Annotated in this window: 44 protein-coding genes; 17 read left to right on the top strand and 27 right to left on the bottom strand. The window is 73.6% G+C overall.

The window, feature by feature from the left end; translation table 11 throughout:
• Positions 1-624: 624 nt before the first annotated feature.
• Positions 625-1629: a tryptophan--tRNA ligase gene (trpS, locus tag ABTZ17_RS16445; protein ID WP_352196302.1), complete on the top strand. Its 1005-nt coding sequence runs from the start codon at positions 625-627 to the stop codon at positions 1627-1629.
• Between the two features lie 39 nt (positions 1630-1668).
• Here the strand turns inward: trpS and proC are convergent, their stop codons facing one another.
• The 5 genes from proC to ABTZ17_RS16420 all read right to left on the bottom strand — a co-directional run bounded on the left by proC (position 1669) and on the right by ABTZ17_RS16420 (position 5687).
• Positions 1669-2478: a pyrroline-5-carboxylate reductase gene (gene proC, locus ABTZ17_RS16440; RefSeq protein ID WP_352196301.1), complete on the bottom strand. Its 810-nt coding sequence runs from the start codon at positions 2476-2478 to the stop codon at positions 1669-1671.
• 130 nt (positions 2479-2608) lie between these two features.
• The gene (locus tag ABTZ17_RS16435; protein ID WP_352196300.1) at positions 2609-3346 is read right to left on the bottom strand and encodes an ABC transporter permease; all 738 of its coding nucleotides are present in this window, start codon (positions 3344-3346) and stop codon (positions 2609-2611) included.
• A complete protein-coding gene (locus ABTZ17_RS16430) occupies positions 3343-4272 on the bottom strand; it encodes an ABC transporter ATP-binding protein (protein WP_352196299.1) in 930 nt (309 codons plus the stop codon). The genes ABTZ17_RS16435 and ABTZ17_RS16430 overlap by 4 nt, the downstream gene beginning before the upstream one ends.
• A 448-nt stretch (positions 4273-4720) precedes the next feature.
• Positions 4721-5263 (bottom strand): hypothetical protein, encoded by a 543-nt coding sequence (locus ABTZ17_RS16425; RefSeq protein WP_352196306.1) that lies wholly within the window; start codon positions 5261-5263, stop codon positions 4721-4723.
• Positions 5264-5366: 103 nt separating this feature from the next.
• A complete protein-coding gene (locus ABTZ17_RS16420; RefSeq protein ID WP_352196298.1) occupies positions 5367-5687 on the bottom strand; it encodes a hypothetical protein in 321 nt (106 codons plus the stop codon).
• 124 nt (positions 5688-5811) lie between these two features.
• Between ABTZ17_RS16420 and ABTZ17_RS16415 the strand changes: the two genes are divergently transcribed.
• Positions 5812-8193, top strand: coding sequence for a serine/threonine-protein kinase (locus ABTZ17_RS16415; RefSeq protein ID WP_352196297.1), 2382 nt, complete (start codon positions 5812-5814; stop codon positions 8191-8193).
• A gap of 118 nt (positions 8194-8311) precedes the next feature.
• On the opposite strand, the gene ilvD is transcribed toward ABTZ17_RS16415, so the two are convergent.
• From ilvD to ABTZ17_RS16395, 4 genes are all read right to left on the bottom strand, one after another.
• Positions 8312-10162 (bottom strand): dihydroxy-acid dehydratase, encoded by a 1851-nt coding sequence (gene ilvD, locus ABTZ17_RS16410; RefSeq protein WP_352196296.1) that lies wholly within the window; start codon positions 10160-10162, stop codon positions 8312-8314.
• A 200-nt stretch (positions 10163-10362) separates the two neighbouring features.
• Positions 10363-11139: a TetR/AcrR family transcriptional regulator gene (locus tag ABTZ17_RS16405; protein ID WP_352196295.1), complete on the bottom strand. Its 777-nt coding sequence runs from the start codon at positions 11137-11139 to the stop codon at positions 10363-10365.
• A complete protein-coding gene (locus tag ABTZ17_RS16400; RefSeq protein WP_352196294.1) occupies positions 11136-11978 on the bottom strand; it encodes a sugar phosphate isomerase/epimerase family protein in 843 nt (280 codons plus the stop codon). Before ABTZ17_RS16400 ends, ABTZ17_RS16405 begins: the two co-directional genes overlap by 4 nt.
• Positions 11979-12328: 350 nt before the next feature.
• Entirely contained in the window at positions 12329-13258 is a 930-nt protein-coding gene (locus tag ABTZ17_RS16395; RefSeq protein ID WP_352196293.1) for a Ppx/GppA family phosphatase, read from the bottom strand.
• A gap of 82 nt (positions 13259-13340) precedes the next feature.
• Here ABTZ17_RS16395 and ABTZ17_RS16390 point away from each other — a divergent pair, with 82 nt between their 5' ends.
• Positions 13341-14192, top strand: a complete 852-nt coding sequence (locus ABTZ17_RS16390) for a DUF3109 family protein (RefSeq protein ID WP_502994699.1) — start codon at positions 13341-13343, stop codon at positions 14190-14192.
• A gap of 118 nt (positions 14193-14310) precedes the next feature.
• Here ABTZ17_RS16390 and ABTZ17_RS16385 read toward each other — a convergent pair whose 3' ends face one another.
• Positions 14311-16134, bottom strand: coding sequence for a hypothetical protein (locus ABTZ17_RS16385; protein ID WP_352196292.1), 1824 nt, complete (start codon positions 16132-16134; stop codon positions 14311-14313).
• Positions 16135-16445: 311 nt separating this feature from the next.
• On the opposite strand from ABTZ17_RS16385, the gene radA reads away from it, so the two are divergent.
• Together radA and disA are read left to right on the top strand one after the other, a co-directional pair.
• Positions 16446-17900 carry a DNA repair protein RadA gene (gene radA, locus ABTZ17_RS16380; protein WP_352196291.1) on the top strand — a complete coding sequence of 485 codons (1455 nt, stop codon included), beginning with the start codon at positions 16446-16448 and terminating at the stop codon, positions 17898-17900.
• Positions 17901-18011: 111 nt separating this feature from the next.
• Positions 18012-19136, top strand: coding sequence for a DNA integrity scanning diadenylate cyclase DisA (disA, locus tag ABTZ17_RS16375; protein WP_352196290.1), 1125 nt, complete (start codon positions 18012-18014; stop codon positions 19134-19136).
• 112 nt (positions 19137-19248) lie between these two features.
• Here disA and ABTZ17_RS16370 read toward each other — a convergent pair whose 3' ends face one another.
• On the bottom strand, positions 19249-20097 hold the full coding sequence (locus ABTZ17_RS16370) for a hypothetical protein (RefSeq protein WP_352196289.1): 849 nt from the start codon (positions 20095-20097) through the stop codon (positions 19249-19251).
• Between the two features lie 157 nt (positions 20098-20254).
• On the opposite strand from ABTZ17_RS16370, the gene ABTZ17_RS16365 reads away from it, so the two are divergent.
• From ABTZ17_RS16365 to cseC, 6 genes are all read left to right on the top strand, one after another.
• A complete protein-coding gene (locus tag ABTZ17_RS16365) occupies positions 20255-20866 on the top strand; it encodes a phosphatase PAP2 family protein (RefSeq protein WP_352196288.1) in 612 nt (203 codons plus the stop codon).
• Between the two features lie 22 nt (positions 20867-20888).
• Positions 20889-21839 carry an iron-sulfur binding domain-containing protein gene (locus ABTZ17_RS16360; RefSeq protein ID WP_352196287.1) on the top strand — a complete coding sequence of 317 codons (951 nt, stop codon included), beginning with the start codon at positions 20889-20891 and terminating at the stop codon, positions 21837-21839.
• A gap of 159 nt (positions 21840-21998) precedes the next feature.
• A complete protein-coding gene (locus ABTZ17_RS16355) occupies positions 21999-22559 on the top strand; it encodes a SigE family RNA polymerase sigma factor (RefSeq protein WP_352196286.1) in 561 nt (186 codons plus the stop codon).
• 35 nt (positions 22560-22594) lie between these two features.
• Positions 22595-23206, top strand: coding sequence for a hypothetical protein (locus ABTZ17_RS16350; protein ID WP_352196285.1), 612 nt, complete (start codon positions 22595-22597; stop codon positions 23204-23206).
• A 9-nt stretch (positions 23207-23215) separates the two neighbouring features.
• Entirely contained in the window at positions 23216-23917 is a 702-nt protein-coding gene (gene cseB, locus ABTZ17_RS16345; RefSeq protein WP_352196284.1) for a two-component system response regulator CseB, read from the top strand.
• Positions 23914-25227 carry a two-component system sensor histidine kinase CseC gene (cseC, locus tag ABTZ17_RS16340; protein WP_352196283.1) on the top strand — a complete coding sequence of 438 codons (1314 nt, stop codon included), beginning with the start codon at positions 23914-23916 and terminating at the stop codon, positions 25225-25227. Before cseB ends, cseC begins: the two co-directional genes overlap by 4 nt.
• Before the next feature lie 333 nt (positions 25228-25560).
• Here the strand turns inward: cseC and ABTZ17_RS16335 are convergent, their stop codons facing one another.
• Entirely contained in the window at positions 25561-27141 is a 1581-nt protein-coding gene (locus ABTZ17_RS16335; RefSeq protein ID WP_352196282.1) for an MDR family MFS transporter, read from the bottom strand.
• Positions 27142-27262: 121 nt separating this feature from the next.
• Between ABTZ17_RS16335 and ABTZ17_RS16330 the strand changes: the two genes are divergently transcribed.
• On the top strand, positions 27263-27847 hold the full coding sequence (locus ABTZ17_RS16330; protein WP_352196281.1) for a TetR/AcrR family transcriptional regulator: 585 nt from the start codon (positions 27263-27265) through the stop codon (positions 27845-27847).
• Positions 27848-27921: 74 nt separating this feature from the next.
• Here ABTZ17_RS16330 and ABTZ17_RS16325 read toward each other — a convergent pair whose 3' ends face one another.
• Together ABTZ17_RS16325 and ABTZ17_RS16320 are read right to left on the bottom strand one after the other, a co-directional pair.
• Positions 27922-28584, bottom strand: a complete 663-nt coding sequence (locus tag ABTZ17_RS16325; RefSeq protein WP_352196280.1) for a M23 family metallopeptidase — start codon at positions 28582-28584, stop codon at positions 27922-27924.
• Positions 28585-29049: 465 nt separating this feature from the next.
• Positions 29050-31569 (bottom strand): ATP-dependent Clp protease ATP-binding subunit, encoded by a 2520-nt coding sequence (locus ABTZ17_RS16320; RefSeq protein ID WP_352196279.1) that lies wholly within the window; start codon positions 31567-31569, stop codon positions 29050-29052.
• A gap of 448 nt (positions 31570-32017) precedes the next feature.
• On the opposite strand from ABTZ17_RS16320, the gene ABTZ17_RS16315 reads away from it, so the two are divergent.
• Complete coding sequence (locus ABTZ17_RS16315; protein ID WP_352196278.1) at positions 32018-32620, top strand: SCO3374 family protein; 603 nt, start codon at positions 32018-32020, stop codon at positions 32618-32620.
• On the opposite strand, the gene ABTZ17_RS16310 is transcribed toward ABTZ17_RS16315, so the two are convergent.
• From ABTZ17_RS16310 to ABTZ17_RS16265, 10 genes are all read right to left on the bottom strand, one after another.
• Complete coding sequence (locus tag ABTZ17_RS16310) at positions 32599-32940, bottom strand: histone-like nucleoid-structuring protein Lsr2 (protein WP_352196277.1); 342 nt, start codon at positions 32938-32940, stop codon at positions 32599-32601. The genes ABTZ17_RS16315 and ABTZ17_RS16310 overlap by 22 nt on opposite strands.
• Before the next feature lie 163 nt (positions 32941-33103).
• Entirely contained in the window at positions 33104-33673 is a 570-nt protein-coding gene (locus tag ABTZ17_RS16305) for an amino-acid N-acetyltransferase (protein WP_352196276.1), read from the bottom strand.
• A gap of 9 nt (positions 33674-33682) precedes the next feature.
• A complete protein-coding gene (locus tag ABTZ17_RS16300) occupies positions 33683-34234 on the bottom strand; it encodes a BlaI/MecI/CopY family transcriptional regulator (protein WP_352196275.1) in 552 nt (183 codons plus the stop codon).
• Between the two features lie 132 nt (positions 34235-34366).
• On the bottom strand, positions 34367-34543 hold the full coding sequence (locus ABTZ17_RS16295) for a hypothetical protein (protein ID WP_352196274.1): 177 nt from the start codon (positions 34541-34543) through the stop codon (positions 34367-34369).
• Positions 34544-34556: 13 nt separating this feature from the next.
• Positions 34557-35252 (bottom strand): hypothetical protein, encoded by a 696-nt coding sequence (locus tag ABTZ17_RS16290; RefSeq protein WP_352196273.1) that lies wholly within the window; start codon positions 35250-35252, stop codon positions 34557-34559.
• Positions 35253-35405: 153 nt separating this feature from the next.
• On the bottom strand, positions 35406-36215 hold the full coding sequence (locus ABTZ17_RS16285) for a type III pantothenate kinase (protein ID WP_352196272.1): 810 nt from the start codon (positions 36213-36215) through the stop codon (positions 35406-35408).
• Between the two features lie 4 nt (positions 36216-36219).
• Complete coding sequence (nadC, locus tag ABTZ17_RS16280) at positions 36220-37203, bottom strand: carboxylating nicotinate-nucleotide diphosphorylase (protein ID WP_352196271.1); 984 nt, start codon at positions 37201-37203, stop codon at positions 36220-36222.
• 16 nt (positions 37204-37219) lie between these two features.
• On the bottom strand, positions 37220-38908 hold the full coding sequence (locus ABTZ17_RS16275) for an L-aspartate oxidase (RefSeq protein WP_352196270.1): 1689 nt from the start codon (positions 38906-38908) through the stop codon (positions 37220-37222).
• Positions 38905-39915: a pantoate--beta-alanine ligase gene (gene panC / locus ABTZ17_RS16270; protein ID WP_352196304.1), complete on the bottom strand. Its 1011-nt coding sequence runs from the start codon at positions 39913-39915 to the stop codon at positions 38905-38907. The genes ABTZ17_RS16275 and panC overlap by 4 nt, the downstream gene beginning before the upstream one ends.
• 65 nt (positions 39916-39980) lie before the next feature.
• Complete coding sequence (locus ABTZ17_RS16265; protein ID WP_352196269.1) at positions 39981-40910, bottom strand: Rossmann-like and DUF2520 domain-containing protein; 930 nt, start codon at positions 40908-40910, stop codon at positions 39981-39983.
• Between the two features lie 598 nt (positions 40911-41508).
• Here ABTZ17_RS16265 and ABTZ17_RS16260 point away from each other — a divergent pair.
• Entirely contained in the window at positions 41509-43062 is a 1554-nt protein-coding gene (locus ABTZ17_RS16260; RefSeq protein ID WP_352196268.1) for a M20/M25/M40 family metallo-hydrolase, read from the top strand.
• A gap of 105 nt (positions 43063-43167) precedes the next feature.
• On the opposite strand, the gene ABTZ17_RS16255 is transcribed toward ABTZ17_RS16260, so the two are convergent.
• Positions 43168-44175 (bottom strand): SAM-dependent methyltransferase, encoded by a 1008-nt coding sequence (locus ABTZ17_RS16255; RefSeq protein WP_352196267.1) that lies wholly within the window; start codon positions 44173-44175, stop codon positions 43168-43170.
• A 105-nt stretch (positions 44176-44280) separates the two neighbouring features.
• Here ABTZ17_RS16255 and ABTZ17_RS16250 point away from each other — a divergent pair, with 105 nt between their 5' ends.
• Both ABTZ17_RS16250 and ABTZ17_RS16245 read left to right on the top strand, forming a co-directional pair.
• The gene (locus tag ABTZ17_RS16250; protein ID WP_352196266.1) at positions 44281-45483 is read left to right on the top strand and encodes a sensor histidine kinase; all 1203 of its coding nucleotides are present in this window, start codon (positions 44281-44283) and stop codon (positions 45481-45483) included.
• Between the two features lie 3 nt (positions 45484-45486).
• Positions 45487-46164 carry a response regulator transcription factor gene (locus tag ABTZ17_RS16245; protein WP_352196265.1) on the top strand — a complete coding sequence of 226 codons (678 nt, stop codon included), beginning with the start codon at positions 45487-45489 and terminating at the stop codon, positions 46162-46164.
• A 13-nt stretch (positions 46165-46177) separates the two neighbouring features.
• On the opposite strand, the gene ABTZ17_RS16240 is transcribed toward ABTZ17_RS16245, so the two are convergent.
• Both ABTZ17_RS16240 and ABTZ17_RS16235 read right to left on the bottom strand, forming a co-directional pair.
• Positions 46178-47584, bottom strand: coding sequence for a PH domain-containing protein (locus ABTZ17_RS16240; protein WP_502994698.1), 1407 nt, complete (start codon positions 47582-47584; stop codon positions 46178-46180).
• Complete coding sequence (locus ABTZ17_RS16235; RefSeq protein WP_352196264.1) at positions 47581-48051, bottom strand: PH domain-containing protein; 471 nt, start codon at positions 48049-48051, stop codon at positions 47581-47583. The genes ABTZ17_RS16240 and ABTZ17_RS16235 overlap by 4 nt, the downstream gene beginning before the upstream one ends.
• A 44-nt stretch (positions 48052-48095) precedes the next feature.
• Between ABTZ17_RS16235 and ABTZ17_RS16230 the strand changes: the two genes are divergently transcribed.
• A complete protein-coding gene (locus ABTZ17_RS16230) occupies positions 48096-49238 on the top strand; it encodes an NADH-quinone oxidoreductase subunit D (RefSeq protein ID WP_352196263.1) in 1143 nt (380 codons plus the stop codon).
• Positions 49239-49434 lie beyond the last annotated feature (196 nt).

Here is a 49434-nt window from a genome sequence, read left to right as displayed (position 1 = left end):
GGGCGCTTCCTTCGTTCTTGCGTTTCCGACTCTATCAGACCGTTTCCGTTCCGATTTCCTCGGCGCCTTTCCGGTCCCGACCGCTTTCGCGTCCGTTTCCTTTCCGGCGGTTCCGACTCTATCAGAACCTTTCGGGCCTGACTCCCAGTCAGCGGGCTTGCCTTCTCTGCCCGTTGGGCTCTTCCGGCGAGTGAGACCCTAGCGGGTTCCCGGCCTCCGACCTAATCGGCCGCAGCGTCCTCGGCAGTGCTTCGGACAGGGATTCCCTATTCGCAAAAACGCATGGAGAACGAGCCGACACGTATGCGTCGTTCGTTCGAAATGGTTGGTGCGGAATGGCTGTCCGGGGACCGACCGGAGTCGGCTCTCACTTCGGACAACTCGGAGAACACTACGGATCGAGGTGGGACGTGTCAACCCTGGGACAGGGGTCCACCCCAGGGGCTAGCCTGCCTCCCATGACTACGCATGCGCTCAGCCTTCGCTGGTGGGCCGCCTGACGGCGGCCGACCCCAGACGAACGCGCGCACGCGCTCACGGCCGCCGCTCCGGCGGCCGTTTTCGTTTCTCCCCTCCCGGGAGGACCGGCCGCGGGACGGCCCTCACGACACGGGAGAGAAGACGATGAAGCGGATCTTCAGCGGGATCAAGCCGACCGGGCACCTGACCCTCGGGAACTACCTCGGGGCCGTGCGCCAGTGGGTCGAGGTGGACCAGCACCGCGCGGACGCCGATCCGGTGTTCTGCGTGGTGGACCTGCACGCGCTGACCGTCGAGCACGAACCGGCGCGGGTACGGCGGCTCAGCCGGCAGGCCGCGACCCTCCTGCTGGCCTCGGGGCTGGACCCCGAGCGGTGCACCCTCTTCGTGCAGAGCCACGTCAACGAGCACACCCGGCTCGCGTACCTGCTGGAGTGCACGGCCACGGACGGGGAGCTGCGGCGGATGATCCAGTACAGGGAGAAGACGGCGGGCGCGGCCGCCGCGGGGCAGGGGGTGCGGCTGTCCCTGCTGACGTATCCGGTGCTGATGGCGGCGGACATCCTCGCCTACGGGGCGGAGGAGGTGCCGGTGGGTGAGGACCAGCGGCAGCACGTGGAGCTGACCCGGGACCTCGCGGTGCGTTTCAACCAGCGGTACGGCCACACGTTCACGGTGCCGAGGGCGGTGCTGCCGCGGGTGGCCGCGCGGGTCATGGACCTCCAGGACCCGCGGTCGAAGATGGGGAAGTCGCACGCGAGCACGGCGGGGATCGTCTACTTGCTGGACGATCCGGCCACCGTGGAGAAGAAGGTGATGCGGGCGGTCACCGACAACGACGGCGAGGTGCGCTACGACCGGGAGGCGAAGCCCGGGGTGAGCAATCTGCTCGACGTGCTCGCCGCGTGCACCGGGGGCGAGCCTGAGGCCCTCGCCGCCGGCTACGACTCCTACGGGGCCCTGAAGAAGGACACGGCGGCGGCCGTGGTGGAGCTGCTGCGTCCGGTTCGGGAGCGGCACGCCGAGCTCGTCGGGGATCCGGCCCGGGTGGACGCGGTGCTGGCCTCGGGGGCCGGTCGGGCCCGGGAGCTGGCGCGGCCCGTCGTGGACCGGGCGTACCGGGCGATCGGCCTGCTGCCCGCCGCCTGAAGGTGTGGTGCGGAACGGTGCGGCGGCGGGCGGCCGGGGTCAGTTGCTGCCGGTGGCCAGTTCGCGGCTGCGGTCGCGGGCGGCTTCCAGCGCGGCGATCAGGGCGGCCCGTACGCCGTGCCGTTCCAGCTCGACGATGGCGTTGATGGTGGTGCCGGCGGGGGAGGTGACGGCCTCGCGGAGCTTGACGGGGTGCTCGCCGCTGTCGCGGAGCATGACGGCGGCGCCGATCGCCGCCTGCACGATCAGGTCGTGGGCCTGGGCGCGGGGCAGGCCGAGGAGGATGCCGGCGTCGGTCATGGCTTCGACGAGGTAGTAGAAGTACGCGGGGCCCGAGCCGGAGAGGGCGGTGGCCGCGTCCTGCTGGGACTCGGGGACGCGGAGGGTCTTGCCGACGCCGCCGAAGACCTCCTCGGCGTGGGCCAGGTGTGCGGCGGTGGCGTGGCTGCCGGCGGAGATGACCGACATGGCCTCGTCCACGAGGGCCGGGGTGTTGGTCATGACGCGGACGACCGGGGTGCCGGGGGCGAGCCGTTCCTCGAAGAAGGAGGTGGGGATGCCCGCGGCACCGCTGATGACGAGCCGGTCGGAGGGGACGTGGGGGGCCAGCTCGTCGAGGAGGCGGCCCATGTCCTGGGGCTTCACGGTGAGGATGAGGGTGTCGGCGCGCTTGGCGGCCTCGGCGTTGCTGACGGCTTCGACGCCGTAGCGGGTGCGCAGTTCCTCGGCGCGGTCCGCGCGGCGGGCGGTGACGAGGAGCTTCCCGGCCGGCCAGCCGCCTCGGATCATGCCGCTGAGCAGGGCCTCGCCGATCTTGCCGGTGCCGAGGACTGCGACTGTCTGGGTCATTACGGGCTCACCTCGCCGTGGGGCTCCTCCCGGTGGCGGCCGGGAGGTCGCTGGGTCGTACGTTCGGCTCATCCTTGCACTCGGGAGGGGTCGGCGGGCGGGGCGTCCGAGGGGCGGGCGGGTCGGTGGCTCAGGGGGTCCGGCGGCGGAGGGTGGCGGCGCCGAGGCAGAGGACCAGGAGGGCGCAGCCGGCGACGATGACGGCGTCCCGGACGAAGGTGCCGGTGACCTCGCTGTGGGTGAGGACCTGGGTCATGCCGTCCACGGCGTAGGACATGGGGAGGACGTTCGAGACGGCCTCCAGTACCGGCTGCATGGTGTCGCGGGGGGCGAACAGGCCGCAGAGCAGGAGCTGCGGGAAGATCACGGCCGGCATGAACTGGACCGCCTGGAACTCGGAGGAGGCGAAGGCGGAGACGAACAGGCCGAGGGCGGTGCCGAGGATCGCGTCGAGCAGGGCGACGAGGAGCAGCAGCCAGGGCGATCCGACGACGTCGAGGCCGAGGACCCAGAGGGCGGTGCCGGTGGCGAGGGCCGACTGGATGACGGCGAGGGCGCCGAAGGCGAGGGCGTAGCCGCCGATCAGGTCGGCCTTGCCGAGGGGCATCGCGAGGAGGCGTTCCAGGGTGCCCGAGGTGCGTTCGCGGAGCGTGGCGATCGAGGTGATCAGGAACATCGTGATCAGCGGGAAGATGCCGAGGAGCGAGGCGCCGATGCTGTCGAAGGTCTGCGGGCTGCCGTCGAAGACGTAACGGAGCAGGACCAGCATCAGGACGGGGACCAGCAGCATCAGCGCGATGGACCGCGGGTCGTGGCGGAGCTGGCGGAGTACGCGGGCCGCGGTGGCGAGGGTGCGGGAGGCGTTCATCGGGGCTCCTGGATTCCCGTGGGGGCGGTGGTTCCCGTGGTGGTCGTGGCCTCTGTGGGGCTGGTGGCCTCTGTGGGGCTGATGGCCTCTGTGGGGCTGGTGGTGCCGGTGGGAGCCGTGGTGACGGGGGTGCGGTCCGGGGTGGCGGCGGCCTCGTCCACCAAGTGGAGGAAGGCTTCCTCGACGGTGGCGGTGCCGGTGCGGGCGCGCAGGTCGTCGGGGGTGCCCTGGGCGAGGATCCGGCCCTCGCGCATGAGGAGCAGGTCGTGGCACCGCTCGGCCTCGTCCATGACGTGGGAGGAGACGAGGATCGCGGTGCCGCGGTCGGCGGCGATGCGGTGGAAGAGGTTCCAGAGGTCGCGGCGGAGCACCGGGTCGAGACCGACCGTGGGCTCGTCGAGGACGAGGAGCTCGGGGGTGCCGAGGAGGGCGACCGCGAGCGAGACGCGGTTGCGCTGGCCGCCGGAGAGGTTCGCGGCGAGGGCGTCGGCGCGGGAGGTGAGGTCCACGTCGTGGATGGCCCGTTCGACGGCCTCCCGGCGGCGGGCCGTCGCGGCACGGCCGGGGTCGAGGACGGCGGCGAAGTAGTCGAGGTTCTGGCGGACGGTGAGGTCGTCGTAGACCGACGGGGCCTGGGTGACGTACCCGATGCGGGAGCGGAGCTCGGGGTGGCCGGCGGGACGACCGAGGACGTCGAGGGTGCCGGTGACCTTGGCCTGGGTGCCCACGACGGCCCGCATCAGGGTGGACTTCCCGCAGCCGGAGGGGCCGAGGAGGCCGGTGATGCGGGCGCGGGGGACCGTGAAGCGGAGGTGGTGGAGGACGGGGTGGGGGCCTCGGGTGACCGAGAGGTCCTGGGCGTGGATGGCCGGGGTGGAGGGCGCCGGGGTGGGGGTGGGGGGTGGCTCCTCGGTTTTATTCATCATGCGATGAATATTGCTCCTGGGTGGGGGGTGTCGTCAATGGGGTGGGGGCGTGCCGGGGCGGAGTGTGTCGGGGGCTGCGGGGGGGGGTGGGCCGCTGCGCGGGGCTTCCTCCCCGCCCCGCCCCTTCCCGGAACCGGGTGCCTGTGGCGGCCCCGGGCCCCGCCGTGACGGTAAGCCGCTACCGCGGCCCCTCGGGGGCTCCGCCCCCCACACCCCCGCGCCTCAATCGCCGGCGGGGCTGGATGGTGCCGCGACAAGCGGTCCGGCTCGCCTCACCGATCGCCTCAATCGCCGGCGGGGCTGGATGGTGCCGCTGTAGATGGGCGGGCGCGCCTCACCGATCGCCGCATCGCCGGCGGGGCTGAATGGTGCCGCTGTGGGTGGTCAGGCGCGGCTCGCCGATCGCCTTGATCGCCGGCCCGGCTGGGCTTGGCCCGGTTCGGGGTGGTTACTTCTTGCGCTTCGGGCGGCGGGCCGCCGGGTTGCCGGTGCGGGTGGAGCGGCGGCGGTCGTACTGGGCCTTGGCCTGCTCGTACTCGGCGCGGTGGAGCTTCTCGCCCGGGGCCTCGAACAGCGAGCGGACGAAGTACGCGACGAGGGTGCCGACGAAGCCGATGGCCTTGAGGCCGCGGAGAGAACTGTCCTCCTTGGAAGGGGCCACCCGACGGCCGAAGGACTCCCAGGTCTTCGCGAAGGCGATGGCGCTGCAGATCGCGAACATGACGACCACGGTCAGCGAGACCAGGCGCCCGACGTTCCCGGACTCCAGGCCCTCGTAGGCGAAACGGAGCACGAAGGCGCCGGCGGCGGCCGCGGCGAGGGAGCCGAGGGCCACGCCGACCCGGCGCAGGGCGTAGCCGCCGTCGTGGTCCACCCAGGTCGTGCCGAAGAAGCGGATCTCCTCGGGCTGCGGGCCCGCGGGCAGCGCGGGGCCGGGCGGGTCGGACGGGGCGCTGCTGGTGCCGTTCGGTTCGTCGCTCACATCAGCGATTATCCGCCATCGGTGCGGGAGGCCCCGTCCGCCGCGACGGACGGGGCGTGCCCCACGGCCCGGATCACGGCCCGGCTCACGGGTCGGGCCGCGGGGCTCGCGGTCAGGAGCAGCGCGGGGCCACGTAGCCGTCGCTGCCGGTGCGGACGTAGGCGTCCGAGACGAACTGGCCGTTGGCGATGTTGTCCCAGATGTCGGTGGTGCCGTACGGGCCACTGACGGTGGTGCCGGTGCACTGGCAGCGGACCGGTACGAGCGCGTCGTACGGCAGCACCTTGACCAGCGAGTAGTGCGTGCCCGGTCCGCTGCGGACGTTGACGCGGTAGCCCGGTGCGACCGGGTAGCGGGCGCTGACGGCCCCCGCCGCCACCGCCGTTTCGACGTCCGTCACGGCCGTGGCCGGAGCGCCCTGTTCCTTGCCCATGGTTCCCCCGTGTGTTCGTGGTGATGCTCTCCCCCAACGCTTCACGAAGCGTCACTCGCGCAGGTTAGCAAGGCTCGACTAGGCTCGACGGGCGCGTCGGCGTACAAGCACACGGGGGGTGGGCATGCCGCGCCCGGCAGATTCACCGCGGTCGGCTCGGCCGGAATACGCGGGTCAGTACCGGCTGGAGTCCGTCCTCGGCTCCGGCGGCATGGGAGTGGTGCACCTGGCGACCTCGGCCTCCGGGCTGCGGCTCGCGGTCAAGGTGGTGCACGCCGAATTCGCCGCGGATCCCGAGTTCAGGGCCCGGTTCCGGCAGGAGGTCACAGCCGCGCGGCGGGTCTCCGGGGCCTTCACCGCGGCCGTCGTGGACGCCGATCCCGAGGCCGGGCGGCCGTGGATGGCCACCTTGTTCGTGGACGGCCCCACCCTCGCCCAGCGCACGAAGCGGAAGCCCCTGGACGCCGCCGAGTTGAACCGGCTCGGTGCCGGACTCGCGGAGGCGCTGCGCGACATCCATCGGGCGGGTCTGGTGCACCGGGACCTCAAGCCGGGCAACGTGCTGATGGCCGGGGACGGCCCCAAGGTGATCGACTTCGGGATCTCCCGCCCGTACGACAGCCAGCTGCGCACCGAGACCGGGAAGCTGATCGGGACCCCGCCCTTCATGGCTCCGGAGCAGTTCCAGCGGCCGCGGGAGGTGGGCCCGGAGGCGGACGTCTTCGCGATGGGCGCGGTGCTGGTGCACGCGGCGACCGGCCGGGGGCCCTTCGACTCGGACAGCCCGTACCTGGTCGCGTACCAGGTGGTGCACCACGAGCCGGACCTGTCGGGGGTGCCGGAGGAGTTGGTCCCGCTGATCGCGCGGTGCCTGGCGAAGGCCCCGGAGGACCGCCCGACCACGGACGAGCTGATCGCCGAGCTGCGGTCCGCCGCGTATCCGACGGCGGAGGACACCCGGGCGTTCATACCGGCCCCGCGGGTGCCGGGTGAGGGCGGCGTGCCGGGCCGGGGCCACGGCTGGGGGCTCCCGGCCGCCGGGGAGCGGGCGGACCGGGGCCCGGGGGCGGCTCCGGGTTCCGCGGACGGGTCGGGTCCGGGCCGGGAGGAGGCCACGCACCGGCGGGTGCGGATCGACGTGTCGGCGGAGGACGGGCGCGGGCGGCCTTCGCGGCCCTCCCCTGCCCCCCGCGCCTCCCGTACCTCCCGCGCCTCGGCCTCGCGAGGTCGGCTCGGACCGTGGTCGCGGCGTCGGCGCGGGGCGGCGGCGGGCGGGGCCGCGGTGCTGGTCGCGGCGGTCGCGGCCGGGGCGGTCCTGATCGGCGGGTACGGAGACGGCGACGGGGGCCCCGGTGCGGGGCGCCGGACGGCGGCCGGGCCGGGGGCCCTGCCCGGGGCGGTGCCGGGATGGTCGGTGCCGTTGGTGCCGGGCGGCGGGATGCCGGCCTGCTCGGCGGCCGGTGGGGCCGTGTACTGCGCGGGGCCGCGACTGGCGGCGGCCCGGCTGGACCGGTCCGACGGGACGGTCCGGTGGAAGGTGCCCGGCTCCCCTTCCGGAGACCGGGTCGGCGGGGAGCAGGCGCCGGTGCTCGCGGGCGGGCTGGTGCACCTGGTGTCGGCGGACGGCCGGACCCTGCGCGCACTGGACCCGGAGACGGGTCGGGAGCGGTGGTCCGCCCCGGTGCCGGCCGGGGCCGGGCCCGTCCACGCGGGGCGCGGTCGGGAGACCGTCCTGCTGGGTACGGCCGACGGGCGGGTGCGGGCGTTGGACTCGGCGTCCGGGAAGCGGCTGTGGTCGCGGTCCGTGGGCGGGGTCGGGACGGTGTTCACCGGGAGCGGGACGGACGGGACCGTGTTCGCGGTGACCGCGGCCGGGGACGGGGCGACCACCGAGGTGCGGGCGCTCGACGCGGTCGACGGTACGGAGCGGTGGCGGCTGCGGACGGCGGGGCAGTTGACCGCCATCGGCGCCACGGGGGGCGGCGGGACGGGTACGGGCGGGACGGGTACCGGCGCCCCGGGCGGGGCCGGGGGGCTGTACCTGCTCGGCAGCGACCTGTACGGGGTGACGGACGCGGTGGTGCGGATCGACCTGCGGACCCGGGCCGTGCGGCGGTTGGCGCCGGCCGCGCCGGTGGACCAGGCGCAGGGGGCGGTGGACGCGGACGGGACGGTGTACCTGAGCGGCTTCTCCGGGGACCTGACGGCCGTCGGTACGGGGCCGGACGGGGCGCTCGCCGAGCGGTGGCGGCTGGAGACCCTGGTGTCCCGGGTCTCGCGGCCCGTGCCGGCCGGGGCGTACGTGTACCTGTCCACGGCGGACGGGCGGGTGCTCGCGGTGACCGCGAAGACCGGGCGGACCGCGGGGCGGACCGAGGTGCGCGGCGGGGACCGGACGCTGCCCGTGCCGACCCTGCCGGCGCCGGTGGTGGGCGGCGGGCGGGTGGTGGCCGTCACGCCGGAGGGGTCGGTGTTCTCGGTGGGGTCCGAGCCCAAGGGTTGGTAGGGGCGCCGCCGGTCGGGCGGCCCTTCGGGGCTCCCGACCCCGGATCGCCGCCCCGGACCGATGGGGCCGGATCGATGGGCCGGTCGGCCCCGCCGGTGTCGGCGGGGCCGGCGAGGGGTCAGCCCAGCTTGGAGACGTCGCGGACGGCGCCCTTGTCGGCGCTGGTGGCCATGGCGGCGTAGGCGCGGAGGGCCGCGGAGACGGTGCGCTCGCGGTCCTTGGGGGCGTAGACCCCGCCGAGGGCCTCGCGGCGGGCCGCGAGGGTGGCCTCGTCCACCAGGAGCTCGATGGAGCGGCTGGGGATGTCGATGCGGATGCGGTCGCCGTCCTCGACGAGGGCGATGGTGCCGCCGGAGGCCGCTTCCGGGGAGGCGTGGCCGATGGAGAGGCCGGAGGTGCCGCCGGAGAAGCGGCCGTCCGTGATCAGGGCGCAGGTCTTGCCGAGGCCGCGGCCCTTGAGGAAGGAGGTCGGGTAGAGCATCTCCTGCATGCCGGGGCCGCCGCGCGGGCCCTCGTAGCGGATGACGACCACGTCCCCGTGCGTGACCTGCTTGGTGAGGATCTTCTCGACGGCCTCGTCCTGGGACTCGCAGACCACGGCCGGGCCCTCGAAGGTCCAGATGGACTCGTCGACGCCGGCGGTCTTGACCACGCAGCCGTCGACGGCGATGTTGCCGCGCAGCACGGCGAGGCCGCCGTCCTTGCTGTAGGCGTGCTCGACGGAGCGGACGCAGCCGCCCTCGGCGTCGAGGTCGAGGGTCTCCCAGCGCTCGGACTGGGAGAAGGCGGAGGCGGAGCGCTTGCAGCCGGGGGCGGCGTGCCACAGCTCCATGGCCTCGGGGGTGGCGGTGCCGGAGCGCGGGTCCCAGGCGCCGAGCCACTCGTCGAGGGAGTCGGAGTGGACGGAGGTGACGTCCTTGTTCAGGAGGCCGCCGCGGTGCAGTTCGCCGAGGATGGCGGGGATGCCGCCGGCCCGGTGCACGTCCTCCATGTAGTAGGTGCCGCCGGGGGCGACGTTCGGGGCGACCTTGGCCAGGCAGGGCACCCGGCGGGAGACCTCGTCGATGTCCCTGAGGTCGTAGTCGAGGCCCGCTTCCTGGGCGGCGGCCAGCAGGTGCAGGATCGTGTTGGTGGAGCCGCCCATGGCGATGTCGAGGGCCATGGCGTTCTCGAAGGCGGCGCGGCTCGCGATGTTGCGGGGCAGCACGGAGGCGTCGTCCTGCTCGTAGTACCGCTTGGTGATCTCGACGACGGTGCGCCCGGCCTCCTCGTAGAGGGCGCGGCGGGCGGTGTGGGTGGCGAGGACGGAGCCGTTGCCGGGCAGGGCCAGGCCGATGGCCTCGGCGAGGCAGTTCATCGAGTTGGCGGTGAACATGCCGGAACACGAGCCGCAGGTGGGGCAGGCGTTCTCCTCGATGCGGAGCACGTCCTCGTCGGAGACGTTCTCGTTCGAGGCGTCGACCATGGCGTCGATGAGGTCGAGCTTGCGGACGGTGCCGTCGACGAGGGTGGCCTGACCGGCCTCCATCGGGCCGCCGGAGACGAAGACCACCGGGATGTTGAGGCGCATCGCGGCCATCAGCATGCCGGGGGTGATCTTGTCGCAGTTGGAGATGCAGATCAGGGCGTCCGCGCAGTGCGCCTCGACCATGTACTCCACGGAGTCCGCGATGAGGTCGCGGGAGGGCAGGGAGTAGAGCATGCCGGCGTGGCCCATGGCGATGCCGTCGTCGACGGCGATGGTGTTGAACTCGCGGGGCACGGCACCGGCGGCGCTGATGGCCTCCGAGACGATGCGGCCGACCGGCGCCAGGTGCGTGTGGCCGGGGACGAACTCGGTGAAGGAGTTGGCCACGGCGATGATCGGCTTGCCGATGTCCTCGCTCGCTACACCGGAGGCGCGCATAAGGGCGCGCGCGCCCGCCATGTTGCGGCCGTGGGTGACGGTGCGGGACCGGAGCTCGGGCATCTGGGTTCACTCCCCTGAAACACGGATCTGACGGTTACGAGCCTACGCCCGCGCTCCAAGATCTGGACAGGATGTCCGGATGTCGGGACGGAAGGCTCAGCTTTCGGTCACCCGTTCCCCTGGTCGGGGGGTTCGGGCGGGGGCTCGGGCGCTCGCTTCGGGCGGCGGCTTCGAGCGGGTGCTCCGGGGCCCGGGCGGGGTCAGCTCTCGGTCAGGTAGCGCTGGAGCGTGGGGGCGACCATGGCCACGATCTCCTCCGGGTCCGCGGAGGCCAGCGGCTCCACCTGGATCACGTACCGCAGCAGCGCGATGCCGATCATGTGGGAGGCGGCGAGCTCGGCGCGGAACGTGGGGTCGGGTACGTCCAGTTCCTCGGCCACCTTCGCCAGCAGGCGGCGCAGCACGAGGCCGCGCAGCACCTTCGCGGCGGCCTCGTGGCTGACGGCGGAGCGGATCACGGCCAGGAGCGGGGCGCGGGTGGCCGGGTTCTCCCAGACGCCGAGGAAGTAGCGGGCGAGGCGTTCGCCGATGCCCTCGGTGCCCTGGCCGAGGATCGCGGGCACCAGCAGGGCCGGTTCCATGCTGATCTCGACGGCGGCCTCGAAGAGTTCGTCCTTGCTGCCGAAGTAGTGGTGGACCAGGGCCGGGTCCACCCCGGCGGCCTTGGCGATGCCGCGCACCGAGGTCTTGTCGTAGCCGCGGGCGGCGAACTCGGCGCGGGCGGCCAGCCGGATGCGTTCCTGGAGGCCGCCGGGGGCCTGCTCGGCCTCGGCCCGGGAGGGGCGGCCGCGGCCGCGGCGGGGCCGGGGGGCGGGCTCGGGCTCGGGGGGGTCGGGGGTGGCGGCGGGCGCGGGGGTGGCGGGCGCGCTCTTCTGCGGCCGCGGGTCCGGCTGTGCGTCCGGCCGCGGGTCCGGCTCCGCCGCGGGGTCCTGTCGCGGGTCCGGGGCTCCGGCGGGGCGGCGGGCGGCGCGGGTCACGGCCGGGGGACCCGGGGGGTGCGGGGTCCGCGCAGGGCGGAGGCCAGGTGCAGGCGGGTGAAGGCGAGGGCCTCGGCGAGGTCCGCCTCGCGTTCCGCCGCGGACATCGCGCGGCGGGTGTTGACCTCGATGACCACGTGCCCGTCGAAGCCGCCGAGGGCGAGGCGTTCGAGGAGTTCCGCGCAGGGCTGGGTGCCGCGGCCGGGCACCAGGTGCTCGTCCTTCGCGGAGCCGTTGCCGTCGGCGAGGTGGACGTGCGCGAGGCGGTCGCCCATCCGGTCCACCATGGCGGTGGCGTCGGTGCGGGCGGTCGCGGTGTGCGAGAGGTCGATCGTGTAGTGCCGGTAGTCGTCCTTGGTGACGTCCCACTCGGGGGCGTACGCCAGCATCTCGCGGTCGCGGTACCGCCAGGGGTACATGTTCTCCACCGCGAACCGGACGTCGGTCTCCTCCGCCATCCGCCAGATGCCCTCGACGAACTCCCGGCTGTACTGCCGCTGCCAGCGGAACGGCGGGTGCACGACGACGGTGGAGGCGCCGAGCCGCTCGGCCGCGGAGCGCGCCTTCTGGAGCTTGGTCCACGGATCGGTGGACCAGACCCGCTGGGTGATCAGCAGGCAGGGGGCGTGGACGGCCAGGATGGGCACGCCGTGGTGGTCGGAGAGGCGGCGCAGGGCCTCGACGTCCTGGCTCACCGGATCCGTCCAGACCATGACCTCGACCCCGTCGTAGCCGAGGCGCGCGGCGATCTCGAAGGCCGTCGCCGTCGACTCCGGATAGACCGAGGCCGTGGAGAGAGCGACCTTCGCGTCGGGGATGCGCACGACTGGATCTGCCACGGGGACAGGGTACGGGGCCGTGGGGGGAGCGGGTGAGCGGGACGGGGGAGCCGGCCGGGGGTGGGGTGGGGCGTCGGGTGGGGGGGGCGGGTGGGGGCGGGGCCGCTGGGCAGGGCCGGGGTGGGCGGAGCGGGGTGGGGCGGGCCGCTGCGCGGGGCCTTCTCCCCGACCCGCCCCTTCCCGGAACCGGGGCCGCGCCCCGGACCCCCTGACCCGGCCGCTCCGCGCCCGGTGCGCCTCAAACGCCGGCGGGGCTGGGACGCGGCTGGGCGGGGTGCTCCCCGGCGAGGCTGAATTCGGCTGAGGTGGGGTACCCGCCGGCGGGGCTGGGACGCGGCTGGGGGTCGGGTTCAGGACGGGAGGTGGTCCAGGCGGCGGAGGATGATGCCTTCGCGGAGGGCCCAGGGGCAGATCTCCAGGTCGTCGACCTCGAAGAGGTCCATGGCCGCTTCGGCCACCAGGGCGCCCGCCAGGAGCTGGCCGGCGCGGCCCTCGGAGACGCCGGGGAGGGCGGCGCGCTGGGCGGTGGTCATCGCGGCGAGGCGCGGCACCCACTCCTCCAGGTCCTTGCGGGACAGGGTGCGCTGGACGTACGGGCCGTCCGCGGAGCGGGCCGCGCCGGCGATCCGGGCCAGCTGCTTGAAGGTCTTGGAGGTGGCGACCACGTGGTCCGGGGACCCGATCCGGGTGAACTCGCCGACGTTCCGGGCGATCTGGGCGCGGGCGTGCCGGCGCAGGGCCTTCACGTCGGCCGGGTCGGCCGGGTCGGTGGGGAGCCAGCCCGCGGTGAGGCGGCCGGCGCCGAGCGGCAGGGAGACCGCGACGGCGGGCTCCTCGTCGATGCCGTACGCGACCTCCAGGGAGCCGCCGCCGATGTCGAGGACGAGGAGGCGGCCCGCGGACCAGCCGCACCAGCGGCGCACGGCGAGGAAGGTGAGCCGGGCCTCCTCGGCCCCGCTGAGAACCTGGAGGTCCACCCCGGTCTCGGCGCGGACCCGGGCCAGGACCTCGTCGGCGTTGGTGGCCTCGCGGACCGCGGAGGTCGCGAAGGGGAGGACCTCCTCGCAGCCCTTGTCCTCGGCCGCCTGGACGGCGCCGGCGATGACGCCGACGAGCCGGTCCACGCCCTCCGGTCCGATCGCGCCATCGTCGTCGAGGAGCTCGGCCAGGCGCAGTTCGGCCTTGTGCGAGTGCGCGGGCAGCGGGCGCGCACCCGGATGCGCGTCCACCACCAGCAGATGGATCGTGTTCGAACCCACGTCAAGCACTCCGAGTCTCATGGGTGGAACGCTACTGCGACTCGGACACGACGCCCGCCACATGGCGGGTTCGGATCGGTTACCGCCCGCTTAGGCTGGACCCGTGCCAGATACGAAGAAGGCCAAGCAGAAGAAACCGGCCAAGAGCGTGAAGTCCAAGGACAAGGGCAGGGCCGGCGGCGCGGGGGCCCCGGCGGACGAGGTGGGCCTGGACTTCGCCCGGGCCTGGGTGGAGTTCCCCGACCCGGCCGACGAGGAACAGGTCTTCCGCTGCGACCTGACCTGGCTGACCTCCCGTTGGACCTGCATCTTCGGCAGCGGCTGCCAGGGCATCCAGGCCGGCCGGGCCTCGGACGGCTGCTGCACCCTCGGGGCGCACTTCTCCGACGAGGAGGACGAGCAGCGGGTGGCGGAGAACGTGGCGCGGCTCACCCCGGAGCTGTGGCAGTTCCACGAGGTGGGCACGGCCACCGGCTGGGTGCAGAAGGACGAGGACGGGGAGCGGCAGACCCGGCGCTGGGAGGGGTCCTGCATCTTCCAGAACCGTCCCGGTTTCGCGGGCGGCGCGGGCTGCTCACTGCACATCCTGGCCCTGAAGGAGGGCCGGGAGCCGCTGGAGACGAAGCCGGACGTGTGCTGGCAGCTGCCGGTGCGGCGGACGTACGACTGGATCGACCGGCCGGACGACACCCGGATCCTCCAGGTCTCGATCGGCGAGTACGACCGCCGGGGCTGGGGTCCGGGCGGGCACGACCTGCACTGGTGGTGCACCTCGGCGACCTCGGCGCACGGCGCGGGCGAGCCGGTGTACGTCACCTACCGGCCGGAGCTGGTCGAGCTGATGGGCGCGGAGGCGTACGCGAAGCTGGTGGAGCTGTGCGAGCAGCGGCTGGCCGCGCTGCTGCCGATGGCCCCGCATCCGGCGGACCCGCCGTCCCCGGCCCGGCCGGTGTGACCCGGAGCGATCCCGCCCCGGACCGGACCCGGAGCCGGTGACGCCGACGCTTCCCCGGTCCCCCGTCGTACTCCCGACCTCCCGACCTCCCGACCTCCCTGTCTGCCGCCCGCCGTGCTCAGCCGGCGGGCGCCGTCGGTTCCGGGGCCGGTTCGGTGCCGGAGGTGGCGGTGGGTTCCGGTTCCGGCGTGGGGGTCGGGGTCGGGGTGGGTTCCGGGGTGGGCGTCGGCGTCGGGGTGGGGGTCGGCGTGGGGGTGGGCGTCGGGGTCGGCTTGGGGGTGGGTCGGGGTTTCGGGGGCGGGGTGTACGGGGGGACGGACGCGCCGCGGCCCTCGATGGAGATCACCGCGCCGCCCGGGTCCACGCCGACCCGGGCCTTCCAGCGGCCGGCCGGTTCCCCGCGGTGGTCCACGGTGATCCGTACGGTGAACGTTTCGCCGGGCTTGAGCACCCCGAAGCTCTGGCTAGCCCACAGCCAGGGGGCGTCCGACCACAGCTGCCAGGAGACCGGGGAGCCGCCCTCGGCCCGGAGCACCACCAGGGTGTCCGCGCCGCTGGCGGTCGCGGACACGGTGAGCCGGCCCGGGGCGGGTTTGCCGGGGGCCGGGGGGCCGGGGGGCGGGGCACCGGGGCTGACGACCTCCACCGAGACCCCGGGGGCGCCCTCGGGGGCACGGACGAAGCCGGCCTCGGGGCGGGTGGCGGCGTTGCCGGCGTTCTCGTAGGGGGCGTACGGGCCGCCCGCGGCCCCGCCCTGCTCCTCCGTGCCGCTCGCGGCGATGCGGGCGGTGCCGGGGACGGTGTCGGCGGGGGCCGGGCCGCCCCGGTAGGCGGCCCACAGGGCGATCACGGGGGCGGCGACCACGGTGGCGACCACGGTGGTGGTGACCGCGCGGGCCCGCAGCCGGTCCCGGCGGGCGGCCCGGTCGCGGGGGTCCTGCGGGAACCCGGCGCGGTCGAAGCGGGGGGCGGCGCCGCGGGCCCGGGGGGCCCGCAGCTGCGCCAGGTGGACGGCCTTGCGCGGGGCGGGCACCAGGGGCAGCACCGCCGATCCGATGCCTCCCGACCCCGGCCAGGGACCGCCGGCGCCCACCCGCTCGGCGACGCGGCGGCAGCGCGGGCAGTCGTCGACGTGCCGGACCAGTTCGGCGCGCAGGGCGGTGGAGAGCAGGACCCGGTCGTCGCCGGTCAGCAGGGAGACCTGTGGGCAGCCGCCGGTCTCGACCACGGCGAGGGCCGCCCGGGTGCGCTCCACCTCGCAGGCGGCGCCCGCGAGGAGCTCCCGGGCGGAGACCTGACCGAGGCCGAGGACGGAGGCCAGTTCGGCCACCCCCAGCCGGTGGCGGACGGCGAGCTCCAGGGCCTCGCGCTGGGCGGGGGTGGTGCCGGCGGCCTCGGGCCAGGCCAGCCGGGCCAGTTCGGAGCGGCGGACGGACTCGCCCGCGTCGGCGGGGTCCCCGAGCATCTCGCCCTCGGCGCCCGGTGCGGGGCCGGAGCCCGCCGCGGGGCCGGGTCGGGCTCCCGGGCCGGGTCGGGCTCCCGGGGGTGGGCCACCGGAGGCGTACGCCCCCGCTGCCGCGTGCTCCCTCGTATGCTCCGGCGCACGCCGGGCAGCGTGCGCCCCCGTGCCGGTCAGGGCCCGCCGGTCCTCCTCCAGGCGGCGCAGGCAGGCCCAGCGGGCCAGCGCGTAGAGCCAGGCGCGGCGCGCGGCGGGTTCCTCGGGGCAGCGGCCCGATTGCCGTTCCGCCACGGCGAGCACGTCCGCGAGGACGTCGGTGGCGGCGTCGTGATCGCAGAGCACGGAGAGGCAATAGGTGAACAGGCCGTCGAGGTGCGGCTCGTGGCGATGGGCCGGAGGGGGCTGCGGGTCGCGTTCCGCGGACCCGCGCGCCCGGTGCGCGCCGGTGCGCTCCGGAGACGGTGACTTACTGCTGCTGTTCACCCGGTGAAGGTAGGGGCCGCGCCGGGGACGCCCCGGATGCCTTCGAGAGTTTTAACCCTTACGGGTGAACAGATCGCACGAAAGGGGACACGTGGCCTGACGTTGTGCGCGACGCGACCGCCGGAGCGGACGGGGCGCGGCCCCGGGCGCCCGCCGCGCGCCCCCGCGCCGACCACGGACCCGCAGCGGACCCGCAGCATGCGGCCGAGGGACGGACGACGGACGGATGGCGGGGGCGGGACGGTCGGCGGACCCCGGCCGCCGGCCCCGGTCCGGGCCCGACTGTCGGAGGCCCCCGCTACCGTGGGCGCATGGCTGCCCGTACTTCCCGCTCATCCGCCAAGGACCGTCCGTCCTACCGCTGCTCCGAGTGCGGCTGGACCACGGCCAAGTGGCTCGGCCGCTGCCCCGAGTGCCAGGCGTGGGGGACGGTCGAGGAGCAGGGCGTGACCGCCGTGCGCACCACGGCCGCGGGCCGGGTCTCCTCGGCCGCGCTGCCCATCGCGCAGGTGGACGGCCGGCAGGCCACCGCCCGCACCACGGGGGTGGACGAGCTGGACCGCGTGCTCGGCGGCGGTCTCGTGCCGGGTGCCGTGGTGCTGCTGGCGGGCGAGCCCGGGGTCGGCAAGTCCACCCTGCTGCTGGACGTGGCCGCGAAGGCGGCGAGCGAGCAGCACCGCACCCTGTACGTGACGGGCGAGGAGTCCGCGAGTCAGGTGCGGTTGCGCGCCGACCGGATCGGCGCCCTCGACGACCACCTGTACCTGGCCGCGGAGACGGACCTCTCGGTGGTGCTGGGACACCTGGACGAGGTGAAGCCCTCGCTGCTGGTCCTGGACTCGGTGCAGACGGTCGCCTCCCCGGAGATCGACGGCGCCCCCGGCGGCATGGCGCAGGTCCGCGAGGTGGCGGGGGCCCTGATCCGGGCCTCCAAGGAGCGGGGCATGTCCACGCTGCTGGTCGGCCACGTCACGAAGGACGGGGCGATCGCGGGTCCGCGGCTGCTGGAGCACCTGGTGGACGTGGTCCTGCACTTCGAGGGCGACCGGCACGCCCGGCTGCGGCTGGTCCGCGGGGTGAAGAACCGCTACGGGGCCACCGACGAGGTCGGCTGCTTCGAGCTGCACGACGAGGGGATCACGGGGCTGGCCGACCCGAGCGGGCTGTTCCTGACCCGGCGGGCGGAGCCGGTGCCCGGCACCTGCCTGACGGTGACCCTGGAGGGTCGCCGGCCACTGGTGGCGGAGGTGCAGGCGCTGACGGTCGACTCGCAGATCCCCTCGCCCCGGCGGACCACCTCCGGCCTGGAGACCTCCCGGGTCTCGATGATGCTGGCGGTGCTGGAGCAGCGGGGCCGGATCAGCGCCCTGGGCAAGCGGGACATCTACAGCGCCACGGTGGGCGGGGTGAAGCTCTCCGAGCCGGCGGCGGACCTGGCGATCGCCCTGGCCCTGGCCTCGGCCGCCAGTGACACCCCGCTGCCGAAGAACCTGGTCGCGATCGGCGAGGTCGGGCTGGCCGGCGAGGTGCGGCGGGTCACCGGGGTGCAGCGGCGGCTGGCCGAGGCGCACCGGCTGGGCTTCACCCACGCGCTCGTGCCGGGGGATCCGGGGAAGGTGCCGCCGGGCATGCGGGTGCTGGAGGTGGCGGACGTCGGCGAGGCCCTGCGGGTGCTGCCGCGGAGCCCCGCGCGCGGAAGGAGTGCTTCCGCGGAGGGTCGGGGGAAGGCCCCCGATGAGGCCCGGGGCGGGGCCGGACACGGGTAGCCACCACGGGAGCACAGGGGGCGCCGGTAGACTTTGCACCGGTCCGCCCGCCCGCACGCACGCCCGGTGCCCCCGGCGCCGGGCGGCGACACCCGCGACCGGAGGAGTGCAGTGGCAGCCAAGGACGGGGCAGCAGCGCCCGGGAAGTCCGGCGCGAGCTCCAGACACGAGGCCCTGGTCCGGGCCTCGCTGAGCGCGGTCGCCCCCGGTCAGCCCCTGCGTGACGGTCTGGAGCGGATCGTCCGCGGCAACACCGGCGGACTGATCGTGCTGGGCATGGACAAGGCCGTCGAGTCCATGTGCACCGGCGGTTTCGTGCTCGACGTGGAGTTCACCGCGACCCGGCTGCGGGAGCTGTGCAAGCTCGACGGGGCCCTCATCCTCGACAAGGACCTGACGAAGATCCTGCGGGCGGGGGTACAGCTGGTCCCGGACGCCTCGATCCCGACGGAGGAGACCGGCACCCGGCACCGCACCGCCGACCGGGTCTCCAAGCAGTGCGGTTTCCCCGTGGTCTCGGTCTCGCAGTCGATGCGGCTGATCGCCCTTTACGTGGACGGGGAGCGGCGGGTGCTGGAGGAGTCCGGGGCGATCCTGTCCCGTGCCAACCAGGCCCTGGCCACGCTGGAGCGGTACAAGCTCCGGCTGGACGAGGTGGCGGGCACCCTGTCGGCGCTGGAGATCGAGGACCTGGTGACGGTCCGCGACGTGACGGCGGTGGCGCAACGGCTGGAGATGGTCCGCCGGATCGCCACCGAGATCGCCGAGTACGTGGTGGAGCTGGGCACCGACGGCCGGCTGCTCTCCCTCCAGCTCGACGAGCTGACGGTGGGCATCGAGCAGGAGCGGGAGCTGGTGATCCGGGACTACGTGCCCGAGCCCACGGCGAAGCGTTCCCGCACGGTGGAGGAAGCCCTCGCGGAGCTGGACGCCCTGACCCACCCCGAGCTGCTCGAACTGCCCATCGTGGCGCGGGCGCTGGGGTACACCGGCTCCCCGGAGACCCTGGACTCGGCGGTGTCGCCGCGGGGTTACCGACTGCTGGCGAAGGTGCCGCGGCTGCCCGGGGCGATCATCGAGCGGCTGGTGGAGCACTTCGGCGGGCTGCAGAAGCTGCTCGCGGCCAGCGTGGACGACCTGCAGACGGTGGACGGGGTCGGCGAGGCCCGGGCCCGCAGCGTCCGCGAGGGGCTGTCCCGGCTGGCGGAGTCCTCGATCCTCGAACGGTACGTCTGAGGTCCGCGCCGGGCGCGGGAGGCGGAGGCCGACCGAGCACGGCGCCGGATGTGGGGGGGGGGCGGCCCCCGTTGGGGGCGGGCCCTCCCGCACATCCGCGTGGGGCCCGCGGTCAGTCCTGCTCCAGGCGGAAGGAGACCGTGAGGTCCTTCATGCCGGGGGCCTTGACCTCGACCAGGTAAGTGCCGGGCTCGGCGGCCGTCTTGGGCGGGGCGGCGCAGCGGGTGGCGTCGCCGGGCTTGCGGTCCCACTCCACGACGTGCGTGACGGAGGACCGGGCCGGGACCCGGTAGAAGGCGTTCCCGGTGCCGCGGGGGCAGTCGGCGGTGGACCAGACGGGCCGGTCGGCACCGGTCTTGGTGATGGTCAGCACGGCGTTCTTCGGGCCGAGGTCCATCTTGCAGGTGCCGACGGAGGAGTTCTTCGCGACGATCTCGAAGCGCGGGAACTCGGTGGGCTCGTACTCGTTCTTGACGGTCCGGACCTCCCAACTGACCGCGCCCGGGGCGCAGGTGGGGAGCGGGGAGCCGGCGGGCAGCTGCCCCGCGCCGCCGCTGCCTCCGGTGCTGCCCGCGGTGCCGGTGCCGCCGCCGGGTTCGCCGTTCTTGCCGGAGCCGGGGTCGGTGCCGCCCGTTCCGGTGTCGGTTCCGTTGCCGTCACCGCCCGTTGAGCTTCCGCTGCCCGCGGTGGTGCCGGTGCCGCCGTGGTCACCGCCGCCCGAATCCTCGCGCCCACCGGGGTAGTTGGTGACGGGGGATCCGGAGGGGTCGGGGCCGGGGGTGATGCCCGCGCTCGGGCCGGGGCCGGGCCCCTTGGCGTCCTGACTGCCTTGTCCACCACCGGAGGTGACGGCCCATACGGCGAGCATGGCAAGCAGTGCCGCGACGGACGCGAGGACGGCCCTCCGGCGCCAGTAGATGGAGGAGGGGAGCGGTCCGACCGGATTGCGCAAAGATCCCACGGACCGAACCTTACGAGAGATCAGGTCCCGATCGCGGCCCCACCCGCCGCACGGCACCAGGTTTTGGAGATCATCATCCTGTGGTGTGATCCACTCGACCCCGAATGGGCCGGGGGGCTGATGCGACCGAACACCATGTTTTCGTAAAGTCTGCGGAATGGACACCTCCGACCTCTACCGCGACATCACCGACTTCGCCCATTCCACGCCCGGCTGGGTGCAGCACTTCGTGGAACTGTGGACCGAGGCCGGACTCATCCTCTTCGGGTTCGTCTTCATCGCCCTGTGGTGGCGGGCCCGCCGCCTCGACGACCACGCCATGGCGCTGGCGGTCCTCGCCCCCTTCGCCACGGCCCTCGGCTACGTGGTGTCGGAGAGCCTGAAGTCGGTGGTCACGGAGGACCGGCCGTGCCGGCAGGTCGCCGGGGCGATGGCCCCCCTCATCCAGTGCCCCGAGTACGGGGACTGGTCCTTCCCGAGCAACCACTCCGCGATAGCCGGGGCCGCCGCGATCGCGGTGGCCCTCGTCCTGCCCCGGCTGGCCCTGTGGACGGTGCCCATGGCCCTGCTGATGGCCTTCTCCCGGGTGTTCGTCGGCGTGCACTACCCGCACGACGTGGCCATGGGGCTGCTGCTCGGCGGCGCGATGGCCGCGCTGACCATGGTCGCCCTCACCCGGCCCGCCGGTACGATCGTCCGCTCGGTCCGCGGCAGCGGCATCGGAGCGGGTGTCTGGTTCACCGGTCCGGGCCCCGCGCGACGCACGTGAAACGTGCCAGGATGCGTCTGTCATGACTGCGATGCCTGCCACCCCAGACGCCCGCCGCTCCCCCGCCGGACCGCCCTCGGAACCGGGCGTCCCCGCCGATCCCGCGGTCCTGCACGAACCCGTCGTCTCCTGGTTCGCCGAGCACGCCCGGGACCTGCCATGGCGGCGTCCCGAGGCCGGGCCCTGGGGGGTCATGGTCAGCGAGTTCATGCTCCAACAGACCCCGGTGGTGCGGGTGCTGCCCGTGTACGAGCAGTGGCTGGCGCGCTGGCCCCGCCCCGCCGACCTGGCCGCCGAGGCCCCCGGCGAGGCGGTCCGCGCCTGGGGGCGGCTCGGCTACCCGCGCCGGGCCCTGCGGCTGCACGGCGCGGCCGTGGCCATAACGGAACGGCACGGCGGGGACGTCCCGCGCGACCACGGCCAGCTGCTGGCGCTGCCCGGGATCGGCGAGTACACGGCCGCCGCCGTGGCCTCCTTCGCCTACGGGCAGCGGCACGCCGTGCTCGACACCAACGTGCGCCGGGTCTTCGCCCGGGTGGCGACCGGCACCGAGTACCCGCCCAACGCCACCACCGCCGCCGAACGCCGGCTGGCCCGCGCGCTGCTCCCGGAGGACGAGCCCACCGCGGCCCGCTGGGCCGCCGCCTCCATGGAGCTGGGCGCCCTGGTCTGCACCGCCAAGAGCCCCGACTGCCACCGCTGCCCGGTCGCCGGACAGTGCGCCTGGCTGCTGGCCGGACGCCCCGCCCACGACGGCCCGCCGCGCCGCGGCCAGACCTACGCCGGCACCGACCGGCAGGTCCGCGGCAAGCTCCTGGCGGTGCTCCGGGAGGCCCGTACCCCGGTCCCCCAGGCCGCCCTGGACGCCGTCTGGCACGAACCGGTGCAGCGGGCCCGGGCCCTCGACGGACTGGTCTCCGACGGGCTCGTGGAACCCCTCGCGGACGGCACGTACCGGCTGCCGGCGAGCTGAGGACGGACCGCCGGCGAACCGCCGGCGGCTCCTGTTACACAACCTATGGCCGTCCGTGCGTCCCCCGAGGGCTGGACCGCACAGCCCCGTGACAACCCCTCCGTACCTTCGAATCCGTCAGCAGGAAGCGGATGCGGTATCGGAACGGAGGCGGTTGGGATGGCGCAGGGCGAGGTGCTCGAATTCGAGGAGTACGTCCGCACCCGTCAGGACGCGCTGCTGCGCAGTGCCCGCCGGCTGGTGCCGGACCCGGTGGACGCCCAGGACCTCCTCCAGACCGCCCTCGTCCGCACCTACGGCCGCTGGGACGGCATCGCCGACAAGTCCCTGGCCGACGCCTACCTCCGCCGCGTCATGATCAACACGCGCACCGAGTGGTGGCGCGCCCGCAAGCTCGAAGAGGTGCCCACCGAGCAGCTGCCCGACGCGAGCGTGGAGGACGGCGCCGACCAGCGCGCCGACCGCGCCCTGCTGATGGACGTCCTGAAGGTGCTCGCGCCCAAGCAGCGCAGCGTGGTCGTGCTGCGACACTGGGAGCAGATGAGCACCGAGGAGACGGCCGCGGCGCTCGGAATGTCGGCAGGTACCGTGAAGAGCACACTGCACCGGGCACTGGCCCGGCTCCGCCAGGAGCTGGAGAGCCGGAACCTCGACCTGCGGGCCCTGGAGCGCGGTGACCACGACGTTCGTCACGAGGGGCGGGAGCGGTGCGCGGCCTGAGCGGTAGACGCCTCGAAGGGGGCTCACTCACTGCCATGTCGGCGGGGACGGTCGTCCTCGCCGGCTCCGTGCTGTTCATGGTGGCCTGCTCCTCGGGGGGAGCGGGCCTGAAGGACGAGGGCCCGGCGCGTTCGGAGGCCGCCGTGAAGGCGGCCCCGACGCCGGGCCCGACGCGTACCGGCGGCTTCCGCCGGGTGGACGCGGTGGCCCTGGTGAAGGCCGACCCGAAGGTCTCCTCCGAGGTCAAGCGGGACCTGAAGCCGTGCGTCGGCAAGGAGTACCCGGTGGACGTGACCTACGGGAAGGTCACCGGGAACACCGTGGAGGACGTGATCGTCAACGTGCTCTCCTGCGCGGACGCCGTCGGGGTGGGCTCGTACGTGTACCGCTCGAACGGCGGACGCTACGAGAACGTGTTCGCGGACGAGCAGCCGCCGGTCTACGCGGAGATCGACCGCGGCGACCTGGTGCTCACGAAACCGGTGTACGGGAAGAGCGAGGCGCTCGCCTACCCGTCGGGGGAAGACGTGATCACCTATCGGTGGAACGGGGACCGCTTCAACGAGCTGGACCGCGTCCACACCGAATACAGCAACACGGCCGACGGCGGGGGCCAGCCCGCCCCGGCCGTCACACCGAAGAACTGAGGCGGGCGGATGGCCGAGACGCATGTGCTTTTCGTGGAGGACGACGACGTCATCCGGGAGGCCACGACCCTGGCGCTGGAACGCGACGGGTTCGTGGTCACCTCCATGCCCGACGGCCTGTCCGGGCTGGAGTCCTTCCGCGCGGACCGCCCCGACATCGCCCTGCTGGACGTGATGGTCCCCGGCATGGACGGGGTCAGCCTGTGCCGCCGGATCCGCGACGAGTCCACCGTCCCCGTGATCATGCTGTCGGCGCGCGCCGACTCCATCGACGTGGTCCTCGGGCTGGAGGCCGGGGCCGACGACTACGTCACCAAGCCCTTCGACGGATCCGTGCTGGTGGCCCGGATCCGCGCCGTGCTGCGCCGCTTCGGACACGCCGGGGCCCAGGGCAACGGCGCCGAGGAGGAGCTCGGCGGCGAGCGCGGGGTGCTGACCTTCGGCGACCTCGAAGTGGACACCGAGGGCATGGAGGTCCGTCGGGCCGGCGCCCCGGTGGCGCTCACCCCCACCGAGATGCGGCTGCTGCTGGAGTTCTCCACGGCCCCCGGCACGGTGCTCTCCCGCGACCGCCTGCTCGAACGGGTCTGGGACTACGACTGGGGCGGTGACACCCGCGTGGTGGACGTCCACGTCCAGCGCCTGCGCACCAAGATCGGGCAGGACCGGATCGAAACGGTCCGGGGCTTCGGATACAAGCTGAAGGCATGAAGCGGCTCAGCCTCCGCACGGGAATCCGCTGGAAGATCAGCTTCGCCATCGCCGCCGTGGGCGCGCTCATCGCCACCGCGCTGAGCCTGGTGGTGCACAACGCCGCGCGGGTCTCGATGCTGGAAAGCGCGCGCGACGTGCAGATGGAACGGGTCACGTTCATCTCGCGGAACGCCGAGATCACCAAGAAGCCCCCGCTATGGGCCAAGCTCAACGACCCCGACCTGCCGCAGGAACTCCGCGACAAGGCCCGCTCCGGCCGCCGCGGCTCCTTCGTGCAGGAACACGACGGGGCCGCCCCCGAGGTCTGGGCGGCGGTGCCGCTGGGCAACGGCCAGATCCTGTCCGTGCACACGAGCTTCACCCTCAACGCCAACATGCTGAAGGACCTGGACCAGGCCCTGATCGTCGGCTCCCTCGCCGTGGTCATCGCCGGGTCCGCCCTCGGCGTGCTCATCGGCGGCCAGATCTCCCGCAGGCTCCGCAAGGCCGCGACCGCCGCCAACAAGGTGGCCCAGGGCAACACCGAGGTCCGGGTCCGGGAGGCAGTCGGCGGCATGGTCCGCGACGAGACCGACGACCTGGCCCGGGCCGTGGACGCCATGGCCGCCGCCCTCCAGCAGCGACTGGAGGCCGAGCGGCGGGTCACCGCCGACATCGCGCACGAGCTGCGGACCCCCGTCACCGGCCTCCTCACCGCCGCCGAACTGCTGCCCCCCGGCCGCCCCACCGAGCTGGTGCGGGACCGGGCGCAGGCCATGCGCGGACTCGTGGAGGACGTCCTCGAAGTGGCCCGGCTCGACAGCGCCTCCGAGCGGGCCGAGCTCCAGGACGTGGCCCTGGGGGACTTCGTGGCCCGACGGGTGCGGGCGCTCATGCCCGACGCCTCGGTGCGGATCGTGGCCGACGAGATCGTCTCCACGGACCCGCGGCGGCTGGAACGGATCCTGGCCAACCTGCTCGCCAACGCGACCCGGTACGGGAAGCCGCCGGTGGAGGTGGACGTGGAGGGCCGCGTGGTCCGGGTCCGCGACCACGGGCCCGGCTTCCCCGAAGCCCTGCTCCGCGAGGGCCCCAGCCGGTTCCGGACCGGATCCTCGGACCGGGCCGGGGTGGGCCACGGCCTCGGCCTGACCATCGCCGCGGGGCAGGCGCGGGTCCTGGGCGCCCGGCTGACCTTCCGGAACGTGGCCGCCCCCGGCGGGGTGGACCGGCAGGGCGAGAGCGCCGGGGCCGTCGCCGTCCTGTGGCTCCCGGAACACGCACCGACCAGCACCGGCAGCTTCCCCGTCTTCCGCCTCCCGAACTGACCGACCTCCCGGCGGGGCGGTCCCCCGGCGGGGCCGGGACGGGTGCCGGTTCGTGGCCGGGCGCGCCTTCAGGATCGCCTCGATCGCCGGCGGGGCTGGGGTGGATGCCGGCGGGGCGGTCACCCCTCGCGGCAAGCCGCCATCGCGGCCCCTTGCGGGGGGGCCGCCCCCACACCCCCGCGCCTCGAACGCCGGCGAGGCTGGGAGGTCCCCCCTGGCGATCGAGGCGGGCGGGGGCCGGGCCGGGCCCCGGGAACGGGAAGGGGCGAGGTGGGGAAGGAGGCCCCGCGCAGCGGTACCTCGGCTTTCCCACCCCGCCCCGGGACGGACCGACTAGGCCCCGGCCGGCTCCGCGGCCTTGACCGCCCCGGCCTCCTGCGGAGCCTGGGCCTCGCTCTGGGGCCCCGCCCCCCGCAGGGGCACCTCCTTCACGAACCACGCCGCGACGAAGCCGAGCACGGCCACCGAGGCGCCGAGCAGGAAGGCCGAGTGGGTGCCCGCGGCCACCGCGTGCTGGTACGCCTCGCGCACCGCGTCGGGCAGCTTGGCCAGGGAGGCCGCGTCGAGCTGGGCGGAGCCGCCGGTGGCGCCCGCCCCGGCCGAGCCGAGCCGCTCGGTCATGGTGTCCTGGACCCGGGTGGTGAACAGGGAGCCCATCAGGGCCACGCCGAAGGAGCCGCCGAGGGTCCGGAACAGGGTCGCGGAGGAGGAGGCGACACCCATGTCCTTCATCTCGACGCTGTTCTGCGCCACCAGCATCGTGATCTGCATCAGGAAGCCGAGGCCCGCGCCGAGCAGCGCCATGTAGATGCCGGAGACCAGCCGGGAGGTCCCGGTGTCCATCTGCGCGAGGAGGAAGAGGCCGGCGACCATCAGGGCGCCACCGGCGATGGGGAAGGCCTTGTAGCGGCCGCTCTGGGTGGTGATCCGGCCCGCGATGAGCGAGACGGCCATCATCGACAGCAGCATCGGGAGCAGCAGCAGGCCCGAGTTGGTGGCCGAGGCGCCCTGCACGGACTGCTGGAACAGCGGCAGGTAGAGCACGCCGCCGAACATCGCGAAGCCGGTGAGGAAGCCGATCACCGACATGAGGGTGAAGTTGCGGCTGCGGAAGATGTGCAGGGGCAGCACGGGCTCGGCGGCCCGGCGCTCCACGAGGAGGAAGGCGGCGGTGGCGACGATGCCGGTGGCGATCAGGCCGATGACCTGCGCCGAGCCCCAGGCGTACTCCGTACCGCCCCAGGTGGTGACGAGGACGGTGGAGGTGATGGCCACCGTGAGCAGGGCGGCGCCCCAGTAGTCGATCTTTCCTTGGGAGCGCTTCTTCGGCAGGTGCAGGACGGCGGAGACCATCGCGAGGGCGACCGCGCCGAGCGGCAGGTTGATGTAGAAGGACCAGCGCCAGCCCATGTGGTCGGTGATGGTGCCGCCGACCAGCGGGCCGCCGATCATCGCGAGGGCCATGACGCCGGCCATCATGCCCTGGTAGCGGCCGCGCTCCCGGGGCGGGATGAGGTCACCGATGATCGCCATGACGCCGACCATCAGACCGCCCGCGCCGAGGCCCTGCACCGCGCGGAAGGCGATGAGCTGGCCCATGTCCTGGGCCATGCCGCTGAGGGCCGAGCCGATCAGGAAGATCACGATGGAGGTGAGGAAGGAGCCCTTGCGGCCGTACATGTCGCCGACCTTGCCCCAGATGGGGGTGGAGGCGGCCGTGGCCAGGGTGTAGGCGGTGACCACCCACGAGAGGTGGGCCAGTCCGCCCAGTTCGCCGACGATCGTCGGCATGGCGGTGCCGATGATCATGTTGTCCAGCATCGCCAGCAGCATGGCGATCATGAGGGCGAGCAGGACCACCCGTACGTTCTTCGGGGCCTCCTGCTCGACGGCCTCCGTCTTGGTGACGCTCAACGTTCCCACTCCCCTGGCACTTACTTGCCGCCCGGCTAGTTCATTACACTGGGGAAGGTAGACCCGTAACTAGCCGGGCGTCAAGTAAGTAAGGCCCTCGGCGGCCGGACCAGGGAGAGACATGTCCTCAGGCAGCACGCCAACGCCGCGCCGCGGGAACACCCGCCAGCGCATCCAGGACGTGGCCCTCGACCTGTTCGCCGAGCAGGGGTACGAGAAGACCTCCCTGCGGGAGATCGCCGAGCGCCTGGACGTCACCAAGGCGGCGCTGTACTACCACTTCAAGACCAAGGAAGAGATCCTCATCAGCATCTTCGAGGACCTCACCCGCCCCATCGACGAGCTGATCACCTGGGGCGGCGAACAGCCCCCCACCCTGGAGACCAAGCGGGAGCTGCTGCGCCGCTACAGCGCCGCCCTCAGCCAGGGCGCCCCGCTCTACCGCTTCATGCACGAGAACCAGGCCTCCCTCCGGGAGCTCTCCATCGGCGAGACCGTGAAGCGGCGCCTGTACACGCTGGTGGAGCTGCTGCGCACCCCGGACGCCCCGCTCACCGACCAGGTCCGCTGCGTCAGCGCCCTCTTCACCCTGCACGCCGGGATGATGTTCCTCCAGCACGTGGAGGGCGGGGATCCGGAGGAGACCCGGCAGGCCGCCCTGGAAGTCGCGGTGGACCTGATCGCCCAGGCGCACCACCAGAGCTGAGCGCCCCCGGGCACGCCGACGGCCCGCCACCGCGGAAGGGTGACGGGCCGGGAAGGCTGCGGGCCGGAACCGGCTCAGACGCTGACGCCCTCGGCGCGCAGGAAGGCGACCGGGTTGACGGCGGAGCCGTAGTTCGGGGTGGTCCGGATCTCGAAGTGGAGGTGCGGGCCGCTGGAGTTCCCGGTGTTGCCGGACAGGGCGATCACGGTGTCGGTGTTGACCTTCTGGCCCACGTACACGCGGATCTTCGACAGGTGCGCGTACTGCGAGTACGTGTTGTTGCCGTGCTTGATCACGATGGCGTTGCCGTAGGCGGGGCCGTCACCGGCGCCGTTCGGGCCCGCCTTGACGACGGTGCCGTTGTGCACGGCCTTCACGGGGGTGCCGATCGGCACGGCGAAGTCCTGGCCGGAGTGCTTGTGGGCCCACATGCTGCCGCCCTTGCCGAAGGTCGCGGTCAGCGTGTAGCGGTCCACCGGGTCGGCCCAGGCCACGGCCTTGGACTTGGCACCGGCGGCGAGTCGGTCGGCGACCTTCGCCTGGGCGCCGGCCTGCTGGGCGATCAGCGCGGCCGGACCGGCCAGCGCGTTCGAGACGTCCATGGGCGCGGCTGCCGGCGCGGCGAAGGCGGCCTGGCCGGCGCCGAGGACGGCGACGGCTCCCAGACCTGCGGCCAGGGCGGCCGTACGGACACGGAGGGCGGCGGGGCGGCGGGCGCTGCGAACGCGCTGGGACATGCGGAACACCAATCACGGGGCGACGGGGACACCCGTCGCACGACGCGAGTGGACTGAGCGGTCCTCGCGGTCTGCCGATCGGGCTCATCTTTGGTAACCCACCCCCGGCCCCACGCCCAAAAGCCGCAGTTACTAACAAAGCTCGTAGCGCGGACGCGGGAATGCCGGCCCGTTGACCGCCCCCGAACTGGGCTTCCGTCCCTCCCTCGAACCCCGGATGATCTACTAGAAAGCGTCGTACGTCCGATTTGCCCTGTGCGGCTTGTCACCGGGCCGGGCCGAAGGAATGTCCGTTTCAGGACCATGGTCCCGGGGTACCGAGTGGTCCCCGACGACACCGCACCACCTCGCGCCGCCCCCGCCCGCACGCCCCCGCACCGCCCCGGACGACCGCCCCGGACAGCCGAAAGGGGCGGCCCCGGAACCGTGTCGGTTCCGGGGCCGCCCCTGTGGTGCCTGCGGGCCTTACGCGCCCTTGGTGAGGTCCGGGCCGGAGCCCGTGGCCTCGATCGGCGGAACGTCGGGCAGCGGGGACTTCTCCTCGCCGCGGAAGGTGAACTTGGCGTTGTCGCCCTCACCCTCCGTGCCGACGACCACGATGTGACCGGGGCGCAGCTCACCGAAGAGGATCTTCTCGGAGAGGACGTCCTCGATCTCGCGCTGGATGGTGCGGCGCAGCGGGCGGGCACCCATGATCGGGTCGTAGCCGCGCTTCGCCAGGAGCTGCTTCGCGTCACCGCTGAGCTCGATGCCCATGTCGCGGTCCTTGAGGCGCTCGTCCACCTTGGCGATCATCAGGTCGACGATCTGGATGATGTCTTCCTGGCTGAGCTGGTGGAAGACGACCGTGTCGTCGACACGGTTGAGGAACTCGGGCCGGAAGTGCTGCTTGAGCTCTTCGTTGACCTTCGCCTTCATCCGGTCGTATCCCGTCTTGACGTCACCCTGGGCCGCGAAGCCGAGGTTGAAGCCCTTCGAGATGTCACGCGTACCCAGGTTGGTCGTCATGATGATGACCGTGTTCTTGAAGTCCACGACCCGGCCCTGGGAGTCGGTCAGACGACCGTCCTCCAGGATCTGGAGCAGGGAATTGAAGATATCCGGGTGCGCCTTCTCGACCTCGTCGAAGAGGACGACGGAGAACGGCTTCCGGCGGACCTTCTCGGTCAGCTGGCCGCCCTCTTCGTAGCCCACGTAGCCGGGGGGCGAACCGAAGAGACGGGAAACCGTGTGCTTCTCGCTGAACTCCGACATGTCGAGGGAGATCAGCGCGTCCTCGTCGCCGAAGAGGAATTCGGCGAGCGTCTTGGAGAGCTCGGTCTTACCGACACCCGAGGGGCCGGCGAAGATGAACGAGCCACCGGGACGCTTCGGGTCCTTCAGACCCGCACGGGTCCGGCGGATCGCCTGGGAAAGCGCCTTGATGGCGTCCTTCTGCCCGATGACGCGCTTGTGCAGCTCGTCCTCCATGCGGAGCAGGCGGGAGGACTCCTCCTCGGTGAGCTTGAAGACCGGGATGCCCGTGGCCGTGGCCAGCACCTCGGCGATCAGCTCGCCGTCGACCTCGGCGACGACGTCCATGTCGCCGGCCTTCCACTCCTTCTCCCGCTTGGCCTTCGCCGCCAGCAGCTGCTTCTCCTTGTCACGGAGGGAAGCCGCCTTCTCGAAGTCCTGGGAGTCGATCGCCGACTCCTTGTCGCGGCGGACGCCCGCGATCTTCTCGTCGAACTCGCGGAGGTCCGGCGGAGCGGTCATCCGGCGGATGCGCATCCGGGAGCCGGCCTCGTCGATCAGGTCGATCGCCTTGTCCGGCAGGAAGCGGTCCGAGATGTAGCGGTCGGCCAGGGTGGCCGCCTGCACGAGCGCCTCGTCCGTGATGGAGACCCGGTGGTGAGCCTCGTACCGGTCCCGGAGACCCTTGAGGATCTCGATGGTGTGCGGCAGCGAGGGCTCCGCGACCTGGATGGGCTGGAAGCGGCGCTCCAGGGCCGCGTCCTTCTCCAGGTGCTTGCGGTACTCGTCCAGGGTGGTCGCACCGATGGTCTGGAGCTCACCGCGGGCCAGCATCGGCTTCAGGATGGAAGCGGCGTCGATGGCGCCCTCGGCGGCACCCGCACCGACGAGCGTGTGCAGCTCGTCGATGAACAGGATGATGTCGCCGCGGGTGCGGATCTCCTTGAGGACCTTCTTCAGCCGCTCCTCGAAGTCACCGCGGTAGCGGGAACCGGCGACGAGCGCGCCCAGGTCGAGGGTGTAGAGGTGCTTGTCCTTGAGGGTCTCGGGCACCTCGCCCTTGACGATGGCCTGCGCCAGGCCCTCGACGACCGCCGTCTTGCCGACGCCGGGCTCGCCGATGAGGACCGGGTTGTTCTTCGTCCGGCGGGACAGCACCTGCATGACCCGCTCGATCTCCTTCTCGCGCCCGATGACCGGGTCGAGCTTGGATTCACGGGCGGCCTGGGTGAGGTTGCGGCCGAACTGGTCGAGGACGAGGGAGGTCGAGGGGGTGCCCTCGGCCGGGCCGCCGGCGGTGGCGGTCTCCTTGCCCTGGTAGCCGGAGAGCAGCTGGATCACCTGCTGCCGGACTCGGTTGAGATCGGCGCCCAGCTTCACGAGGACCTGGGCGGCGACGCCCTCGCCCTCGCGGATGAGGCCGAGCAGGATGTGCTCGGTGCCGATGTAGTTGTGGCCGAGCTGGAGGGCCTCCCGGAGCGAAAGCTCCAGGACCTTCTTCGCCCGCGGGGTGAAGGGGATGTGACCGGACGGGGCCTGCTGGCCCTGACCGATGATCTCCTCGACCTGCTGGCGAACGGCCTCGAGCGAAATCCCGAGGCTCTCCAGGGCCTTAGCGGCGACACCCTCACCCTCGTGGATCAAGCCCAGGAGGATGTGCTCGGTGCCGATGTAGTTGTGGTTGAGCATCCGGGCTTCTTCCTGAGCCAGGACGACAACCCGCCGCGCGCGGTCGGTGAACCTCTCGAACATCGTTATTCGCTCCTCAGAGCGGTCGGGCAGTTCGGGGTCGGTCCCCGCCCTGTCCTTCCGCATGCTAGTCCCGCGGGACGGGACAGCTCATTCCAACTGCCGACATCCGACCCCGGCTCACCCCACTCAGTGGGGTAAATCCGCGTTTCACAGCCGACAACTGCTCCAACCCGATGGTGCGAGACGATGTTCCCGCAGGCCAGACAGATACCCGCCGCATCAGTACGCCGATGGCGAACGGACACGGGCCGTATCAGCGTGTCGCCCCGATCCACTAGGAATGTCTTACCCTCCGTCGCCGACAGTCCATGCCACGCACCCCCTCTCCCTCCGCTGAGGGCGAACAGACTTGCGTCGCGAAAACGTGCGCCGATGACCGGAGGTTTACCCTCCGCGATAGTCCTCGGACCCTGCGTAACCCCTGGGGTCCGGGGCAGTTGCTCCGGGCATGAGGCCCACCGTCCCGCCGCCGCGCACCCCCCTGGAGGGGGCGCGTCCACCGGCTCTGCCGCTCGGCCGGGCGGCCCGCTGGTACGCCGATGAGCTGGGGTGGCCGGTCACCGCGGGGGAACCGGCCCGGCTGCTCACCGGGACCACCTTCGACGTGCTGGAGCTGCCCGCGGACGCGGGGGCCTCGGTGCTGGACCGCGGGGTGGCCACGGGCCCGGTGGCGCTCCTGGGGCGCCGCATGCGGTTCCTGGTGGCCGCGGGCGCCGCGGAGGAGCTGGAGGGGCTGCTCGCGTGGCTGGAATGGGGCGGGGTCGCCCTGGACCTGACCGCCCTGGGTGCGGGCGGGCGGATCCTCGCCCCGGTCCCGCCGGGGCGGGCCGGGGAAGGCTGTCAGGGGGCCGCCGTCTGGCTGCGGCCCCCCGTGCCGGGGTGCGGGGCACTGCTGCCGGCCCTGACCGTCCTGGGGCGGTCGGCCGGCTCCGGGGCGCCCGGGGGCGCACCCGATCTCGTGCGGTTGGTCGGTGCCGCGGCGACGGAATGCCACCGGGCCCGGCTGCTGCGCACGCGCCGGACCGCAGGTCAGGCCTTGGCCTTCTCGTAGGCCTCGCGGATCTCGGCCGGGACGCGGCCGCGGTCGTTCACGTTGTAGCCGTTGGCCTTGGCCCACGCGCGGATCTCGGCGGTGTCGGTGCTGCCGCCGACGGGCGCCGTGCGGCCGCCCTTGGCGCGACCGGCCGCGGCCCGACCGCCGGTGCGGCGCCCGCTCTTCGTGTAGGGCTCCAGCAGACCGCGGAGCTTGTCCGCGTTGGCGGTGGTGAGGTCGATCTCGTACGTCTTGCCATCCAGCGCGAACGTCACAGTCTCGTCCGCCTCGCCACCGTCGAGGTCGTCGACAAGAAGGACCTGAACCTTCTGTGCCACCGGATTTCCTTTCATCGAAAATGCAGTACGCGGAAAGGAAACCGCTTTTGCCTGGAAAACACAAACCCCCGGGAGAGGTTCAGGACCCCCACGGGACGGGAAACATACGCGATTCGGACATAGGCCACGCGCGCGTGTGGGCCGTAATACCCAGGGTGATCGATCAGAGGTGCAGAAGCATCCGGCTGTTGCCCAAGGTGTTCGGCTTCACTCGTTCGAGACCGAGGAACTCGGCGACGCCCTCGTCATAGGAACGCAGGAGCTGCGCGTACACATCGGTGTCCACCGGGGTCTCACCGATCTCGACGAAGCCGTGCTTCGCGAAGAACTCGACTTCGAAGGTCAGGCAGAATACCCGGCTCACTCCCACCCGGCGGGCGGTCTCCAGCAACGTGGCGAGCAACAGGTGGCCCACTCCGGAGCCCTTCAACTCGCGGTGCACCGCGAGAGTACGGACTTCGGCGAGGTCTTCCCACATGACGTGGAGGGCCCCGCAGCCGAGCACCGCCCCGTCCGCCTCGCGTTCCGCGACCCAGAACTCCTGGATGGACTCGTAAAGCGTCACGGGGGCTTTGTCGAGCAGGATCCGGTCGGAGACGTACTGGTCGAGCAGGCGCCGCACCGCGGGCACATCACCGGTGCGGGCCCGGCGGATCGTCACGGCTTTTGCATTCGCACCGGAAAACGGGGACGTGAGCGAATCGTCGTGCGGGCGGGGAAGCTGAGCGGCCATGACCGGACGCTATCGCCCCGCGGCCCCGGAACCCTCATCGGCTTCCCCGGACGGCGCACCGGCGGCCTCCGGACCGGCCGCTCCGGGGCCGTCGGAGGCCGTGGGGGGCGGCGCGGACCCGGCGGCGGGCGGATCCGCCGGGGGCGCGGCCGGCAGGGCGTCCGGGGAAGCCGATGAGGGTTCCGGCGATTGCTGCGCTTCCTGCGGCTGCACGATCCGCACGGCGTCGCGGAGCGCTTCCCGCTGTTCCGCCGACATCATGCCGAAGAAGGCCACCAGGGCCGCGGCGGGGTTGTCGCTCGTGGACCAGGCTTCGTTCATCAGTGCGGCCGAGTAGGCGGCCCGTGTGGAGACGGCCGTATATCGATAGGCGCGCCCTTCCGCTTCTCGGCGCACCCAGCCCTTCTGATGGAGATTGTCCATAACGGTCATGACCGTCGTGTACGCGATGGACCGTTCCTGCTGGAGGTCTTCCAGGACTTCCCGAACGGTGACCGGGCGGTTCCACTCCCATACCCGGGTCATCACGGCGTCTTCGAGTTCTCCCAAGGGCCGAGGCACACCAGCACAATAGTGCGGGATGTCCCGAATCGCCCGGACATTCACGCGGACGGGTCCCGGTTCGCGCCGCGCGCCCACAAAAAAATCGGGCGCACGGACCGGAAATCGGCCGCACGCCCGTGGTGGGGCGGTTCAGTCGGAGGAGGAACCGGTCTGCCGGGTGGCCTCGGCACGGGCGAGCACGGCGTCGACCACCGCGTCCTCCTTGGACTTGTTGGCACCACCCTGGCTCTTCACGATGACCACGATGAGCGCGATGAAGAACGCGGCCATCACGAAGGGGGGCACGAGCGCGGATACGTAGTCCATGGAGCCAGCCTAGCTACCCGGCCGCGCGGCCGGACGGCGGGGGCGCGGGCTTGCGGCGGGGCGGGAACACCTCGCCGGGGGTGGGCACCGGACGGGACGGGCGGGACGGGGCGGGCGGGACCGGGCCGGCGGGGCGGCCGGGCTCGGGGGTGTCCGCGGCGTCGACGGGCGCGGGGCCCCCGCCGGTCGTGGGGGCTCCCCCGGCGCCTTCCGGGGTCCCGGTCGCGGCCGGGGCCGCGGGGGCCGCGGCGGGGCCGGTCTCGCGGCCTCCGGGGAGGGCCAGCAGCCGGGTGCGCGGGCCGGGGGCGGGGCGGGACAGCAGGGAGCGTTCGGCCAGCACGCGGCAGCGTTCGAGGAGGGCGGCGGCGGTGGCGTTGCCCCTCAGGGCCCGCAGGGCGGCGAGGTCGTCCGGCTCGGGGCGGTAGCCGGTGGCCAGGGCGTCCTGGAGGAGCTCCAGGTAGCCGGTCAGGCTGCCGGGCAGGGCGGCGCGGTAGCGACCGAGGTCGGCCAGGAGGAAGGCCCTGAGCCGGGCCGCCTCGCGGTCCGCCTCGTCGAGCGCCTGGGCCAGTCTCAGGCAGTCCCGGACCTCGGGGGTGCCGAGGGGGTCTTCGGAAGCCGGATGGAGGGCGTGGGCGAGGGAACGCCGGAGCACGTGCAGCTCAGCCGCGCTGAACGCCATGCCGCCGCGGGACCCGTAGGGCGTGGGCATGGCCAGAAGATACGCGCTAATCGGACAAAAGCCCTTGATTCCGGGCCTCCGGGCGCGGCGCGGGGCAGGTGTGGGGCGGGGTCGGCGCCCGACCGGATCCGACCCGCCCCGGACGGCGCCGGCGGCCCCGGGGTGGGGGCCGCCGGGGGCCGGTCAGGAGAAGCCGGGGACGTTGCGCTCGTACACCAGGCGCAGGCCGATGAGGGTCAGCCAGGGCTCGTGGTCGTCGATGGCGGTGGCCTCGCCGAGGACCACCGGGGCGAGGCCGCCGGTGGCGATGACGCGGACGTCGGAGGGGTCGCCCGTGGGGCCCGCGAGCTCGCGGCGCATCCGGTTGACCACGCCGTCGACCTGTCCGGCGAATCCGTAGACGACCCCGGACTGCATGGCCTCGACGGTGCTCTTGCCGATGACGTTGCGGGGCCGGGCCAGCTCGATCTTGCGGAGCTGGGCGCCGCGGACGCCGAGGGCCTCCATGGAGATCTCGATGCCGGGGGCGATCACCCCGCCGGTGTACTCCCCGCGCGCGGAGACGGCGTCGAAGGTGGTGGCGGTGCCGAAGTCGACCACGATGGCCGGGCCGCCGTACAGCTCGACGGCGGCGACGGCGTTGATGATCCGGTCGGCGCCGACCTCCTTGGGGTTGTCCATGAGGATCGGCACGCCGGTCTTGATGCCGGGTTCGACCAGGACGGCGGGCACGTCCCCGTAGTAGCGGCGGGTGACCTCGCGCAGTTCGTGCAGCACGGAGGGGACCGTGGAGCAGATGGCGATGCCGTGGATGTTGTCGCCCAGCTCCTCGCCGAGCAGCGGGTGCATCCCCATCAGGCCGTTCATGAGGACGGCCAGCTCGTCGGCGGTGCGGCGGGGGTCGGTGGAGATCCGCCAGTGCTCGACGATCTCGTCCCCGTCGAAGAGGCCCAGCACCGTGTGGGAGTTGCCCACGTCGATGGTGAGGAGCATCGGGTTACTTCCCCTCGCGGAGGTCGAGGCCGATGTCCATGATCGGGGAGGAGTGCGTGAGGGCGCCGACGGCCAGGAAGTCCACGCCGGTCTCGGCGTAGGCGCGGGCGTTCTCCAGGGTGAGCCGGCCGGAGGACTCCAGGGCGGCGCGGCCCCCGTTGTGCTCGCGGTTGAGGCTGACGGCCTCCGCGGTCTCCAGGGGGGTGAAGTTGTCGAGGAGGATCAGGTCGGCGCCCGCGTCCATGACCTCGCGGGCCTGGTGCAGGGTGTCCACCTCGACCTCGACGGGCAGGTCGGGGTAGAGCTCGCGGACGGCCTTGAACGCCTGGGCGACCCCGCCGGCGGCGACCACGTGGTTGTCCTTGACCAGGGCGGCGTCGGAGAGCGACATCCGGTGGTTGACCCCGCCGCCGCAGCGGACGGCGTACTTCTCCAGGGAGCGCAGGCCGGGGGTGGTCTTGCGGGTGTCGCGGACCTTGGCGCCGGTGCCCTCCAGGACGTCGGCCCAGGCGCGGGTGGCGGTGGCGATGCCGGAGAGGCGGCAGAGGAGGTTGAGGGCGCTGCGCTCGCCGGTGAGCAGGTCGCGGGTGCGGGCGGTGACGGAGAGCAGCACCTGGCCCTTCTCGACGCGGTCGCCGTCCTCGGCGAGGCGCTCGACCTCGAAGGCGTCCTCGCAGACCACGGAGAGCACGGCCTCGGCGATCCGGAGGCCCGCGACGGTGCCGGCCTCGCGGGCGGTGAAGTCTCCGGTGGCGACGGCGTCCTCGGGGACGGTGGCGACGGTGGTGACGTCCTCGCCGCCGTCGAGGTCCTCGGAGAGCGCGAGGTGGGCGATGTCCTCGACCTCGACGGGGTCGAGGCCGGCCTCGGCGAGCAGCTGGGCGAGCGCCGGGTCCAGTCCGGACTCGGCGGGACCGCAGGCGCAGTCGTCGCCGCAGCCGCCGGCGTCGGAGTCGCCGGTGAGGAGGGGGAGTTCGGGGGTGGTCACGGTCGGTGCTCCAGGCTCAGAGGGGACGTACGGAGGGGAAGTCCGCGGTGTCGGTCGTGGTGACGACCAGGGCGCGCTTCTCGGTCGGGGACAGGCGGGTGACGAGGTGGCGGCGCCAGTGCGCGTCGTCCCGGTCGGGGTGGTCCTCCCGCCAGTGGCAGCCGCGGGTCTCGGTGCGGCGGCGGGCGGCGGCGACGAGGACGCGTGCCACGCACAGCAGGTTGGTGGCCTCCCAGCTGTCGGTGCCGGGTTCGGCGGTCTTGCCGTGGGCCTCCAGGTCGGCGAGGGCGGCCCCGTAGAGCGCTTCGAGTTCCTCGGCGGCGGCTTCGAGGGAGACGGCGGAGCGCAGGACGCCGGCGCCGCGGGTCATGATCCGCTGGATGTCGAGGCGGGTCTCGCCGGAGAGGAGCGGGCCGGTGGAGGGGACGGGGATGCCGGGGCCGGTGCGCGGCACGTCGGCGGCGACGATGTCGGCGGCGATCCGCTCGGCGAAGACCAGCCCCTCCAGGAGGGAGTTGGAGGCGAGGCGGTTGGCGCCGTGGACGCCGGTGCAGGCGACCTCGCCGCAGGCGTAGAGGCCGGGCACCGTGGTGCGGCCCGCGAGGTCGGTGCGGACGCCGCCGGAGGCGTAGTGCGCGGCGGGGGCGACCGGGATCGGCTCCGTCACGGGGTCGATGCCGTGGGCGCGGCAGGCGGCGAGGATGGTGGGGAAGCGCTGTTCCCACATGCGCGCGCCGAAGTGCCGGGCGTCCAGGTACATGTGGTCGGCGCCCTGTTCCCGCATGCGGCGCATGATGCCCTTGGCGACGATGTCGCGGGGGGCGAGCTCGGCGAGTTCGTGCTGTCCGACCATGAAGCGGACCCCGTCGGCGTCGACGAGGTGGGCGCCTTCGCCGCGCACGGCCTCGGAGACCAGGGGCTGTTGGCCCTCGGCGCCGGCGCCGAGGAAGAGCACGGTGGGGTGGAACTGGACGAACTCCAGGTCGGAGACCTCGGCTCCGGCGCGGAGGGCGAGGGCCACTCCGTCGCCGGTGGAGACGGCCGGGTTGGTGGTGGCGGAGAAGACCTGGCCCATGCCGCCGGTGGCGAGGATGACGGCGGGGGCGTGGACGGCGCCGACGCCGTCGTGCTGGCCCTCGCCCATGACGTGCAGGGTGACTCCGGCGGTGCGGCCCTCGGCGTCCTGGAGGAGGTCGAGGACGAGGGCGTTCTCGACGGTCTCGATGCCGGCGGCCTGCACGGCGGCGACCAGGGCGCGGGAGATCTCGGCGCCGGTGGCGTCGCCGCCGGCGTGGGCGATGCGGCGGCGGTGGTGGCCGCCCTCGCGGGTGAGTTCTATCTCGCCGGTGGTCTCGGAGGTGTCGAAGACGGCGCCGGTGCCGATGAGGCGGCGGACGGCGTCGGGGCCCTCGGTGACGAGGAGGGCGACGGCCTGTTCGTCGCAGAGTCCGGCGCCCGCGACGAGGGTGTCGTCCAGGTGCTGTTCGGGGGTGTCGCCCTCGCCGAGGGCGGCGGCGATGCCGCCCTGGGCCCAGCGGGTGGAGCCGTCGTCGAGGCGGGCCTTGGTGACGACGACGGTGCGGCGGCCGGCGGCGGCGCAGCGCAGGGCGGCGGTGAGTCCCGCGACGCCGGAGCCGACGACCACGACGTCGGCCTCGACCGCCCAGCCGGGGGCTGGGGCGTGCAGTCGTATTCCTGTGGTCACGAGTGTGCTCCGGTGCCGGCGGGCCGTACGGGCCCGAATTCCACGGGGACGTTGTCGATGAGCCGGGTGGTGCCCACCTTGGCGGCGACGGCCAGGACGGCCTCGCCGGTGTGGGTGTCGGGCACTTCGGTGAAGTCGGCGGGGTCGACGAGGGCGAGGTAGTCGAGACGCAGCGGGGGTTCGGCGCGGGCGGCGGCGGTGAGGACGGCGCGGGCGGCGGCGCGGACGGCCGCGGGGAGGGCGCCGGTGGCCGCGGAGACGGCGTGGGCGTCGGCGGAGGCGCGGGCCTCGCCGAGGCGGGCCAGGGCGTCGGCGCGGGCCGCGGCGGCGGGGGTGGCCTCGGCGCGGGCGGCCAGGGCGCTCTGGGCGGCGAGCCGGTCGCGGCCCGCGAACAGGGCGCGGGACAGGGCGAGGGCGGTGCGGCGCTCTTCGGCGGAGAGGTAGCGGTTGCGGCTGGACAGGGCCAGTCCGTCGGCCTCGCGGACGGTGGGGACGGCGACGATCTCCACGGGGAAGTTCAGGTCGCGGGCCATCCGTCGGATGAGGGCGAGCTGCTGGGCGTCCTTCTGGCCGAAGAGGGCCAGGTCGGGCGCGGTGAGGTGGAGGAGCTTGGCGACGACGGTGAGCATGCCGTCGAAGTGGCCGGGGCGGGTGGCGCCTTCGAGGAGGGTGCCCATGGGGCCCGCGGTGACGCGGACCTGGGGTTCCCCGCCGGGGTAGACCTCGTCGGCGGAGGGGGCGAACACGGCGTCGGCGCCCGCGGCGGCGGCGAGGGCGAGGTCGGCGTCGAGGGTGCGGGGGTAGCGGTCGAGGTCCTCGCCCGCCCCGAACTGGAGGGGGTTGACGAAGACGGTGACGACGACCTGGCCCGCGGCCCCGACGGTCTCGCGGGCGGTGCGCACGAGCGTGGCGTGGCCCTCGTGGAGGGCGCCCATGGTCATGACCACGGCGCGGCGGCCGCCCGGGGTGCGGGGCAGGGCCCGGAGCTCGGCGGCGGTGCGGAGCAGGGCGGTGCCCGCGGGGGCGTCCGCGGCCGGGGCTGCGGCGGGCTCGGTGGTGCGGGTGGTGTCGGTCACTTCGCTCCTCCCTCGCGGCCCTCGCGGGCCTCGGCGAGGACGCCGAGGAGGTCCTCGGCGAGTTCGGGCTTGAGCAGACCGTGGGCGAGGGCCCGGTCCGCGGTGGTGCGGGCCATCGCGAGGTAGCCCGCGACGGTGGTCGGGGCGTGCTTGCGCAGTTCCGCGACGTGCGCGGCGACGGTGCCGGCGTCGCCGCGGGCGACCGGGCCGGTGAGGGCGGCGTCGCCGGAGCGCAGGGCGTTGTCGAGGGCGGCGCCGAGGAGGGGGCCGAGCATGCGGTCCGGGTGGCCGACCCCGGCGGTGCGGAGCAGTTCCATGGACTGGGCCACCAGGGTGACGAGGTGGTTCGCACCGAGGGCGAGGGCCGCGTGGTAGAGCGGGCGGGCCTCCTCGGCGATCCACTCGGGCTCGCCGCCCATCTCGATCACGAGGGCTTCGGCGGCGAGCCGGAGTTCCTCGGGGGCGGTTACGCCGAACGAGCATCCGGCCAGGCGCTGTACGTCCACGGCGGTGCCGGTGAAGGTCATGACGGGGTGCAGGGCCAGGGGCAGGGCCCCGGCGCGGCGGGCGGGGTCGAGGACGGCGGTGCCGTACCGGCCGCTGGTGTGCACGAGGAGCTGCCCGGGGCGGACGGCGCCGGTCTCGGCGAGCCCGGCGACCAGCCCGGGGAGGCTGTCGTCGGGCACGGTGAGCAGGACGAGGTCCGCGGCGGCGAACACCTCGGCCGGGGGGACCAGGGGGACGCCGGGCAGCAGCTCGGCGGCGCGGCGCCGGGAGGCGTCGGAGACTCCGGAGACGGCCACGGGGCGGTGCCCGGCCAGTTGCAGGGCGGCCGCGAGGGCCGGGCCGACGCGGCCCGCTCCGACCACGCCGACGCTGAGGCGGGCGGGGCGGTCTTCGGGTGCCGGGGCGGGTGATGCGTTCACGCGGGAGGGCCTTCCGTTCCAGTCCGCGAGGGGTACCGGACGTGATGGCGCCATGCTATCCGCCGGACCGGTACCCCCGCCGGGGCCGCCCGTGGGGGTGCGGGCCGGGGGCGCGGGGGTGCCCGGGCGGGGGTTCCGGGGCGCGCGCGGGGTCGCGCCGGAGTGCGTGCCGGACCGTGCCGGGGCGGTCCCGGAGCCGGGAACCGTGCGGAGGGCTGCCTTCCGGTCGTGTCCGCTCCGGTTCCGCCGTGCCGGAGGGGGCACGACCGGAACCCGCCGGGAGGGGTTCCGGGGGTCGTCGGCGCGCCCCCGGGACGGCGGCGCGCTTGGCCGGATCCGCTCCCTCCGGATCAGACGTTCGAGCAGGCCGGCTGGGGCGTGTGTGACAGGTGGGGCGTATGGGGCGGATGGGGGATCCGGGGAATTCCTTTCGGGGGGACATGTGGCCGACATGTTGCGGACGCACCGCTATACGGAATTCATAAACCGGAATCAGTGAAAACTCTGGCCAGAGTGGCCACTTGGTGTCTACCGTGCGTGCACCGCTCCACGAATTCGCCACCAAGCGAGCGCTTCCGCCTGCCGTGAAAGGACCTTCATGCCCTCACGCCGTATAGCCGCGGCCACCGCTGCACTGGCCGCCGCCGCTCTCGTCTCGCCGCTGCTGCTGGCCGGTCCCGCGGGGGCCACCAGCCCGGCGAGCGACGCCGCGCGCGGCAAGGCCCTGGCCAAGCAACTGGTCAAGGACGCCACGGCCGCGAAGGCCTTCAAGCACCTGCGCGTGTTCCAGTCGCTGGCCGACTACAACAACGGCACGCGGGTGGCCGGTTCCAAGGGCCACGAGCAGTCCGCCAAGTACATCGAGGGCATCCTGAAGAACGCCGGGTACAAGGTCTCCCGGCACGAGTTCGAGTTCGCCTACACCGAGACGGTCGCCGAGACCCTCCGGGTGAACAACGGCGACGGCCGCGACGTGCCGATCCGCCTGATGACCTACACGGCCAGCGGCCCCGAGGGCGGCATCACCGCGGACGTGGCGGCCACCCCGGTGGACGCGGACGGCACCAGCGGCTGCGAGCCCGGCGACTTCGCCGCGGGCGCCTTCACCGGCAAGATCGCGCTCATCAAGCGCGGCGGCTGCGCCTTCGCGGTGAAGCAGGCCAACGCCGCCGACGCGGGAGCGGTCGGCGCGATCATCTTCAACAACACCACCGGCGCCCTCAACGGCACCATCGGGGACCCGACCGCGGGCCGGATCCCCACCGGCGGCCTGACCCAGGAAGAGGGCGAGGCGCTGGCGGCGGAGGTGGCCGCGGGCACCGTCAACGTCACCCTCGACATCCGCGAGCTGCGCGAGAACCGCAAGACCTTCAACGTCATCGCCGAGACCAAGGGCGGGGACGCGAACAACACCGTCTTCCTCGGCTCGCACCTGGACTCCGTCGCGGACGGCCCGGGCATCAACGACAACGGCTCGGGCTCGGCCGGCATCCTGCAGGCCGCCATCGAGCTGTCGAAGTCCAAGGACAAGTTCAAGAACAAGGTCAAGTTCGCCTGGTGGTCCGCCGAGGAGTTCGGCCTGCTCGGCTCCGAGGCCTACGTGGCCTCCCTGACCGAGGCCCAGAAGAAGCAGATCAAGCTCTACCTGAACTTCGACATGATCGCCTCGCCGAACGCCGCGTACTTCGTCTACGACGGTGACGACTCGGACGGCGTGGGCGCGGGCCCCGGCCCCGCCGGCTCCGCGCAGATCGAGAAGGGCATCAACGACTTCCTCGACTCGAAGAAGATCCCGCACGAGGGCACCGACTTCTCCGGCCGCTCCGACTACGGGCCGTTCATCGAGGTCGGCATCCCCTCCGGCGGCACCTTCACCGGCGCCGAGGGCATCAAGACCGAGGCCCAGGCCGCGAAGTTCGGCGGCACCGCCGGTCTCGCCTACGACCCGAACTACCACGCCCCGGGCGATGACATCGACAACATCGACCTGAAGGCGTTCGACATCAACATCGACGTCATCGCCGACGCGGTGGGCCACTACGCGTGGGACCTCGCCCCGCTCTCGAAGCCGGTGGCCTCCGTGCCGACCGACGGCCAGGGCAGCGGCGGCGGCCTGCACGACGGCCACGGCCACGAGCGCGACAGCAAGTAGTCCGCGAGCGCTCCGCGCACGAGGAACGACAGCGGCGGGCCGTCCGCCGGGGACACCCCCGGCGGGCGGCCCGCCGCCGTTCGCGTTCCCGTTCGCCCGGGTCGGTCAGAGCACCGGCGGGATGCCGCGCGGGCGGAGCAACCAGCCGAAGTCCCCGAGCCCGCCGCGGGCGGTCAGCTCCGCCGCCGCCCCGGCCCCCGCCAGGGCCCGCACGTACCCGGCCGGATCGGTGGAGGCCAGCGCCAGGGGCGGACGGGCCCCGGAGACCCCGAGCCGGGCCAGGGCCTCCCGCTGGGTCAGCAGCACCCCGTCCGGGCCGGCGCACGAGTCCAGCGCCACGTGCGCGGTGACGTCGCGGTCGCCGTCCGGGACGGGCCGCACCTCCCGCCCGGCCCGGAAGCCGGTCAGGGTGCCGTACGGCGGTCTGCCGGCGGCCCGGGTGTGCCCGTAGTCCACGGCCACCGCCAGACCCCGCGCCACGGTGGCCGAGGCGGCGGCCCACGCCTCGTCCCGGGTCCGCCCGATCTCGGCCCGCTCCCCGGGCCCGACCGCCTCCGGCCACCAGCGGGCCAGCCAGTCCCGGTCCGCCGGTTCCAGGGGGCCGCCGGGGTGCTCCGTACCGTCCCGGTCCACCAGGACGTACCGGCCGCCCTCCGCCAGGTCCAGCGGCACGTTGTCCAGCCACTCGTTCGCGAACAGCAGCCCCGTGGTGCCCTCCGGCGGGGCCGCGCACCACGCGATCCGCGGGTCCAGCCCGGCCGGGCGCGGGGCCCGCTCCACCGCGTGCGCCCGGACCCGGGCGGCCGTCCCCGCGGGCAGGGCCGCCAGCACGCCGGTCACCAGCTCCCCGCGGCCCGCCGCCATGTCCACCAGGTCCAGCCGGGCGGGCGACCCCAGGGCCGCGTCCACCCGCTCCAGGAGCCGGGCCACGGCCCCCGCGAACAACGGGGAGGCGTGCACCGAGGTGCGGAAGTGACCGGCGGGGCCGGCCCCGTCCGGCCGCACGTAGAACCCGTCCGGCCCGTACAGGGCCCGCTCCATGGCCGCCCGCCACGGCAAGGGCCAGGTCACGGCCCCTCCGGGGGACCCCTGGGTCCGCTCGCTGCTGTTCATCCCGCAAGGCTAGGCATCCCCTCCACCTAGGGGAGTACGCGGCCCGGCGCGGATCGCCCCTCCGGTTGACTCGGGCAAGCGGTTCGTTTCCCTACGCTGGGTTACGTGCAACGGTTCTACGACTTCCTCCGCAGACACCCGACGGGCGTCGACACCTTCTGGGCTGTCGTGCTCTTCGGGATGGCCGGGCTGGAGGTCGCCGACTCGTACCAGGGCGTCGCGTCGCGGCTGCTGGCCCTGCCGGCCATGACCGCGCTCGCGGTGGTGGTCGCGCTCCGCCGCAAGTACCCGCAGGCCATGCTCTGGACCAGCGTCGGGACGGGGCTGTACCAGCTGGCCGTCGACTCCCAGCCGACCGCCGCCAACCTGGCGATGCTCGCCATCCTCTACACCGTCGCCGCTTCCGACGTGCCCCGCTGGGTGTCCAAGACCGCGCTGGCCTGGGGGCTGGCCGCGGCCCCGCTGGCCGCCCTGCGCTGGCAGTTCGAGAAGGGCGCCAACGAGGAGAACGTCCAGTTCTCGATCTTCGTGACGGTGCCGTTCGCCCTGGCCTGGGTGCTCGGCGACTCGCTCCGCACCCGGCGGGCCTACTACGCCCAGCTGGTCGAGCGGAACGAACGGCTGGAGCGGGAGCGCGAGGCCCAGGGCAAGGCGGCGGTGGCCGCCGAGCGCGCCCGGATCGCCCGCGAACTGCACGACGTCGTCGCCCACAACGTCTCCGTGATGGTGGTGCAGGCCGACGGCGCCGCCTACGTCATGGACGTGGCCCCCGAACAGGCCAAGGAAGCCCTCCAGACCATCTCCGGCACCGGCCGCCAGGCCCTCGCCGAGATGCGCCGGCTGCTCGGCATCCTGCGCACCGGCGAACCCCAGGAGTCCGAGGACTACGTGCCCCAGCCCGACATGGAACAGCTGGAGGTCCTCGTCGAGCAGGTCCGCACGGCGGGGCTGACCGTGGACTACCAGGTCGAGGGCGCGCCCCGGCCGCTGCCCAGCGGGGTGGAGCTGACGGCGTACCGGATCGTGCAGGAGGCGCTGACCAACACGCGCAAGCACGGGGGCCCGGGCGCGGGCGCCAGCGTCCGCCTGATGTACTTCGACGACGGACTCGGCCTGCTCGTGGAGGACGACGGGCGGGGCTCGGCACACGAGCTGTACACGGACGGCGGCGCGGACGGCGCCGGGCACGGGCTGATCGGCATGCGGGAGCGGGTCTCCATGGTCGGGGGCACGCTGGAGGCGGGTCCCCGTCCCGGCGGGGGCTTCCGGATCAGCGCGCTGCTGCCGCTGAAGGGAAAGGGATCCTGAGAGATGTCCATCCGCGTGATGCTGGTCGACGACCAGATGCTGCTGCGCACCGGTTTCCGCATGGTGCTGGCCGCCCAGCCGGACATGGAGGTCGTGGCCGAGGCAGGGGACGGCCTGGAGGCCCTGGAGGTGCTCCGGGCGACCACCGTGGACGTGGTCCTCATGGACGTCCGCATGCCGAAGCTGGACGGCGTGGAGGCCACCCGGCGGATCTGCGAGCCGGAGAACCACCCCAAGGTCATCATCCTGACCACCTTCGACCTGGACGAGTACGCCTTCTCCGGGCTGAAGGCGGGCGCCTCCGGCTTCATGCTCAAGGACGTGCCGCCGGCCGAGCTGCTGGCCGCGATCCGTTCGGTGCACAGCGGGGACGCCGTGGTGGCCCCCTCCACCACCCGCCGACTGCTGGACCGCTTCGCCCCGATGCTGCCCACCAGCACCCCGGAGCCGCAGAACAAGGAGATCGAGCGGCTGACGGACCGGGAGCGGGAGGTCATGCTGCTGGTGGCCCAGGGCCTGTCCAACGGCGAGATCGCCGCGCGACTGGTCCTGTCGGAGGCCACCGTCAAGACGCACGTGGGCCGCATCCTCACCAAGCTGGACCTGCGCGACCGCGTGCAGGTGGTGGTCCTGGCCTACGAGACGGGCCTGGTCCGCGCCGGTTCCGGCCCGGCCTCCTGACACCCGGCCCGGCTCAGGTCATCCAGCGGTCCGGGCGGGCCTCCGCCCGGCCGGTCCGGGAGCGGTCCGCCTGCGCGTACAGCACCTCCGCCGCCTCCTCCGCGGCCCGCAGCCGCGCGGTGACGGTCTTGTTCGCCCCGGTGTCCACCAGCACGTCGGCGAGGCCGCGGGCCCGCTCCCAGGGCCCCTGGGAGACCCGGACGCTCTGCACCTTGGCGTGCGGCACCAGCTCGGTACGGCGGCAGAGCCGGCCGTGCCGGGCCGCGAACACCTCCGGGGACACCGCCAGCCCGTACCCCTTCCACCACACGGGCACCACCCAGCGCGAGCCCCGGTCCGGAGACGGCGCGAAGTCCAGGGCCGCGGGATCCACCCCGGGCAGCACCCGGGCCACCACCCGCTGGGCCTCCTCCCGGGAGGCCACCGGCACCAGCACCTCGTTGGCCGAGCCCGCCACCGCCAGCTCCACCCGGACCCAGCCCCGACGGCGCCACAGCAGCGGCTCCACGATCCGCACGGTCTGCACCCGGCCGGGCGGCACCGTCTCGTGGGCCCGGTCCAGCAGCCCGTGGTCCAGGCGCAGCCCGTCCGGGGACTCGGCGACCGTCCAGTCGTACTCCGTCAGGAACCGGCCTCCGGTGGCCGCCCACACCCCGCCCAGGATCGGCAGCAGGATGGCCAGGCCCACCCAGACGCTGTCGCTGATCCACCAGACCACGAAGGGGGCCGTGAGACCGACGGCCAGCGAGGCCCACACCCCGATGTTGAGCAGCAGGGAGACCACCAGCGTGGCGGGCGGGACCCGCAGCAGCTCCCGGACCGGGGCCTCGCCGACCTCCGCCGCCGTCTCCGGGGCGAAGCCCGCGGCCCGGGCCAGCAGCTCGGCCCGCAGCTCCCCGGCCTCCCGCTCGCTCAGGTAGGCCAGCTCGTCCTTGTCCTCGGTGCCGATCACGTCGAGCTTCAGCTTGGCCACGCCGACCACCCGGGCCAGCAGCGGCCGGGTGAGGTCCACGGCCTGGATCCGGTCCAGGCGGATGTGCGCGGTCCGCCGGAACAGCAGTCCGGTGCGGATCCGCAGCTCCGTGGCGGTCACCGCGTAGTGGGTGAACCACCAGCTGAGGAAGCCGTACAGACCGGCGGCCACCAGCAGGGCCAGGACGGCCAGCGCCCCGAGCAGGCTGGACAGCCCGCGGGACCACTCCTCGGCCCGCTCGGGCTGCTGGAGGACCAGACCGGCCAGCACCGCTATCGGCGCCCAGGCCCGCCGCAGCGGGGTCACCGGGTGCAGCCGCCGCTCCCCGCCGGGGGCCGGGGCGGGCCCCGTACCGGACGCGGCGGCGTGTTCCGCGCCGGGGTCGGTGGGCGCGGGCTCCGGACCGGGAGCGGGAGCGGCGGACGGGTCGGGGCGCGGCTCGGTCACAGCCCCGCCGACCTTGCCTCGCCGAGCTCCGTCAGCCGGTCCCGCAGCCGCTCCGCCTCGGCGGGCAGCAGCCCCGGGATCCGGGCGTCGGAGGCCGCCGCCGCGGTGTGCAGCTGGAGGGAGGCGAGCCCGTAGCGGCGCTCCAGCGGGCCGGAGGTCACCTCGACCAGCTGCATCCGCCCGTACGGCACCACCGTCTGCTCCCGCCACAGCACCCCGCGGCTGATCAGCAGGTCGTCGGCGCGCTCGGCGTACCGCCAGGACCGCCAGTTCCGCTCCGCCAGCACCCAGCCCCACACCAGCGCGGCCAGCGGCAGCAGGGCCCACAGCGCCCACGGGGGGCCCACCAGGAGGCCCGGCAGCACACCGGCGAGCACGGTCGCCCCGCCCAGCCACACCACCACCAGCAGCCGCCGCAGGGAGAGCAGTCCCCCAGGCAGGCCGGTCCAGCGCGGCTCCGTCGTCATCCCCGTATCCATGACCCCACCCTAGGACTGAGACACTGTTCGCCATGACGGAGACCACGGTCGGCATCGGGGGCGCGGCGGAGAGCACCGACATGGTGCTCAACATCGGCCCGCAACACCCTTCCACCCACGGCGTCCTGCGACTGCGCCTCGTCCTGGACGGCGAGCGGATCGTCAGCGCGGACCCCGTGGTCGGCTACATGCACCGCGGCGCCGAGAAGCTCTTCGAGGCCCGGGACTACCGGCAGATCGTCATGCTGGCCAACCGCCACGACTGGCTCTCGGCCTTCTCCAACGAGCTGGGCGTGGTCATGGCCGTGGAGCGGATGCTCGGCATGGAGGTGCCGGAGCGGGCCGTGTGGCTGCGGACCCTGCTCGCCGAGCTGAACCGCGTCCTCAACCACCTGATGTTCCTCGGTTCCTACCCGCTGGAGCTCGGCGGGATCACCCCGATCTTCCACGCCTTCCGCGAGCGCGAGGAGCTCCAGGCCGTCCTGGAGGAGGTCTCCGGCGGCCGCATGCACTACATGTTCAACCGGGTCGGCGGCCTCAAGGAGGACCTGCCGCTGGGCTGGACCGAGCGCACCCGGGCCGCCATCGCCGACGTCCGGACCCGGATGCACGTGTACGACGACCTGGTGGGCGGCAACGAGATCTTCCGCGGCCGGACCCGCGGGGTCGGGGTGCTCTCCGCGGAGGCCGTGCACGCCTACGGCGTCTCCGGACCGATCGCCCGCGCCTCCGGGGTCGACTTCGACCTGCGCCGGGACGAGCCGTACCTGGCCTACGGGGAGCTGGCGGGCACCCTCAAGGTGGTCACCCGCACCGAGGGCGACTGCCTGGCCCGCTTCGAGGTGCTCCTGGAGCAGACCCACAACGCCCTGGACCTGGCGGTGGCCTGCCTGGACCGGCTGGCGGAGCTGCCCCCGGGCCCGGTGAACCAGCGGCTGCCCAAGGTGCTGAAGGCGCCGGAGGGGCACACCTACGCCTGGACCGAGAACCCGCTCGGGGTCAACGGCTACTACCTGGTCTCCAAGGGCGAGAAGACCCCGTACCGGCTGAAGCTTCGCTCGGCCTCGTACAACAACATCCAGGCGCTGGCGGTGCTGCTGCCGGGGACCCTGGTCGCGGACATGGTGGCGATCCTGGGCTCGCTGTTCTTCGTGGTCGGCGACATCGACAAGTAGGCGCGCGGGCCGGGAGCCGGACGGGGGCGCCCGCCGCTCCGGCCCCGGACGCGCCGGGGGGGCGCCCCCCCCGCGGGGGGCCGCGGTCGGGGCTGGCCTGCCGGGGGGGCGGGGGGGGCTGCCCGGGGATCGGGACGGGGGGGGGTGGGGAAGGGCCCCGCGCAGCGGTCAGCCTGCCGAGGGGGACCCGGAGGGC

Origin of the sequence: Streptomyces sp. NPDC097619 (assembly GCF_040302735.1) — a bacterium.
In the GTDB taxonomy this organism is placed as follows: domain Bacteria; phylum Actinomycetota; class Actinomycetes; order Streptomycetales; family Streptomycetaceae; genus Streptomyces.
The sequence above is the reverse complement of the archived record's forward strand: the minus strand, read 5'-3'. Positions and strand labels throughout refer to the sequence as shown.

Coding starts and splice junctions, on each gene's coding strand:
- cseC (WP_352196283.1), top strand. CDS start 23,914: ATGAAGCGGCTCAGCCTCCGCACGGGAATCCGCTGGAAGATCAGCTTC.
- ABTZ17_RS16305 (WP_352196276.1), bottom strand. CDS start 33,673: ATGGCCGCTCAGCTTCCCCGCCCGCACGACGATTCGCTCACGTCCCCG.
- ABTZ17_RS16435 (WP_352196300.1), bottom strand. CDS start 3,346: ATGAACGCCTCCCGCACCCTCGCCACCGCGGCCCGCGTACTCCGCCAG.
- radA (WP_352196291.1), top strand. CDS start 16,446: ATGGCTGCCCGTACTTCCCGCTCATCCGCCAAGGACCGTCCGTCCTAC.
- trpS (WP_352196302.1), top strand. CDS start 625: ATGAAGCGGATCTTCAGCGGGATCAAGCCGACCGGGCACCTGACCCTC.
- ABTZ17_RS16430 (WP_352196299.1), bottom strand. CDS start 4,272: ATGATGAATAAAACCGAGGAGCCACCCCCCACCCCCACCCCGGCGCCC.
- ABTZ17_RS16255 (WP_352196267.1), bottom strand. CDS start 44,175: ATGAACAGCAGCGAGCGGACCCAGGGGTCCCCCGGAGGGGCCGTGACC.
- ABTZ17_RS16325 (WP_352196280.1), bottom strand. CDS start 28,584: ATGTCCCAGCGCGTTCGCAGCGCCCGCCGCCCCGCCGCCCTCCGTGTC.
- ilvD (WP_352196296.1), bottom strand. CDS start 10,162: ATGCCCGAGCTCCGGTCCCGCACCGTCACCCACGGCCGCAACATGGCG.
- ABTZ17_RS16285 (WP_352196272.1), bottom strand. CDS start 36,215: ATGCTCCTCACCATCGACGTGGGCAACTCCCACACGGTGCTGGGCCTC.
- ABTZ17_RS16365 (WP_352196288.1), top strand. CDS start 20,255: ATGGACACCTCCGACCTCTACCGCGACATCACCGACTTCGCCCATTCC.
- ABTZ17_RS16360 (WP_352196287.1), top strand. CDS start 20,889: ATGACTGCGATGCCTGCCACCCCAGACGCCCGCCGCTCCCCCGCCGGA.
- proC (WP_352196301.1), bottom strand. CDS start 2,478: ATGACCCAGACAGTCGCAGTCCTCGGCACCGGCAAGATCGGCGAGGCC.
- ABTZ17_RS16350 (WP_352196285.1), top strand. CDS start 22,595: ATGTCGGCGGGGACGGTCGTCCTCGCCGGCTCCGTGCTGTTCATGGTG.
- ABTZ17_RS16245 (WP_352196265.1), top strand. CDS start 45,487: ATGTCCATCCGCGTGATGCTGGTCGACGACCAGATGCTGCTGCGCACC.
- ABTZ17_RS16355 (WP_352196286.1), top strand. CDS start 21,999: ATGGCGCAGGGCGAGGTGCTCGAATTCGAGGAGTACGTCCGCACCCGT.
- ABTZ17_RS16420 (WP_352196298.1), bottom strand. CDS start 5,687: ATGGGCAAGGAACAGGGCGCTCCGGCCACGGCCGTGACGGACGTCGAA.
- ABTZ17_RS16330 (WP_352196281.1), top strand. CDS start 27,263: ATGTCCTCAGGCAGCACGCCAACGCCGCGCCGCGGGAACACCCGCCAG.
- ABTZ17_RS16295 (WP_352196274.1), bottom strand. CDS start 34,543: ATGGACTACGTATCCGCGCTCGTGCCCCCCTTCGTGATGGCCGCGTTC.
- ABTZ17_RS16415 (WP_352196297.1), top strand. CDS start 5,812: ATGCCGCGCCCGGCAGATTCACCGCGGTCGGCTCGGCCGGAATACGCG.
- ABTZ17_RS16395 (WP_352196293.1), bottom strand. CDS start 13,258: ATGAGACTCGGAGTGCTTGACGTGGGTTCGAACACGATCCATCTGCTG.
- ABTZ17_RS16235 (WP_352196264.1), bottom strand. CDS start 48,051: ATGACGACGGAGCCGCGCTGGACCGGCCTGCCTGGGGGACTGCTCTCC.
- ABTZ17_RS16230 (WP_352196263.1), top strand. CDS start 48,096: ATGACGGAGACCACGGTCGGCATCGGGGGCGCGGCGGAGAGCACCGAC.
- ABTZ17_RS16315 (WP_352196278.1), top strand. CDS start 32,018: ATGAGGCCCACCGTCCCGCCGCCGCGCACCCCCCTGGAGGGGGCGCGT.
- cseB (WP_352196284.1), top strand. CDS start 23,216: ATGGCCGAGACGCATGTGCTTTTCGTGGAGGACGACGACGTCATCCGG.
- ABTZ17_RS16290 (WP_352196273.1), bottom strand. CDS start 35,252: ATGCCCACGCCCTACGGGTCCCGCGGCGGCATGGCGTTCAGCGCGGCT.
- ABTZ17_RS16320 (WP_352196279.1), bottom strand. CDS start 31,569: ATGTTCGAGAGGTTCACCGACCGCGCGCGGCGGGTTGTCGTCCTGGCT.
- ABTZ17_RS16260 (WP_352196268.1), top strand. CDS start 41,509: ATGCCCTCACGCCGTATAGCCGCGGCCACCGCTGCACTGGCCGCCGCC.